The sequence below is a fragment of the Aneurinibacillus tyrosinisolvens genome, assembly GCF_001015055.1.
In the GTDB taxonomy this organism is placed as follows: Bacteria; Bacillota; Bacilli; order Aneurinibacillales; family Aneurinibacillaceae; genus Aneurinibacillus_A; species Aneurinibacillus_A tyrosinisolvens.
The window spans coordinates 1-57,671 of sequence record NZ_BBWZ01000001.1; the positions used below are offsets into that span (position 1 = coordinate 1).

The following is a 57,671-nucleotide window of genomic DNA, read 5'->3' on the forward strand; positions in this document are numbered from 1 at the left end:
CGACGACCAGTGCTACGGCGACCAGTAGAACGACGACCAGTGCTACGGCGCCCTGTAAGAGGCCCGCGCAGCATGAAATTTTCAACTAGATTTGTGTTCTGCAGCAGGCCTGAAATTACTTGTTGAATTTCATTTTGATCCATTGCCCTCATTCCAACACCCCATCTTAAATAATTTAAATGTTGACATGTTGTATCTTATGGCTTGTATAAACCACTTGTTACTGAATTGTTCAAAAATAGATTAGCGTGTATTTTCTGTGTCAATCCTGTTGTAGCTGCCATACAATGAACAACAACAAATGAAAAAGAGGGAATGTGGTGATGGGTATTTATATAGAAGGGATGCCGCAAAATTACTCTCTCTATATTCACCCCAAGGACTTGTATGAACTGCGGAGGGACGTATGGTGTGATGATCCTGTTCCTGGAAAGTTGAAAATCGGCAAGGTTAGATATGACATTGATATTTCCTATCGAGGTGCACATACCCGCGAATTTTCTAAGAAATCATATTATATAACGTTTATTAAGCCGGCTTTATGTGGCGGAGCACGAGAAATCCATTTGAATGCAGAGTTCTGTGATCCTTCCTTGATCCGAAACAAACTTTCCTTCGATTTTTTTAAAATTCTGGGGGTGAATTCTCCACAAGCAGAACATGTATCGTTTACGTTAAACGGAAAATATATGGGTGTTTATTTACAGCTTGAATCGGTCGATCACTTATTTCTTAAGAAGAGAAAATTACCGGCCGGCCCTATTTATTACGCAGTAGATGACGACGCAAACTTTTCACTTATTAGCCCGGTGGATAAAAAGGCAAAAAAAAAGCTGGAATCCGGATATGAACGTAAAACTGGAACAGATGAGGATGATGCTTTTCTGCGGGAACTCATTTATCAGATTAATACGATTTCACAAAAGGATTTCGGAAATCAGATTCAAAAATTTGTGGATGTGGATAAATACTTACGCTGGTTAACCGGCGTAATCTGTACACAAAATTACGATGGTTTTGTTCATAATTATTCTTTATACCGTAATAGTGCATCCGGGTTATTCGAAATGATTCCCTGGGATTATGACGGGACGTGGGGAAGGGATTGTAACGGTAAAGAAATGAGATACAATTATGTTCCTATTGAAGGGTATAACACTCTGACTGCCCGTATTCTGGATGTTCCACAATTTCGGGCTAAATATCGTGCCTTGATTGAAGAGGTACTGGATACAACGTTTACCGTTGAAGCCCTGGAGAACGACATAATAGCCTTATACAAATGGATCCGTCCCTCCCTGCTAAATGACCCGTATAAACAGGAGGAGGTTGAACAATTCGATAAGGAACCTGATTTTATTTTCCAATTTATCAAGAAGCGAAATGAATATCTAAAGGAACATTTATCTGATTTGGAATAAAAGGAATACGAATACAGGAGAATACACGCTCAGTGTATTCTCTATTTTTTGCGGGAAACGCCTTTATCCCTTTGAGAAAGCAGTTGTGAAACGGTGACAAACCTGTAGCCGTCCCTGGTTAGCCTATTCAGGATGCTTTCTACTGCCTGTACTGTCTGCGTCCGGTTTCCCCCTGCGTCATGGAAGAGGACGATGTTTCCAGGACGGGCATTTTTGCACACCTTATCGATAATTCTTTGCGCACCTGGATTTCTCCAGTCTTTGGTATCCTGCGTCCATGACCACATCACTACAACGTGATTTCCCAGCTTCGCAGCTTCTACTACTTTTTCATCATAAACTCCGCCTGGCGGACGGAATAGCGATGGGTATATACCTGTAATGGCATGGATGATATCATCGGTATCCTTAATTTCTTTTTGAAGCTGGAGGGAGGAAATCGCGTTTAATTGAGGATGCCGGTATGTATGGTTGGCAATCTCATGCCCGTTCTGAATCATTTCATTAATAAGGGCAGGGTTGCTTTCGGCTTTGCTGCCGATGACAAAGAATGTCCCTTTTGCCCGGTATTGTTCCAGCAGCTTGAGGATGGGCCGTGTATATCTTGGATCCGGGCCATCATCAAATGTGAGGGCAATGACTTTTTCCTTTGTGTTTATTTCCCACACGATGCTCCCCTTTGATTCCCAATAAGCACGGGTATTTTTCCCGGCATGCACGTCTTCGCTGCCAATAAAAAAAATCGAAAGAAAAAGAACGAACAGAGAAAATGGTTTTACCATCTTATTCACCGCCTTTGCGCTTTTCTAAACTGTCGTTTGATTACCGGGAGTGGTGATGATTAGAATATATGGCAGTCCTTTATAGTATCCGCAAATTTTAAAATCAAACTCCTGCATTTCATTCGCGTCGGCTCTTTTTAATTTTTGCATCATCCATTTTTCTAAGTTGAATTCCCTATCTGTATTTGGCTAGTCTAACGTCGTCTAATAAGGTAGACTCTTATAGGGCAAGGCTTTGTTTTATTTCTATAGAGAGTGAGGGATGTAACATAAGGACCTTACAGAAACGGAGAATGAAAGGTCTTTTGCTTATTGGGGCGAGACTCAGCCTGTTTTTTAGTTTTGTTGTTCTTTGTTTTACTTTGTTCGATTGGCACAATGTAAAGGGTAAATTTATTGAGTTCTTTTCTCATCCGATAACCCTTATCATGATGAGCCTGTTGTATGGGCTTGCTTTTCTTCTGCGGGCGGGCGCCTGGAAATTATATGTGAATAAAAAGGTGCCTTTTTCTGTTTATCTTTATGCTTTATTTTACAGCTTGTTTATTAACCATGTGATGCCGCTTAAGGTAGGGGACGCTGTCCGAATCGGATTTCTTGCGAAAGAAAAGCAGGTACACTGGGATGAGGCGGTTCACTCTGTCGTGGTTATGCGGCTTCTCGATTATCTTGTACTGGGACTTCTTGCTGGTGCAGGTTCCTTATGGCTAGGGATAAATACTTCGTGGAACGTTATGTTTTGGATTCTTTTTGCCGGAGGTTTTTTCATTATCCTCTTCTATGTTTTAGGCATACAACGGAATAAAGGTTTTTTTGAAAAGCATTTCCAAATACTAAAGGAAGCCTTTTCAGGAAAAAAAGGCTGGGTCATTTCACTAAGCGTTGCAGTCAGCTGGGTCACAGAATCGTTTGTTGTTATTGGGGTTACACAAGCTTTATCGGTAAAGCTTATGTTTTTTGAAGGACTGTGGGTAAACAGCATGACGATTGCCGGCCAGCTATTTCATTTTACTCCGGGGGGAGTCGGCACGTATGAAAGTGTGATGACTTTTTCGCTCGTTACGGCAGGGGTGTCCTGGGAAGATGCCTACACAACGGCACTCTTAACACATGGATTTAAATTTGTATTTTCATACGCTGTGGGCCTGTGGGTTTGGCTGGCCGCTCCCATACAATGGGCTGAAATAAGCAGGTGGATGAAAGGGAAAGCAAGGGGTAGAGAAAATGAATAAAATCGCAGTCATAGGTGCAGGGCACGTAGGGTTAACAACCGCCGTTGGGCTTTCTCATTTAGGTTCATACGTTGTGTGTGCGGACATCGATAAAGAGAAAATTGGTTCCCTTACAGAGGGGAGAATTTCAATTTATGAGCCTGGCCTGGAGGCGATGCTAAAGCAAAATATAGATGAAGGTCGCCTGGCATTTTCAGCGGACGTTCAGGAAGCGATTCAACGGGCTGATGTTATTTTTATTGCCGTAGGCACGTTCGGAGAAAACGGAGGAGACACCGATTTAACCGCATTATTTGATGTTGCACAAGAGATCGCAGAAAAAAGCAACACAGACAAAATGGTTGTTATTAAAAGTACGGTTCCACCGGGGACGAGTGAAAAGGTAAAAGAAATCGTTGATTCCTTTACGGATAACAAATATAGAATCAACATTGTAACGAACCCGGAATTTTTACGTGAAGGAAACGCGGTTCACGATTTCCTTTATCCAGAAAGAATTGTCATTGGATTAGAAGATTCTTGTCTTACTGAAACGATGCACACGATTTATCAACCGCTTATTGCGCGGAATGTGCCTCTTATCATAACGAACTACAGAACGGCTGAATTGATTAAATATAGTGCCAACAGTTTCTTAGCGATGAAAGTGACATTTATTAATGAAATCGCAAGGCTGTGCGATGTTTTAGGCGCAGATGTCGAAATTGTGGCGGATGCGTTAGGAAAAGATTCGAGGATTGGGGCTCAATACTTACAGCCGGGTCCGGGGTATGGAGGCTCCTGTTTGCCTAAGGATACGGAAAGCCTTGCCCATATCTCCCGGGAAAGAAAGATGCCGCTTCCGATACTTGAAGCCGTCATCGAAAGCAATCAGGTTCAAAAGCAATACGCCATCCAAAAAGTGAAAGACTTTTTTCCGGATTTGAAGCGTATTTCCCTCGGCGTGTTAGGTGTATCCTTCAAGCCAAATACAGATGATGTGCGCGAGTCGCCTTCGATTGCAGTGATTCATCAGCTTTTGCGGGAAGGAGCGACGCTGACGCTATTTGATCCACAGGCAATCCATCATGCAAGGGAGATATGGGGAGACCGTGTTCGATATGGAAAGGATGAATATGAAACGGTTACGGCGAAAGACGGGATGATTATTTTAACAGGGTGGGCTGCTTTTCAAAACCTCGATTTTGACAAGATCTATCGCAGGATAAAAGGGAAGGTGATCTTTGATTTTCGCAATCTATACAACAGAGGTGAAATGGAAAAAAGGGGTTTTTCTTATGTTGCGATTGGAAAGTAAGCAAAAAAATTTTGCCCTATTCTTATTGACAATAACTATCATTCCCATTACAATGGCTTTATGATTGATAACGATTATCGTTACTATTACATAGAAAGCCTGATAATAAGAGAGGGGATTTTTCATCATGCAACCATGGAAGGTCGTAGCATCAACAGCATTAGCAATGAGTTTATTTGTAACGGGGTGCAGTGAGGCAAGCAAGCCGGCACAGAAGACAGAAACTACACAGAACCAGGCTGCGCAGACAAGTACGCCTGCACCTGCAGCTTCTGAAACAAAAGAAATATCATCCGCTGATTTCGTAAACGCTGCAAAAGAGCTGGTTGGAGAGATAGAAAAGGGCGTAGATGGGGGTAAAGTCGATTGGGAAAAAGTACAAAAAATTCATGATGATAAAATAAAAGAACGAGTTCAGGCGATGGATGCGGAAAGCAAGTCCCAGGTGAACGAGCAGCTTACTGCAGCGATGGCTGCGGGAAAAGAAGGATCGCTCACTGTTAAGACGGCTGCGGAGCTCTATGAAAAGCTCATGCAGAAAGTAGCCTTCCTCTCTGTACGTCATGATTTTAAAGAAGCCAATGACAATTTCGCGAAGAAAGAAGATGCGAAAAAAGAAGTGGCTGAAGCGAAAGAGTTTTATGACGGACTCTTGAAGGGAATGGTTGAGAAGCGTGACACTGCTTATCAAACCCAGCTGATTAGCACGATCGATGGCGGATTCTCAGAAATGAACAATGCGATTGATAAAGGAGATAACCTGGGCTATAACCTTGCTAAACAAATGGCTGATAAGTCGCTCATGAAGGCATTTTATTTAGCTTCCGGGGCAGAAAAAGGCTATGGATATAAGATTGAGAAGTTCGTAAAAGAGGGCAGCAAGGAAGATATTAAAGCTGCACAGGCGGAAGGATGGGCATTCTTCCAGTCTTTACAAGGGTATTTAGAGGAACAAGATAAGGCTGATGCTGATTTCATTAACAGCCAGTTTGACCTTTCCAATGATCCGAAAAATATCAAGGGTGATAAAATCAACCAGGCGTATGTCCGTGCTATTGCTTCTGTAGCAAAGGATGAATATGGGCAATCATTTAAGAACTGGGGCAAAGATAAAGCGGTTATCACTTCGCTTGAAGGGGCTCTCTTCCTTGACATGATTAAGACGGACCTGAATAAAGCGCTGGGTGGAGAAGCCAAGGCCAAGGCACTGCTGGACAATGCCCAGCAAGAGCTTGAAGCTGTCAAAGCCGGCAACAAGGACAAGGCAACTGAAATCCACAAAAAAATCGACGCTGATTTGGATAAGCTAATGAAATACGGAAAATAAAGTGGTAGAATACTAGCCATAATAAATGAATAGTAGGAGGGTTGGAAATGGCTTTTAAAAAGAAGTTCATATCCTCCCTCTTTGTTTTGTTGCTGCTCGTTACGTTAATGCCGTTCTCTGCATTCGCGTACACCTATGGCAATCCAAACGAAGAGGCGGTGGCGGAAAATTATAAGCAGGTAATGGCGAAGCTCAACCAGAATCCACCTGATTTTGCGGGAGCGCTGCAACTGTTTAAGCCAATCCAAAAAGAACTTGATATGCATATGGGTCCAAAACCGTCCCAGGTCATTGAAAAAGCATTAAACGATAAAAATAAAGAAACGGCCGTTTATGCTTATCAGCAAACGCTTGTGTTAAATATGGCGAGACGTTTGGAAAGCATTGAAAAAGATTTTGCAAACTATCAGCAAAACAAATTGCTGCTTGCAAAAGCGTTAGCTACATATGATGCTCTTTCACCGGTTATAAAAGGAAAAGATGCTGCTTTAGATCAGAAGATACGCGCCGATTTTAATAAGGCACTTGAATCGCTGGGAAATCCCGGCCTATTCGGAGTAGGGGTAAAAAAGCCTGATCAAAATACATTTACAGCGCAAAAAAATGACATCCTTAAAAGCCTGCAAACCCATTTTAATATGAAAAGCCTGGAAGTAGGGCATTTCATGGCTGGCGAAGGCCCTGGCAACCCGGCAAACAACGGCACTTCCGCGGGGATGGGCGGTTTGAAAAACTGGATTCCGATTGCTGTGATTGTGCTGGTACTTGGGTTTATTGTTTATCGGACGATGCGCAGGCGACGCGGATAAGTATGAGGAAGCACCTTATTCTGGCTTTCATTGCTCTGGCCGTGTTTGGATTGCGCCTTCCTTTTCTTGCGCACGGACCTGGCGGATGGGATGATGTGGATTTTGCGCTTGGAATAAAAAACTTCGACCTTGAGCAAATGCAGCCGCATTTTCCCGGGTATCCGATCTACATGCTCGCTGCCTTTATGGCAGCGATTTTTATTAAAAATCCATTCTATGCTTTATCGGTACTGTCCGCTCTTTCTGCAGCCCTTACTGTTTTCCCGTTATATTGTCTTGTTGAAAGAATAAGCGGAAGAAAAACAGCCTTATGGATTGTTTTGTTTTGGGCTGTGAATCCTCTTGTTTTTGTACTTGGCACACAGCCAATGTCTGATAGTTTCGGGAATCTGTTAGCGATGCTTCTTACTGCTGCAAGTTTTTATGCGATGGACTCCAGTATGGAAGAGAGAAAAAGAGCGTACGCCTTGCTGGCGAGTGGTATTTTGCTTGGCCTTTTGTACGGCGTACGAATTTCATACATTGCCTTTGGGGCTGTTCCCCTGTGGGCTGCATTTGTATATATACGCGATACACGCCGCTGGCAAGATGTCATTGGGGCGGTATCTTCGGCTGTTCTTGTTTGTTTACTATGGATTTACGCTTTGATAGGCAATGTGGGAAGTTTTTCGGGTTTCTGGAAGCTGGCATTGTCGTTCACTGGTGGTCACTTTTCCGACTGGGGCGGCACTTACACAGAAGGAGGCTTCCTTGCAAGGGTTTCTTATTGGGTAGGCCGTCAGTGGCTCGGTGCAGGGCTCGGGACACCATGGAGCCAGCAGCAGTCCGTTTTTAGTTATATCCTACTATGGTTAACGTTCGTTGGGATCACAGGGAATCTTATTCGTTGGAAGAGACAGAAAAATCAAAAGTGGGAATGGAAAAAAGCCGGTTTCCTTCTTATGTGGATTATTCCTTACATAATTTGGGCGTTTTTTGCCCAAAATGTAGAGAAACCACGCCATATCCTTCCGCTGATTGCTCCGTTTCTATGGATGCTTATCATGGGATTATCGACGTGGAAGCGAGCAGGCAACTATCTGCTTCTCACATTTGCAGGATGCATGCTGGCTGTAAGCTGGACGCAAATTCGGGAGCAGGCCGTTCTGCCCTCCCCGATGGTACAGTTATCTGCCTATTTGGCGAAGCACGCAGCTCATCAATCCACTATTATTTACACATACGAGGAAGAGCGGGTCATTCGTTATGAACAGCCTTCCGCGAACACCGTCAGGTTAAGGAAATGGCCCGATTTCCAGGTGTCCTTGCTTAATTACCCAATCTTGCCTGAACGTATTTTTCTTACAAACAGCGTGGCAGATGGATTTCACATGGCGGAAATAAAGAAGTATATGAGGGAAGCTGCCCGGTTTAAAGGCAGTGAATGGCTTTATCCGACATACCACGACATTATTTTATATGAGGTTAATCCAGCGAAAAAAGAAGAGTGGCGTTCCTTTCTCCAGGAAAAATGAGAATTGACGGGAATGGACAGTAGCTTTATAATGAGAATGAGAATAGTTATTAATTGGCACGGGGTGACATAGATGGAATTACAGGCTTTTTTAATTACGTTCCGTGAAGCGCTGGAAGCATTGCTTATTGTTGGAATTATAAATTCCTATTTAAAGCGGGTGAACCGTCCGGAGTTTACAAAATACGTGTGGCTGGGTGCTATTTTAGCGGTAGCGGCTTCAGCCGGCCTGGCGCTTGTCTTCCAGGTTATCCTTGACGGATTCGCATCGATGGGTGCCCATACTTATATGAAAGTCGGCATCATGCTGATCTCCGGTGCGTTACTTACCCAGATGGTATTCTGGATGGCGGAGCAATCCAGGCAGATGTCCGGTAAAGTGCAGGGGAAATACGATCAATTTATTACAGCCGGTAATGTTATCGGCATGGTCATCCATGCCTTTCTCGTAGTCGTGCGTGAAGGGGTTGAGACGGTATTTTTCTTTGCCGCGATCACCGGGGGAGATATTGGAAAGGCCATGCAAACATGGGGCTCCTTAAGCGGGCTTATCCTGGCGGCTGTTGTTTCCTTCTTCTTCCGCGGAACGATGCGCATTCCGCTCAAGACGTTCTTTAAAGTTACGGGTGCATTTATCGTTTTAATTGCTGCGGGCCTTATCGTACAAGGGGTTTCTATTATGCAGGACCTGCGTATTATCGGGACGGTTGCCCCCCACATCTATGACTTAACATGGCTGATGCCGGAGCATCCGATTGATGCTGCCCATTTTATACGGGATACGGGCCAGCAGCCCCTTATTTCCGGGCAGGTCGGAATTTTCCTGAAAGCACTGTTTGGCTACTCCTCCGCTCCTTCGTTGGAAGAGTTTCTAGTCTATTGGGGATATTTCTTAGCTTTGTATTTGCTGCTGCGTGGCCGCGAGGAGAAAAAGACGAAGGTTAGTCAGCAATCGGTAGCAAAAAGCCATGTTCAGGTAAAGGAAGTTTAAAATGAAAATGATGATTACAGGGGGAGCCGGCTTTGTCGGCTCCCATGTTGTGAAAAGGCTTCAGGGAGACCATGATATCCTCATTGTTGATTCCCTTCATCCTTATTATTCCCCTGGGTGGAAACAGCGCCGGCTAAACAGCATGGCGGGTTATAAAAACATACAGTGGCGCAAGGTGGATATATGCAGCCAGGAAGCGCTTGAAGCTTTATATGCTTCTTTCCAGCCGGATTGTGTTATTCACCTTGCCGCCATTCCAGGGGTACAGCCTTCTTTAGAGGATCCCGCGGCATATGTGGATGCTGATGTAAAAGGGACGGTGAATCTGCTTTCGCTCGCGGCAAAATATCAAACGTCCCGTTTTGTTTTTGCTTCTTCCTCTTCCGTGTATGGAACCGATGTGGCTGGACCTTCCCGAGAGGATGAAGAGCTTCAGCCGGTATCCCCCTATGCTGCGGCAAAGGCAGCCGGGGAAATGTTCTGCCGTACATACCAGAGGCTGTATCATTTACCGATTACCATTGTCAGGCCGTTTACGGTTTATGGGCCTGAACAACGTCCCGATATGGCGCTTTGGAAATTTGCGATGAAGATTTATCACGGTGAGCCGATTACCGTTTATAAAGGAAGGATAGGGCGCGATTATACCTATGTAAACGACATTGCCGACGGCATAGCAAAGGCAGCCCTGTTGCCTGCAGCTAGAAATAGAACGTACAACCTTGGTAATGGAAAGGTTGTCCCTATACAAGACCTCGTGCTGGAAATCGAGAATGCTCTGGAGCGGAAAGCGATGATTGAATGGCGCGACCTTCCTCTGGGTGACGTACCAATGACATGGGCGGATACAACACGAGCTGAACAAGAACTGGGATTCCGAGCGATGGTACCGATTACGGAAGGCATCCGCCGCTTTGCTGATTGGTTCTTGCAGGAAGGAGTAAAACGATGAAAAAAGCTTCGGCAATCGAAATTGTTATGGCACGCTGCTGGAATGTATTAAATGAGAGTAAGTCCTTTACTCCCGTTTATGTCATTTCTATTTTTTTAATGTATTATGCAATGGATTTACGGGTAACATCCTTCTTTATTTCGCTGTTGTGCATGCTGCCCGTGTTTCTTATTTATTATGTATATGATTTTCCCCTGCACCTGAGGTGGTTTCTTCTCATTCCTCTTGCCATTGGCGGCCTCCTGTTTGGAGTGGTGGAACCAAACATCTTATGGTTTTCGCTTGGCATGTATATTTTCTTTACGGTGTTTTTCTGGGGGACATTATATTACCATCTCCGTATCGGAACAACGTGGTGGAATTTTCTTCGCATATGGAAATTATTTTTGAAAAACAGTGATTCAACGAGCGGAAATGTATTCGAGCAGCTGCCAAAAGTGTTTTTGCAGTTAATCCTCTTCTCCGCCATCTATCAAGCAGAGGATAAAGGAAGCATGGCAGGAGAACTCGTCCTTTTCTATAGCGGGCTCGCCGTTTTTTCCTATGTTATCCATCGATATTTATTTAATTGGAAGCCTGTCGAATACCCGGCTTATACGGAAGCGGAGGACTTGCCTGCACAGCCGCTGGCCAAACGCGTCGTTGTGGTTGTTATTGATGGCTGCCGAAAGGAAAGGCTTTATCAGGCTGATGCGCCATTTCTTCACAAACTCATGCAGGAGGGCACGGTGTATGAAACCATGGAAACCATTTACCCGGCCCGGACGGTCACTTGTTTTTCTTCTATGTTTACGGGGACATACCCCAGGGAACATGGAATTAAATCAAATATGGTATGGGATTTAGGTGTAAAAGTCGAGAGCATCTTTGATGTATTGAAAAAACAGGGAAAAAAAGGCGTTCTTTTTGGCTGTGCCCACCTTATTGATGCATTCGGTGAGTATGTGGAGAGCTTTACGGCTGTATCGCACAATGATATTGTTGACAAAAAAATTATGGACCAGGCTAAGGTCATTTACGAACGCGAAAACCCTGAGCTATTCATCGTTCAGATGATTGCGGTTGACCAGACGGGCCATAGCCGGGGCGTCCTTTATCCAGAATATCTGCAAAAGATAAAAGAAGCGGACAAGCTGGTTGAAGACTTCCACGGCTGGCTTACCGAACGTGGGGACATGGAAGACACTGCTTTTGTGGTCATGGCCGATCATGGCCAGGGGAATGGCATTGGCGGGCACGGGCACCTTGATGAAGGGGAACGTTTCGTTCCATTCTTCATGCATGGGCCGATGATTGCCGGCGGACAGCGAATCGAAGACTTCCATAGTATTGTATCGGTTGCCCCTACGATTAGCGCGCTATTAGGCGTGTCATTGCCTGACCATGCGAGGGGACCTATATTAAAAGAAGCATTTAAAGAAGGCGGGGGAGAACAGCATGAAGAAACTCATCGTCGTTATTCCGGCGTTCAATGAGGAAGCATCCATTGCAAAAGTAATTAAAAAAATCCCACGCCATTTTAGCCCACAGGTAAAGGTTGAAGTCCTGGTCGTTAATGACGGTTCTGTTGATCAGACGGTATCGATCGCGAAAGAGGCGGGTGCCGAGTATATTTTATCGTTTTCGGTAAATAGAGGATTAGGTGCAGCCGTTCGTGAAGGATTAAAAGAAGCGTACCGTATGGGAGCAGACCTGGCGGTCATGATTGACGCTGATGATGAGTACCCGGCTGACCACATCCCCCGGGTTGCAGCTCCCATTCTAACAAAAGAAGCTGACTATGTACTCGCATCGCGTTTCAAACGCCGTGTTCGAGGAATGAAAGTTTACCGGCGCCTGGGTAATTATTTCTTTACTCTGCTGCAAGTCCTATTGTTAAAACGCTGGCTTAGTGATGGCCAGACAGGTTTACGTGCCTTTTCCCGTTCTGTCCTTCGTGATATGGATATTATCCATGACTATAACTATGCCCAGGTAATGACCATAAACATCGTGGGGCAGGGATACCGTCTAAGCGAAGTCGATATTCCATATAAAGTACGTGAAACGGGAAAATCTTTTATTACGTTTCGGTATGTGTTTAAGGTCTTTCCAGCCATTTGGCGTGAATGGCGGCGTGTGAAAATGGAATACAAGAGACGGCCTGATTATCCTTCTCTTCCTACGACATCGACACAAAATAAGTAAGAGGGCAAAATCCAATTCTCGTTTTATGCTTATTGATTTGCCGTAAAGAGTAATGTGATATAAAGCAAAGAAGCCGCTTATGGAGAGCGGCTTCTTTTATGCTGCGAAAGGGATTTAGAATGTTTTTGCCATTTCCCGGGCACGTGCGATCGCTTCTTCCTTAATCGATTGTGCGCGATCCGGAAATTGGTTATGGCCTTCGATAAAAATTCCTTCAAAGGAAGGGACGCCAAAGAAATTCATAATAATGCCGAGGTAGCGGTGGCCCATTTCAACGTCGGCTGCCGGACCTTCCGAATAGATACCGCCGCGTGCCTGGATGTGGAGCGCTTTTTTGTCTGTTAGAAGCCCAACCGGTCCTTGTTCGGTGTATCTGAACGTTTTTCCGGCTGTGCAAATGGAGTCGATATACGCTTTCATAATAGGAGGGAAAGAGAAGTTCCACATTGGTGTTACAAATACATACTTATCGGCGGCAACGAATTGATCCGTCAGTTCGGAAAGGCGCCCGACTTTTGCTTTTTCCTCTGCGGACAGCTGGTTAAATTCACTGCCTGAACGAAGTTTTCCCCAGCCGCTGAATACGTCGGCGTCGATATGGGGAATGTTTTCCCTGTATAAATCCAGGCGGATGACTTCGTCGTTCTGGTTAGCTTCACGGTATGCCTGGATAAAGGCATTGCCTACTGCCATACTATAGGATTGGGATTCATCATGCGGATGCGCGGTAATATAAAGAACGGTTGCCATGAAATTTACACCTGCCTTCTCGAATTTAAATTTTGATAACCATTCTTATCTTTCATTAGTTTCCCGTTTTTATTCATATTGAAAAGTACCGATGGCGATAAAAAAAACCAGCTTATCGAGCCATGCATAGATAAGCTGGTTTTTATGGGTCCGGAGTTCGGGCTGGTACATGTTTTATCCGTTAAAAGATTGATGTGTTGTTCGTAGGCAAATTGAGTGCCGTCTCGGCATTTCTCATATCGAGCTGGATTTGTTCCCCAACGTTATAAGCGTGATAATGCCCTCTGGCCATCATGTAAGTGCTAATTTTTTCGTGCATCGCAATTTCTTCTTCTAAATGCTTACGTAAAATAGCACGAACTTCCGGGGTTGCTGCTTCCGTTACCGCTATTGCATAGTTTCTAACCGCAGTCTTAGCCGAGAACAATAAATCGAATTCGATGACCTGGTCTGTCATTGTGTTCATGCCTGTTAAATTCTCGATAACTGAATTCACTTCTGTGACCCTCCTTTACTGTAGATTAGCACGTGATAATATGCTTTGTAGTTCCTTGATTTGCCGCTTTGTTATTTCTACATCCTGCTGCAGAATTGATTTTAGTCCTTCATCTGACGCGAGCAGCTGCATCATAGAGGATTTTGTACAGCAAAGGTTTTGAAAAGAGAGCAGCTCATGGCTTTCCAGTGTCTCATGCAGAGCTAATTGTCGATTCTCCATAGGTCCACCTCCTATCCGCCCTTATTGTTATCCAAATAAGAGGGAATATTCCTATCCATTTAAGGGAATTCGTGAATAAAAACGCCCTTCCACTGTATTGAGTGGGAGGGCACTGTTGTTTTTACTGCGCTATCGTAACGTAATAAGGTTACTGGGTAAATCCGCCCTGAGCAGCTTCACGCTGAAGATCGTTAGCAATATCCTGTCTTACTTGCTGGGCCTCAGTTCCGGCGAATCCTGGCTGCATCATGGATTGAGCGCCTCCGAATCCACCAGCTTGCATAGAGGACTGAGCGCCTCCAAATCCACCAGCTTGCATAGAGGATTGAGCTCCTGCAAGGCTACCCTGCATTCCAGCAAATCCAGCCTGCTGGCCAAAGTTATTCTGCATTGCTTCACGCTGGAGGTCGTTTGAAATCTGTTGTCTTACCTGTTGTGCGTTCGTTCCGGCAAATCCTGGCTGCATCATGGATTGAGCGCCTCCGAATCCACCAGCTTGCATAGAGGACTTGAGCGCCTCCAATCCACCAGCTTGCATAGAGGACTGAGTTCCTCCGAATCCACCAGCTTGCATAGAGGACTGAGCGCCTCCGAATCCACCAGCTTGCATAGAGGATTGAGTTCCTGCAAACCCGCCTTGCATGCCAAAGCTATTCTGTGCTGCTTCACGCTGAAGATCGTTAGCAATATCCTGTCTTACTTGCTGGGCCTCAGTTCCGGCGAATCCTGGCTGCATCATGGATTGCGCTCCTCCGAATCCACCAGCTTGCATAGAGGACTGAGCGCCTCCAAATCCACCAGCTTGCATAGAGGATTGAGCTCCTGCAAAGTTACCCTGCATTCCAGCAAATCCAGCCTGCTGGCCAAAGTTATTCTGCATTGCTTCACGCTGGAGGTCGTTTGAAATCTGTTGTCTTACCTGCTGTGCGTTCGTTCCGGCAAATCCAGGCTGCATGATGGATTGCGCTCCCGCAAATCCAGGCTGCATCATGGATTGAGTTCCAGCAAACCCGCCCTGCATTCCAGAGAAGCCAGCCTGTTGGCCAAAGTTATTCTGCATTGCTTCACGCTGGATATCATTAGAAATTTGCTGTCTTACCTGTTGTGGGTTCGTTCCGGCATAGCCAGGCTGCATGATGGATTGAGTGCCTGCGAATCCAGGCTGCATCATAGACTGAGCCCCTGCAAAACCTCTAGCTTGCTGTCCTTGCTGAGCCAGTTGCTGTGCAACCTGTTGAATTTGTTGTAGTGATTGCTGCGCTTGTTGAGCTGCTTGGTAAATACGTTGTGGCATAGTAATTCCTCCTTGTATTTGTAGTAAACATACAAGTTTATAATGTCCATGGTTTTTATTTTTATACACCAAATATTTCTACCTGGAGAGAATAATGCTTGTATTATCGGGAAAACCAAATACTGGCTGCAAAACAGCAATAAAAACAGCAAGGTAGAGAGAAAGGGAGGGATACATACAATGTTTACGCATTCTATAAAGACGATCCTGGGGATTGATGTTCGTGCCAGAAGAAAAGAAGAGGATCCCTATGCGAAGGAACGATTTGAAAAGCCTTTATTACAGCGGAACATAAATGGGAGTGAAACGGATGTTCCGTTAGATGTAAGCAGGCTGTGGGGATGGAAGAAAGAGCTGTAGACTTTGTGCAAGACTTCTGCTATTCATCAATTAAGGAGAAAAGGTAAACGCTGCGTTCGCCTTTCCTCCGCAATTCTGTTTGATTCGTTACGTAGCAGCATTAAGATGGGACAAACCGAAGACAAAAACTCCTGGTACATGAGAGTTTTCAATCATCAAGGCGGTGTGAGAATGAATTGGGTCATTAAATCAAAGCATAAAAATGAAGAAGAGAGAACGATTGCGCTGGAGTTAGAAGATCAAGACGGTACGTTTGATGCTAATATTAGATGGGATGGATGTATGGAAATACACATACGTTCAAAAACAGAGGAAGACAACGTACTTGTTGATACAATACATACGTGTGACATAGATGGATTAATAAGCAAGCTAGAAGGGTTGAAGCAGGCGTGCCTGCATTATCTTGATGATTTTAAGCAGGAGGCCAGGGAAGAGCAAGAAGACAAGTAACACCATTCATTAATGGCGCTCCAGTTGTTAATGGAAATACTAGATAAAGCAACCTTAGCCCATTAGTATAGAGGTAACATGATGATTGTTCAAATTATGGAAGAATCGTAAATCTTCCGCAATCTGTGGTACTGCGTCAGCAGCATGGTTGGTTAACGGGAATCGTTAGCGCAATAAAAGCAGCGCCAGTCTGGAACATTATTTTCTTGTTCCTGGCTTCAGCTGCTTTTGTTATTGGCGTGAGTCTAATACTTTATTTTTGTAGAACACCCACCTCTACACCTGGTGGCGGTTTCATGAATGGCAATTCTGTAGAGAAGAAATGTACAAGCAAATGACATTATGGATATCGATTGATAAGGACACTCTTTTATGTATGGAGCATGAATAGAAAAGGGTCTCAGGAAATCAGATGAATGATGTCTTTAACCAGCTCGTCAAAATCATGATCACTATCTATGGTAATTTGATCCTCAGTCAATCCGTTAATGAAATAGGTGCCTGATAGATATGTCATGTGAATGGGCGTCCCATCCTTAAGGGTTAGTTCTAGGTTACCTTGGTGACGTGTTTTAAAGGTAAGATCGTTTGCCTTCTTTTTTTGTTCTGCGTTTACTTCCAAATCCCTCATCTCCCTCGGTTGTAATGAAATATCTGTCCTTCTACAGGTTCTTGATAACAGTATACCTTCTAATGGATGATTCCATGAATAGTCCTATAGCAATGCTGCGTTTCGTGGGGAAAGAGAGGGCTATTAGGTAGGCTGGTAGGTGTGTCAAATATCAATGTACCAGTCCAAAGTGATTGTACATTCACGATGGCTTGTTTCTTTTTATAAAATAAAGAAACCGTTGATTTGTTTATAGAAGGGAGGACAGTGCCAGGTGATAGGGGAAGTCGGCAAAGTACTGTTGTTTGTTTACTTTGGTTTTGAGCTTCTCACATCAATTTTGTTATGGTTTAAAAACAGAAAATACAGCTACCTTGTTTATGCTACGAAAGATGCCAAAGAATTGTTTTCCATTGCCAATCAATTAAGTACAGTAGATATTCCGTTTCGTGTACGATTTCATAATCATGTAAAACTGGACTTGGACAAAAGCCTAGAAACAATGGATAAGCCATTTATGCGCTGCATCTATGTAGAAAAAAGAAATCTAGAACGAGCTCTGGATGTAATTGACAATCAGGATAAAGAGCAAAAGTAACGTCATGTAAAAAAGCCGTTCACACTTCAAAAAAAGTGAAAGCGGCTTTGTTGATGAATCTAGCCAAACCCAAAGGCCAATCCACTGTGGATGCCCAGAAAATTCAAGGATCCCTTCGAATGACGCGGGAGGACTGGCGCAGGTCCGTTAGCCCCTACGGAAGAGGATCCGTTCTCGGCTTTTTACACGGTGTGCTTCCGGGAATCGGGCCCACCCTTTCTTCGTTTGCTTCCTATGTTATCGAACGTAAACTCTCGAAGCATCCGAATCAGTTTGGAAAGGGAGCCATAGAAGGGGTAGCCGGACCTGAGACGGCAAATAATGCGGCTGTGGGTGGTGCCCCTTGTATTGGGACCGATGTTAGAGCAAAATTTTCGCAGAACGATGAATGTTGCAAATGGGAATCTTATAACTTTCGTTGAACGTCCTATATCCCTGACCATCCTTATTTTAATTTTCCTGGTCGTTCTACTTCCTCAAATCCTAACTATTGTGAAACGACGAAAAAAGCGGATGATGGATGCAGAGTTGAATGTAGAAAAGGAGTTCTAAAATAAAAAAGAAGGGTGTTTCAGATTACTGAAACACCCTATTGCTTGTACGCCTGGCATGGGTGAAATTCCTGGGGTTTCATTTTACAAAAAATCTATTTAAGAAAGATTTACTTCACTGACTTTAAAGAAATGGATCAATTATTAGGAAAGAGTCCCGACATTATCGTGATCCCTTACATGCCTATAGCTGACCAAAAGAAATATAAACCCGTCCTATCATTTCGTTAAAAATCCGAAGTTGGACCCGTATTATATTGATCGGAGCAAAGCTATTTATATAGCAAATCAAGCATTTCAGTGGAACAAGAAAAAGACAGGCGTGCTGCTGTATAACGGGATGGAGGATGTAAAACAGTGGAAGGAACAGGGCAATGCGAAGGAGCTTCTATACCTGCATAGCGACTCGCCGGCCATGTAAAGCTGGAAGTTTAAATCAAGGAGCCGCTCTGAATATGCGGCTCCTTAATCGTAAACTCTAAAGTTAACCTATATGTTTTAGAATGGTGGTATATACCATGAACCTTATTGTGACAATTCTACAAATTTGTTTTTTAACCGTCCTTTTTTGGTTAGGTAATCTGATAACTAAATACCTGCACATCCCATTACCAGGAAGTATTGTAGGGTTGGTTATCTTGTTTCTGTTGCTTCAAATTAAGGTAGTCAAAATTGAATGGATAGAGCGAGGGGCTACTTGGCTTCTTGCAGAATTACTCCTATTTTTTATTCCTTCGGCAGTTGGAGTAGTGAATTATCAGCAAGTGATAAGCTCACAAGGAGTTAAGTTAATAACAGTCATTGTCTTGAGTACATTGACAGTAATGGCATTCACCGGTATTACTGCTCAATTCATAGCGAAACGTACGAAAGGTGGATATCATGATTCTCGTGCCAAAAATCGTTAGTATCGGTATCACTTACTTAGTATATTGGCTTAGTAAGGAATGTTACGTTCGCTGGAAAATAGTTCTACTATCACCTATTTTAATCAGCCCGATTGTTCTAATTGTCCTGCTGCTAATTTCGCATACTTCTTATAATACATATATTGAAGGTGCTAAATGGTTGACCTATTTATTGGGACCTGCAACTGTAGCGTTTGCAGTGCCAATGTACAAACACATTAATTTGCTGAAAAGACATTTGTTTAAAGTTATTTCCAGTGTCACAGTTGGTTCTGCCGCGGCCATCGTATCTTCCTTCCTCTATGCCATGTGGATGCACCTAAGTACAGCACTAACCAATAGTTTAGTGCCTCGTTCCATAACTACACCTGTTGCAATGAACATTTCCAAGACCATTGGAGGTATTCCAACCCTTACGGCGGTCTTTGTCATTATTACTGGCATAACGGGTGCTGTTGTCGGCCCTTCACTGATTCGGATACTTCATATTGAGAAATCAACAGCTAAAGGACTAATGCTTGGTATGAGTGCACACGGGGCAGGAACATCAAAGGCATTTGAGATGGGCGAGTTGGAAGGGACATTTGCAAGTATAGCTATGATTGTTGCAGCTATAATAACCATTATTCTGGCATTTACCATCTTTCCTGTTTTACAATCAGAACTTATGATTTAGGGGCCAGTAGGGTCTGGAAAACGAGAAAGAAATGTACGATTTTGGATTAAATGAAAGTTATTAAAGGGGGGCAAAAGAATTTGTACTATCTTTTTTTACTTTGCACCAGCCTGCTTTATGCCGGTAACTTTGTCTCCGGAAAGGTTCTTGTTAGGTATACAACACCTCTCACTGTCACCGATCTTAGATTGCTCTTAGCGATACCATTGTTGATTCCCCTTGTATGGTGGAAAGAGCGTAGGCTGCTCCCGCCCCTTAAAAGCATTCCGTTTCTTTTTGTCATGGGAGCTACAGGTGTATCTTTGTTCAACATTTTCACATATATAGCATTAGAATGGACCTCACCAGATGATGTCGGTCTTTTAACCGCTATAAATCCGATTGCCATTGCTATTGCTTCATACTTGTTTTTTAAAGAACGATTATCTCTGATACAAGTTATTGGGATGCTGATCTCTCTTATCGGGGTGATTGTCGTTATTTCCAATGGACAATGGAGCAGATTGGCTCATTTCCGTTTTAATGTAGGAGACTTATGGATGTTAGCCGCCGTGGTTACCTGGGGACTCTTCGCAGTGGCCGGGCGCAAGGCGATGGAATATGTTTCGCCCTATATGTCCACACTTTGGGCATCCATTTTTGGCGTGTTAATTATGCTTCCTTTTAATTTACCTATTCACCTCACACATTCAAATGCTGCATTTTGGAGTTACATGTTGTATTCCGTTATTGGCGGAACAGTCATCGCTACAATACTTTGGAACATTGGGATTAAAGAAGTAGGACCAACAAAAGCTGGAATATTTCTTAATTTCAATCCCATTTTTACAGCCATATTAGCATTCTTATTACTAGGAGTTGGTGTCACCGTAGCACAAATTATTGGTACTGTATTAGTGATTGCCGGTGTAACCTGGTTTACACTGGTTGGGCATAAAAGAAACCATGCTTAGTTAAATATAAAGAAATTACTTAAAGTATAGAAATAGTGTATAACTGGTATCTCCAAGTAACTGTTTTTTTGAACTGACGGGAATTAATAAAGAGGAGAACTTGTAAGAAGACCTATGAAGCCACAAAATGTTTGTTCACTTTGAAATTATTAAAAGAGGGCGTCCCAAGCTGCTTTTGGGACGCCCTCTTTTATTTATACATCTTTATCGTGCTCTACCTAAATATAAACCAGCGAGTGGTATTACAAAATAGCGGTTTGAAAATCCTTTACATTATAACTTGCTAAAAGCATCGGTTAAAACAGGAACGATTTGTTTCTTGCGTGATACAACACCCTTAAGGGTAGCCGTGTTATTAACAAGGGTCACGTTATAAGCTTGTTCTACCGCATGCGCCTGGCGGCCGAGTGCGAGTCCGATCGAATCATTATTTAAAATGTCTGTAACAACAAATAAGAATAAATCCAATTCCTTCTCAGCAATCCGCTGTGAAAGTGCCTCCTCCAATTCCTTCTGCTGTGAAAGGACATCGTTTGTATCCACTGCATTTACCTGGGCGATTTCAACTTTGTAGCTTCCCATTTGGAACTCTTTTGCATCAAGGGAAATGAGTTGTTCAATCGTTTTGTCACTCAAATCGGCTCCGGCTTTCAGCATCTCTAATCCGTAGGTTTGTGGATCCACTCCTGCAATTTTAGCAAATTCATGGGCTGCTGCTACATCCTGTTCTGTACATGTCGGCGATTTAAACAAAAGAGTGTCAGAAATAATCGCTGACAGCATTAGTCCAGCCATTTCTTTGCTTATTGCTACTCCGTGTTCCTTGTAGATTTTATTTAAAATCGTTGTTGTACACCCGACTGGTTCAGCGCGGTAATATAAAGGATCGCTTGTTTCGAAATTAGCGATACGGTGATGGTCAATGACTTCTAACACACGAACTTTATCGATGTCATCTGCGCTTTGCTGGCGTTCGTTATGGTCGACTAAAATGACACCGTTCACTTCGTTTGCAACCGTCTCAACCAGACGGGGTGCCGCTACCTGAAAGTAGTCTAACACAAATTGTGTTTCCCCATTTATCTCACCTAAACGGACAGGTTCAGCATTCATTCCTATTTTGTTCTTTAATTCCGCATACACAATCGCTGAGCAAATTGAATCTGTATCTGGGTTTTTATGCCCGAAAACAAGTGACTTTTCCATAGAATTCTCTCCTTATAACAGTTTGAATATCTAAAGTTTACCTTATCAGATGCTACGTGTCTATCGGACCTTGAATTTCGTAGTACAACCTATGTCCACGATGTTAATCCGGATGAGTTTTTGCTTGAACGCAAGGAGACATGGAATGGATAGACAAATTTTTCTATTTCAATTATAGTAGTATTTGATAAAACCACTATTTTTTGAGGAGCGATTTCTATGCAAAGTCTGGTTCAGAAATTATGTGAAATTGGTTTTACGGAATTGGAAAGCAAATGCCTTGTAGTCCTCGCCGAAAACAATCGTCTTACCGGGTATGAGGCAGCGAAAAAATTAGGGGCATCACGTTCCAATGTGTACAGCTCTCTGCAGGGATTGCTGGACAAGGGAATGCTGCTTATCTCGAAAGGGGAACCCGCCTATTATCAGGCCATCCCCTTGGAGGAAATTCAGCAAAAAATTCAGCAGAAAATGAGTGATTCTTTTTCGTTTCTTGAAAAGCATTTTCCTGTCTACCTTCGAACGCTGGATGACTTCTTTACAATCGAAGGAGAAAAACAGACGGTTGAACGTGTAACATATGAATTACAAAATGCAAAAGAAGAAGTGATTGCGGATATGTGGACGGAGGAAGCGGATTTGTTTGGCTCCCTCCTTGTAGAGAGCGAAGAACGCGGAATCAGGGTGCTTGTTTCTACAGTAGGGGCGGTGGAATTACCGTTATCCACCGTATTGATGGATGAGCGTGAGGAATCGTGGCAGGACAATGGGTGGCGCAAATTTTCCTTTGTGGTTGATAGGAAGGTGGCCATTATTGGGGTCCGTGGGGACCGATTCGCTACGAAAACTCTTGTAACAGAACATCCGGCGTTAGTTAAACTTCTCCTCAATAATTTTTTCCACGACGTTGTGATCCATGAAATTATGAATGATATGAAGGAAGAGATGGAGCAGAGGTATGGCCGGAATTTTGAGGAGATTTACCGCAAGTATACGGGGGAAGGCTGGAAATAACATGAAAAAGAAAAAGCAAACATGGGATTTTCAAAGGAAGCATTTTGTTTTTCCCTCTATACTTCTTGTCATCTTTTTATCCATTGCTGTTACGCTATGGCTAACGAAAAATAACCTATTTTATCTCTTTAACTTTTCGTATATCGGTCTTTCGGTTGCGGTCGGTACGTTCCTAGGTGCAGCCCTCCCTAAACGGGAAAAACAGAAGGGGAGACTGGTCACACAGTTTCTCGTTGGAGTGTATATGTTTGTCTTTCTGGGCATCTACGGAAAGGAAAATATGCAGATCGAAGGTTTTTTCACTTATTTATTCATGGGGATTTTCATTGGCTCGACCATTCATTATTTGGTGGCGAAAATCGGTGGTACCGTTATTTTTGGCCGGGGATGGTGCGGGTATGCCTGCTGGACCATGACGCTGCTTGATTTGCTTCCGTGGAAAAAGCCGAAGGAAGGGCGGGTACGCTATTTGGGAGCCTTCCGTTATGTTCATTTCTTTGGCTCACTCGCCCTTGTCCTTTATTTTATGTATGTTCTTCACGATGCCCCGCAGCTGGAATCGGCCAGGGAGATGTATTGGTTTTTAATTGGAAACCTTGTCTATTATGGGGCCGGGTTTGTCCTTGCTTTTGTTTTGAAAGACAATCGCGCGGTTTGTAAGTATGTATGCCCTATTCCTGTTGTCCAGAAGATTGGCTCCCGCTTTTCCATCATGAAAATAAACATTAAACGGGATAAATGCATAGAATGCTTTGCCTGCGAAAGGGAATGCCCGATGGATATCAAGCTGCTGTCTTACATGTATGAAGGCAAGCGGGTGCTGTCCACAGAATGTATCTCCTGTACGGCATGCATCCATGCGTGTCCGACAGATGCGATTGCGTATACGGTTGGCTTTGATGGCGGATTGAAGGAATATCTTCGCTATCAAGGCGAACCGGTTGCGACGAAGAAGAGCCGGAAGCCAAAAGCGCTAGGCGCATAAACAAGCCCACTGCTATTTTCCTCTTTGAGAATAGCAGCGGGCCCGTTTTATAGAAGAGAGAGGTTACTTTTTCTGTGCAAGCGGAATGTCCATCATGACAGACTGGCGTGAGGCCCCTTCCGCTTCGTCCACTTCTGTTTTTAATTTTATCGTTTGCTTCGAATCTAACTTCGGGAATTCTGTTGTAAACAAATACTTATCCTTCGCCATGCGCACGGGCTTCTTCTCAGAGCCGTACATTTTTCCGGTCCCATCTTCCAGCATAAAATAATGGGTCTGGAACACCGGATTGCCTTTCACCTCATACTTCATAATGGTTTTATCAGGCAAGAACTCAATGCCATGGACCGTGATTGAATTGCCGCCCCCGAGTGGAATGGTGACAGGGAATTTGCCCTTGGCATCAAAGGAATATCTTTTCAGGCTCGGATCGTCTCCTGCTTTTAACTGACCGGGAATTCCCGCTTCAAGGGTAATGCTTTTCGGAATATCTTTCATCGCCTCGAACAGGAGCGTATCCGTTACTGTTACCATACCGTTTCCTTCATCCTTTGGGGCACCGCCCGAGCTTGGCCCCCCGGAAATGACGGTTCCCGATTCGTCATATCCGATATAGAAGAAGTCCTGCATCTTTTCTTTCGGAACCGTCCGGTTAACAATGACCTGGGTCGTTGCCGGTGAGAAGGTCACCCTTTCCACCGTATACGTCATGCCGTTCCATTTTTTCGTTACCATTGGCTGGAAGGTTGTGCTGGCTTTTTCTACTTTCCTGGTAGAAATGGGGATCGAAAACTTCCAGCTTCCTTTCACTCCATGGATGGCTTCTACAGCTAATTGCAGCGTGAAGTTCTCCCGGAATCTCTTTTCTATATCAAAGTTAAAGTCAATTTTTCCTGAGTACTCTCCATCTTTCCCTGCTTTTTCGGTCACATCACCGATCCACTGGACATTGTCCGTTTCCGGTACACTTAAGCTCCATTGTAAAGGCATTGATTGGTTTTCTACTTTGTTTAGCGGCTGGTTGTTTTCCGTTTTTAGTTTATAGCCGAGCGCAAGCCGGGAGCCGTCATAAAAGACATCGGTAATCCTCATTTCGATTCCTTTATCGGTGGCGGTTTTTTGCGGCTGAGAGATGAGGCCCTGCTTACTCATATCCTGTAGAATCGGATCGCCTACCTTTTCAAATACAGAACCGATAAGAGGAACCTCTCTTAGAACCTGCGCCATGGCGGGTGAGATAAAGCCGGATCCGAATATACAGAGGGCGGTAACGGCTGCGGCTCCCGCTATATAAGGCAGCTTTCTTCTCTGCTTCTTTTTATGCAGTGAAACCGGGGCCGCAGCAGGGGAGTGTTGTGGCAGCTTTTCCAGTATTTCATCAAGGCCGCTACTGAAAAAGGAGGGAACTTCAGTCTTGTTTTCCGCTCCAAATCGGCGTAGCATTTCATCTACCTTCTTATCATTCATGGCACAATCTCCCTTCCTTTTTGTCGGCAGCAATCGATGCCGCTAGCTTTGAACGTGCGCGAATGAGACGGGATTTTACCGTCCCTTCCGGTATTTCAAGAAGCAGGGCAATTTCTTTGACCGGTAAGTCTTCAAAGTAATGAAGGGTGATAACGACGCGCAGATCTTCTTCCAACGCCTGAATCGCATCCTGCAGCTCGACGTCGCGCTCGAACCGTTCGCTTACCTGCTGTTCAATCAATTCTCCCATCGGAACGACCCGCTTCTTGTGCTGGATAAGACGCTGGCACTCATTAATTAAAATTCGTATCAACCATGTTTTAAAATAGCGTGCTTCACGTAAGTTTTGGAGCGAAGTGTAAGCTTTTATGATAGCTTCCTGTGATGCATCCAGGCATTCCGCGTCGGACTTTAATATGGAGCGGGCCACATTGTAGAGCGTGCTTTCGCACTTTTTGACAAGCCGTACGAACGCTTCTCTGTCACCTTGCTGCGCTTGCGCGACATTTGCCTCGTAGAAATCGATGTCCACTGTCCGTACCTCCTTTTCTTTTCTATGTATTAGACTATAGAGAGGCCGGTTTGGATCACGAAAGAGAAAAAATTTTCAGTGCTTGATTTATGGGGAGCGCGAACAGGGATAGAGGATAAAATTAGATGTAGACAGCAGGGACAAAAAGTTTTATAATCCATTTGGATTTAAGTATTTTAAAGGATAGAGGGAAGCATGAATAAGCTCGGAGGAATTTTACAGCTTTTTGGGTATATGGGTATTTTTTATTTCGCGTTTCTTGTTGTTTGCTTTGGGATATCAAAAATCGGCAGTTAATTTAATATAATAGAGAAAAAACAACCATTCTCGTTAGGCGAGGCTCCAGTTCAAACACAGGCTACTGCCCGGAAACGTCGAAAGACGCCAATGGGTAGAACAGGTATTGCCGGATTAAGGCTCTACTTAAGGTAGCTGAGTATTTTTTACTCTACGTTGTTCTGTGCCAAAGCTCAACCAGGGGGAGTGGGAAATCATGCGATACGCTATTTTATCGTATATTTTTCCTTTTGCGCTTTTTACTTGTGATAAAAAGCCTCTCCCGGTGACAATAATACCTTTGGAGAGGCTTTTTTACGTATAAGGGGGGAAACAATGTGATCAAAACCTATTTCTACAATCATTCAGAACAAAAAATGCATCATGATATGGATTTGAATTCACTCCATGACTTTCTTCTTTCAAATGAAGATTTGTTGTGGATTGATTTGTTCAATATTAGCAATGAGGAACTTCAGTATATCGCGCAGCTTTTCAACTTTCACCCCCTGGCGATTGAAGACTGCCTCCACCACAGTCCGCGAGCCAAGGTGGATGCTTATGAAGATTATCATTTCTTTGTTTTCCACGCATTGCGTTACCATGAAGAAAGCGACAATGAGATTACGACGATTGAGCTTAATGTTTTTGTAGGTCGTAATTATGTAGTAACGATCCATAAACAGCCGATGACGTCGATTGGAAAAGTCGCGGCGGCCTGTATACAAAATAAAAATTATATGAACCAGGGCGCGGATTATTTGCTGTATTCGATTATCGATGGAATTACGGATGAATACTTCCCTATTCTGGATCGGATTAGTATACGGATTGATGAAATTGAAGATGAAATGTATGAGCATAGCATGGAGCTTGTTACGGAAGAATTCCTGGCCTTAAAAAGAACGCTCATTTTAATCCGGAGGGTCATTCTCCCGCAGAAGAGGGTGTTCGCAAATGTAGGCGGTCGCTGGCTTTTTGATATCCGTGAGGAAAATATGCCGTTCTATATTGACCTGCAGGATCACCTGGAGCGGATCGCTGACTCTACGGAAACCTTTAAGGAACTTGTAAACAGTGCGCTTGATACGTATTATTCGATTGTCAGCGCCAAAACGACGGAAAACTTAAATATCCTTACGATTATCTCTACCATTATGCTTCCGCTAACGTTTATTACCGGGTTTTTTGGCATGAATGTGCCGCTGCCTTTTCAACATTCTCCGTATACCACGCTGGCAATTTTTATTTTTTTAGTTGTGCTGTCATGGTGGATGGGTTGGTATTTGAGAAGGCGGTTTATAAAATAGGGCCAAATTTCATAAAAAAAATGCAGCCTGCCGTGTAATGCAGAAGACTGCGTTCCCTGTGATTTTTTTCGGCGCCCCGGCTCATTTGTTATGCCATCGATATCGTTTTAATATGCTGTGTATTCCAATACAGCTTTTGTTCGTACGGCATAACTAACTCAATAATCGTATCGTCCACCTTGCTAAGCAGGCCCGCTTTATTTGCGGTTTCCCCCAGATCAAGCATAACCATTCTTCCTTCCATTTTTTTTATCTGTTCTTTAAATGTTCGGGCGAACGTTATGGCGGACTCATCGGCAGGAAACCGATCGGTATGAAGTGAATAAGGAATTCGGTTGTCCGGATAAGGGATTAGCCATTTTAAGTGGTATAGAGAAATAAACACCATTCTGTGAATAGGGGAATAAAATACGAAGTAGTCGGACAGTACATTTCTTACATACCCGTGGAACGAATGGTTTCCCGCCACGTAAATTTCAGAGAAAATTCCTTTTGCATTGTAGAGTGTATTTCGATAAGAAATCCTGTCTGCAGGCATTTCGAGTCCGCTTTTTTCAGGAACTTCAATATCCAGACTGTTGTCCATAGTTTGGTATAGCTGGAAATGGTGGATATGGGTAAGGGGAATGTAAAGAAATTTCTCACCGTTATATATAACCAGAATGTCTTTTCCAAAATCGGTTAAAATCCCGATGTGTTGTATCTTTCCTGAAAGTTCTAGTTCAATGTTTTTTCCGAGGAGACATGTTAAATTATCCAAATTAGGCCTCCCTTCAATAAAATAGCCATTCCATCTAAATTGCTGACGCCAATCTGTGCACTGGATGCAATAGCAGCCAGTGCACCTGTGAACAAATAAAGGAATTGGCGGGAAAAAGAATCGCGAATAAGGTCATAAGCTGTGGAGAGCGTTAGAAGCGGCGTCTTTGGTAAGGCGCTGCGAGATCGTCGAGGGGAACGCTTAGTGTATCACTTAAGAAGTGAAGAGTCTGAGATAGCCTTCGCGGAAGGTTGGCAGTACTTTCACTTTGTTCTCTGCTGCTTCTGCTGTTCAAGAGATTGCTCCGGCTGCTGGCCCGGATGTAGTCCCGGCTTCTCTTCTCTCGACTTTTTTCATTCGCGGATTGTTGGTCATTTGATTCCGTTGAAGATTCCGCCTGGTTTTCCTGATTACCTGCTGCGGCTGATGCATCCTCAGTGTTCTCTTGCTGCGCCTGCTGAGCCTGTGCTACAATTTGGCCGATATTTCTCATATGGAAAACAGGAATTCGATATACTTCCTGGTTTACAACGAGTGTAAGCTCCCTGTCTGTACTTTCTACAAGAACGCCTTCAATGCTCTCAGGGCCGCCTCGGTTAATCCGCACCCAGGAATACTGGAGTCCCTGCAGCAGTCCCGCATAATTCTCGGCCTTTGGATATACAGGGGCTTCCTGGACTGCTGCCACAGCTTCCGGCTGCCCTGAGGCTGCTGCTTCTTGCACGACTATACTTACGTTTCTGATATGGTGAGTAAGGTAAAACAGAACCCCCTCTTGCTCTGTTTGAAGGATAATATAATCGGATTGCACAGACAGCAGGCGGCCGATTCTTGATTCAGGTCCTCCTCGATCGATGCGGATATCCTCATTTTCCATAGCTATAAGCAAATCCTGAAAGTTTAATGCATCAATGTGGGCGGCTGCTACCGGAGCATCCGGTGCGGCTGCGGCCTCTGGAGTATTTTCGTTATTTTTGCTTGTTTTCTGGACATAGGCGGCATGAAACTCATCCTTCGTATGACCAATTACACTTTTAATGTGATTGGTGTGGTAGTACAAGATTCCGTCTTCAGCACTCTGTAAGACGAGGTGATCCGGTTTGACCGCTAGCAGAAGCCCGGTCCTGGATTCAGATCCTCCTTTATTAATTTTTATTGTTTTACCGAGCAGCGATTGAAAGTCAGGCGTCCTCATTTGGGTTTGCATAGCATTTGTCCCCTTCCATTTGTCGATAATGAGATTTATACTCCATTCTTACGCCGCTTAGTAGCCAAGCGTTCTACATACTTGCCCCATTTATGCGGGTAAGCGAATAATTCCGCGATTTCACCAGAAGCGGTAAAAAAAGAGCTCCAAATACATATTGAAGAAGCTGCTGCCAGCTATGAAGCCAAAGGAGTGACGCCCCAACACGCACTTACCCGGGCCGTTGAAGATCTCGGGAATCCAGAGGAAATTGCCAGTGGCTACAGAGAAGCCAGGCCATTGTTTGTCGGAAAGCTAACCTTCATTCTGTTCATACTCAACAGTCTCTTTTTCCTCGCCGGAATTGCATTTCTCTATTTGCAGGACCGTTTGAAGCCGGAGATAAAAGAGGTCACCTGGCGCATGTTCGCTGAGAAAAAAGTGATCCTCCTTTTTCTTTATGCTCTCTCCTGCTGTTTATGGGGATTTATCTTGGACGCCAGTACGGTTTTAAGGTGAAAAAGAGAATCAATGGTGATTGAAACATTGTTTATCAGCAGTGTGATTGGGATTTTACTCGTGTTCCTTTTTCGAAAACACATTCCTCACTTTCACCGTTCTCAAGGAAAATGGGCAGGTGGGGACGGTATAATTTTCACGAATGCCTGGGTGTGTGGTGCGGCCGTATTTTTATATAATGTCGCTCTTTTTGGACTGGTCGCATTGTTATTTTTCGGTAATATACTCCTTGCTTCAAAAACGCATCTTTCTATTCCTATTTTCATCTATGCTCCTTTTGCCGTTGCAGCAAGCATTTTGGGCTGGATGTGGTTCGGAAAAAACTGGAGCGGATCGTTTAAGGAACGAATGCAAATTGCCGCCACAGGCAGCGGATTCTACTGGCTTCTGGCAGCGTTCGCCGTTTATCGGCTGCTGACATTAGAGCCTCAATTTCCAGGGGATGACACGTTCATGGCAGCTGTTGGACTCTTTATGCTGCTTGTCATTACCGGGGGGGCGGCCGTACTATGCATGGCCACCATCTTCTGGACAGGGAGAAAAAACGCATGATAAACAAATCGTGGAATGTCATTCGCAATGCGGGCTTATCACCTGGCCCTTCGTAATTTTGGCCGTATCGGTTACAATCCTGAGTAGTGGGTCGCATAAAATATTGTCCACCACCAAAGGACAAATGGATTGTTAGTATAAAACATAAATTTTGCGTATAAAGATGAATTGCTCTATCATAGTCTTTTGCGAGAATGGTAATATGTCCTATTTTGTTGATTGTTTAATGGGCTGCCCTTCTGAATTCAAACGTTTAAGCAGTTTTGTTCTGACAAATATAAATACTATAAACATAACAAAAAAATAGATTGTAGAAAAAGTATGATATGATACATGCAGGTATTGTTGATAAAGACAACTGTATTTTGGGGGTGGACATCATAGCGATTACAGAAAAGCAGTTAAAGAAAGATATCGGGCTGACGATGGCAATGTCTATCGTTATCGGGACGGTCATTGGTTCAGGTATTTTTATGAAGCCCGGAAAAGTAATTGAATCTGCCGGCGGCTCAACAATGGCGCTGTGGGCATGGGTGCTCGGCGGAATTATCACGCTTGCCGGAGGGTTAACGATTGCTGAAATAAGTACACAAATTCCGAAGACCGGCGGATTGTATGTTTACTTAGAAGAAGTATACGGGAAATTCTGGGGCTATCTGAGCGGCTGGGTCCAAACGGTAATTTACGGTCCTGCGCTCATTGCAGCCTTAGGTCTTTATTTTGGATCACTGCTGGCCCATTTATTGGGGATTGAAGACAGTTGGAAGACAGTGCTGGGAATCGGGACGGTTCTCTTTCTGGCTATTGTTAATAGCTTAGGGGCAAAATACGGCGGGATTGTTCAGACGGCCGCTACGATCGGAAAGCTAATCCCCATAATGCTGATTGCGGTGTTCGGCATACTAAGAGGAAACAGTCAGATTCTTGATATGTCCAGCGGTGTAACGACAGCGTCCATCAGTATGGGTGCAGCCATTCTTGCTACACTGTGGGCATATGACGGCTGGATGATGGTCGGCTTTGTCGCTGGAGAAATGAAGAATCCGGCCAAAGTGCTGCCGCGCGCGATTATTGGCGGGCTGGCCATCGTAACTGCCGCCTATTTGCTTGTCAATCTTGCAATGCTCCATGTTCTGCCTGCAAATAAGATTGTTTCACTCGGCGAAAACTCCGCAGGAACGGCTGCCTCTCTCCTCTTCGGAGATATAGGCGGAAAGTTAATCAGCGTTGGAATTCTTGTTTCGATTTTTGGCTGCTTAAACGGAAAAATTCTCACCTTTCCGCGTGTGCCGTATGCGATGGCAGAGCGTAATCAGCTTCCGGCGGCAGGCACTTTATCGCGTATTCATCCGAAATTCGGGACGCCTGTCCCTGCTATTATCCTGCAGGTTGTTCTGGCCACCATCATGATGATTGTCAGTAACCCGGATCGTCTGTCTGACATTGCCATTTTCTCGGTCTATATTTTTTACATTCAAGCTTTTCTTGCCGTTTTCATTTTGCGCAAACGAAATGCCGGCCAGGTTCGTGCCTATAGTGTTCCGCTGTACCCGATTATTCCGTTTATCGCCATCATAGGTTCAGGGTACATCGTTGTCAGCACCATCCTCAACAAACCGGTCGATTCCTTGTTTGCGATTGGTCTGACTATCCTTGGATTGCCATTGTACTGGCTGCTGCAGCGGAAAGAAAATAAAGTAGCGGCGGCCAATTCTGCCCGGATACAATAAAATATACAATTTTGGGGGCGCGCAGGCGTCCCTCTTTTTTTCATTTTCTTTTGCGAAAATAAGTTGAAAACGTTTTATAACTTGATTTTGCATACAGGAAAAGGGTATTTTAATATATAGTATTGATAAGGGTTATAGGATGAAGGGGGATTTGTTTCAATGGAGAATTTACCGCCAAAAACATGTACGATCGATCGCATGGTTACGCAGCCGGACGATGTTCAACTGGTTTTACAGGGAAAGAAAACAGCGACAAGACGGAACGGGAGGTATGCGGATCCGGGTGAAGTGATGGAGCTGGAGGGAAAGAAATATAAGGTGTCTAGAGTGTATCAGCAGTCTCTTGGTGAATTGAATGATGAGGAGATTCAAAGAGAGGGATACGGAAGTGTGGAGGAGTATAAAAATTACATTCTTTCTATGCATCCGGGCATGCCCTGGCTTCCGCATATGAAGGTATGGGTTCATGAATTCCAAGAAATGAATGAGTAAAGAAGAAGCTCGTCTCTTAGCAGAGGCGAGCTTTCGTTATTATTGTACCTGGCCTGTAGTTAAATCAATGGTGATATTTTTATCCTTTGGATAGGAATCAGTAATGAGTGACTGAATAAACTTGCCAAGCTTTTGCTGTACAGGGTTAGTTGATTTTAAAAGATTCGTGGCCACACCTGTAGCAACAGGATCAGCGGCTTCATCTCCCTCATAATGGCTGGCCATGGCGTTAACAATAACATTTCCGAGCGTGACCTTTTCGGCAACAGGTGTATTGAATGTCTGTAATGCTTGTTGGTAAGCTTGAGCTTGCGGCATACCCAGCTTCATGAACTCTCCGGCAAGCATCTTTGGCACGAGCCCATTAAGTCCTTGAACAAGGAAATCTTTAGCATACTGTGGGAAAGGTTTTCCATTTGTGTTGTAATCGATAGACTGTACGGTTTGCGTGTTGATAACTAATTTTTTCTCCGGGGTGAATTCCAGAATACGATACGGAATTGGATAAGTTACGAGCGAACCGGTTTCAATATCAAAAATAAAGTTTCCTTTATCTGTTTCCTTCTTGGCAATATCTTGGGCATGGAAATGTCCGGTCAGTACTGCCTTCATGCCTAAGTCTGCCAGTTCCTTGGAAACATTTCTCCAGTCATCAATCACATATTCCGGGAATATTGCCTCCTCCACATCAAAGTGCTGAACAATACCGTGGTGTGTCATTCCAAGTACGGTTTTTCCCTGCTGGCGGGCTTTCTCAAGCTGCTCCTTAATCCAGGCAAAGCGCTGCTCGGAGTATGCGCCGCCAGTTTTAGGGGTATGGTCTGCAATGTTTGTGTCATACAAAGCAGAATCCATTGAAATGATCCACAGTCCGGGTGTAGGTTCAACGACATAACTCAATGAATGAGGATCCCGGGCAATTGCTTCCCCGTAACCAAACTGGTTATAAATTTCCGCGAATTTGGACGGCGACACATATTCAACAGGGGTTGCATTTGGCCCGTCAAACCTCTTCGCATCCGGATTGTTAATATCGTGGTTTCCTGCCATAACATATACTTTTATCCCGGCATTTTCCAACTCTGTCATATAGGCAGCGAAGCGATTATGGCTAACGAGTTCGCCATCCTTTGTCAGGTCACCGGAAACAAGAACGATTTGCACACCACTGCTTTTCAGGGAAGCAACCGCAGACTTGAGAATGGCATCACTTTCTCCCAGCAGTTTACGGTCATTGCTTAAATATTCCTCATATGCTTCTCCGCTTGTACCTAAAGATAAATCCATTAGATGCGTATCAGATAATACAGCGATTTTTGCAGAGCGAAGCTGTCCACCTGCTCCATTTTTAATATCGACAGGGTCGGCAAGACTGTTTCCTATGTTCGTAATATCACCATATCGATCAACAACAAACACCTTAACAGTCAAATTCGAACCGGTTACATTGAAGTGGACTGTAAAGTTCTCCTCTTTTTCAATGTCTTTCTCCGTTGCAGCAATACTCAGCGGCGTTATTCCATTCATGAGTTCAAAAACGACAACTTCTTCGCCTGCATGATTTTTTCCCTGAATCGGGGAAATTTTAACCGTTGCTTTGACCCCAGTGCTCGTATCCATCGTCGGGTTTAAAATTTGAAATGATTTTTCCGGCAATGATTGTCCTTCCGCAGACACCATGGGGGTAGAAACCAGAATCATACTGAGTGCTAATAAAGGAACTGACACTCGCTTTAACCCCTTGTTGATAATTCGTCTCATTGTTGGCCACCTTTCACTACTTTTATATGTATTTTTAAACAGTTTCAGATAGTTTGAATCTACAGTATAAATATAAATATGAGTGACAGCATTTATTTTAATTTGGTAAAAATAATGTAATTTTTTCTATTTAAATAGTGGTTTTTACCTACATTAAGTTTGGTTTAATTATTCGTCCTGTGGACAGTGGGAAACAAGTCAATAACCTTCACTGTTAAACTTGTGTTAAATACTTGTTGGGAAATTTATCATGTGCTTTATATTGCAAAAATATTTATTTGCTAACCTATTAAATATGCATATTCTACCAACTTGTTTGTTAGATTGGATTATTTGCAATTTTATAAGGAGGAGAATCTGTGGGGAAGAATAGAGTAGTGAAACGCTGGTTCGCTGTTGCTCTTGCCTCTTTAGTTCTTGGTAATGCGGGATTTTTGGATTTATTGCATACAAATATCGTAAAAGCGGAAACTATCATACCTGAGAATGTAACCCTGGGGAAAGTAACGGATCAATGGACAACAAACATTGCATCCGGTGTAATGGAGACCAAAGCAGAATTACAGAGCCAGAGGGGAAGACAACAGCTATTTGAAATGGAAATACAACCCGGCAGTTCTTTTGCTCATATTGAAGCGGGGTCAACCCATGGAAAAGTAGCGGGAATGGAACAGGTAAGCGATCAGGCAAAAGATGTCAGCCGGCCGGGCCATGTTGTCGTAGGAGGAATAAACGGAGACTTCTATGATATGACGAACGGCATTCCAATTGACTTCATGATGCATGAAGGAAAAGTGCTGCAAAGCCCAAGCGGTTATGGCGCGGTAGGATTTAAGCCGGATGGACATGCTGTGATAGGAAACCCCGGTTTTACAGGTGCGGTTGAGGTCAACGGACAGAAAAGGCCTATTACCGCAGTGAATCGCGGGCGGGGAGCAGATGAGTTAATTCTTTATACTCCGGAATATGTTGCGGATACGGGAACGAATGATTTCGGTACGGAAGTTATTTTACATACGTCTCAGACCACAAGTACAGGCAGTATGGCAGGATCCCCTGCTGGAGAAAATACCGGTACCACGAGCGGTGACACGGTTGTAACAACGGGAGATACAATCCCTCCTGTGGTTGGCAATCAGGAAAATTCTAATGGAACAATTTCGGCTACAGTAATCGAAAAGCGCCAGGATCAGGGAAAGGCCCCACTTCAAGAGGGTATGCTTGTTCTATCGGGGCACGGCATAGCCAAAGACTTTTTAAACACGATTAAGCCAGGGGACGAAATTAAAATTTCTACAAAGCTGGAGGCTCCCTGGGATCAGGTGAAGGAGGCTGTTGGTGGACACGTTATGTTGACCAACGGCAGCATTAACGTCAATTTAAGTGACCCTGTTAATACAGGTGTTCATCCACGGACAGCAGTTGGGGTAAAAGCTGACGGAACTCCTTTCTTTGTCGTTATCGATGGACGCCAGCCTGGCTATAGCGAAGGGGTTACCGTACCTGAGCTCGCCCAGTTAATGAAAGATATGGGTGCGGTAGATGCGATTAACCTTGATGGCGGCGGGTCTACAACTTTTGTTGCACGCCAGCCCGGGGACGCAAGTGTTACTGTTCAGAATTCTCCTTCTGATGGCAGCGAAAGATCGGTTGCTAATTCACTTTTAGTAGTAAGTTCGGCTCCGGAAGGTTCGTTAAGTAAAATTGCAATCCGTCCGGCTCACGCAAGAATTCTCACGGGAAGCCACATGAACCTTTTAACGAAGGGAATGGATGAAAACTACAACCCTGTAGCCATTCAAGATCCAATTGCATGGTCAACCGAAGGCGGGATTGGTAAGGTAGATTCGGTAGGGATTTTCACTGCAGGCAATGCTGCTGCGAAAGGAAGCATCAAAGCCGCCTCTAGTTCTGGAACAGGGAGTGCTCCTGTTGAAATGGTAGATAAACTTACGAGTATTTCGATATTCCCATCGCCTCTAACGGTGAATCCTGGACAGACGGTAACGGTTAATGCTACTGGTTTTGCAAACGGGCTGCCTGTAACCGCTGATTCTAATGCTTTTAAATGGGAAGTCATCGGTGACATCGGAAGTATTGATGGGAACGGAAAATTTACTGCGAAGAATGAAACAGGAACGGGAAGCATCCGGGTTAGTTTCGGAAATATTGAATCAACTGTGAAAGTAGATGTAGGTAAACCGCCTATTATTCTGGAAGACTTTGAGAATGGAATTGGCCAGTGGACGAAATCCGGTGCTGCATTCAATTCGATAGATATTAGTGATTCTGTCGCTCCGGACCCTGTTCGTTTCGGTAATCATGCTCTAAAGCTTTCTTATGACTTCACTGGGAAAACAGGAACATCTGGTGCGTATGCCCTCCCGAAAACAAAAATCACGCTTGATGGCTACCCGCAAAAAATCGGAATGTGGGTTTATGGTGACGGGAAAAGACACTGGCTCCGTGCACAATTAAGAGACGGCAATAACGGCACCATTGCTATTGATTTGACAGGTTCAGTTCCCGGGGTTGATTGGATTGGCTGGAAATATGTCGAAGCCACAATTCCTGCAGCAAAACCAACACCATTAAAATTAGATCTTGCTGTCCGCGTTATGGAAACGAGCAATAACAATAAAAACAGCGGTGCCATTTATGTTGATAACATTCGGGCTGTTTACGGGGAGACAAATGAGGATTTAGCAGGGCCCTCTTTTACTAACCTTACACCGGTTTCAGGTGGAGTGATTCACAATAACATGCCAAATATGCTGGCGACAATCCAGGATGATAAATCAGGAGTGGACGGTGCTTCCATTAAAGTCACACTGGATGGAAATCCAGTCGTTTTCGCCTATGACCCGGATACGGCAAATATTACATTTAAACCTTCTGCGGTTTTGGCAGACGGACAGCATACGGTAGAAATTAACGCCGCAGACAAGGCGGGGAATCCGGCCGTTCCTTCGGCAAAATGGAGTTTTACAGTAGACACAGGTCCGGATACAAAGGCGCCGTCCATTGAAATTATCAGTCCGATGAACGGAATTACGACCCGTACGGATGAACCGCGAATCGCCGTAAAAATTACAGATGATTATACGGGTGTCGACTTTATCAAGGCGAAAATGCAAGTAGATGGCACAGAAGTGGCCTACCAGCTAGATGCAGCAAGTAATATGCTTTACTACATGCCGGAAACAAAATGGGTGCCAGGTTCTGAGCATCAAGTAAAAGTGGTTGCAGTAGACAAGAGCGGAAATCCGGCGGAACAAACCTGGTCTTTCACTATTGGAAACCCGTTAGGCCAGCCAAAGGATCCGAATCATTTCCAAATGAGCGTCATCGGAGATGGCGGTTACTATACAGCAGGACAGCTGGGCACAGCTGCTGATGTACTCCTTCGGGAGCAAATTAACCGGATAAACAAGGAATCATCCGAATTAGTCGGCTATACAGGTGACATTGTGGAAAACGATACGCCGGCCAATTATCAGGAAGCGATAAACAGTCTGAACGCGTTTAAAGCACCTTACGTTGTAACAATTGGAAACCATGAGGTATCCGGTACCGGTTCGCGGCTTGATTACGAACGCGCTTTTGGTGAGCAGACATATGCCTACCAGTATGGCAACACCAAAATCATCGGTCTGGACTCGGCATCCGGCAGAATTACGCCGTCCGATGCTTCCCAATGGCCGTGGCTTAAAGAAACGCTCGAAAAAACAGCGCAAAATAACATTATTATCTTTATGCATATTCCGCCGGATGAAGTGAGCGCAGACGGCGTTGATTTTAAAACCGGCCACGGGTTTCTAAATGCGGCGGAAGCACAGCGATTCTATAATCTTTTAGGATCATATAAAAGCGGTCATCCGGAAAAAAACATAATTGTCTTGAGCGGGGACCTGCATGCGTACGAATATAAGAAAGTCCAGGGTGTTGATTATGTCATCACCGGCGGCGGCGGAAAGTATACCCATGTAACACCGGAACAGGGCGGATTCTACCATTATCTGAACCTTAAGGTAGACGGTGACAAAATGACATGGGATGCTATTCCTTTGCTCGACACCATCACATTTACGAATGCCCCCTCTACTATTAAGATAAATGAACAGGTTAAGCTGAATGCTTCCGGTACATTTATTACGAGCAGCAATATACCAATTACGATGCCCATTACAGCTCCATTTAAACAGGAATGGATTTCAAGTAATCCATCCGTAGCAACGGTGGATGGAACTGGAACAGTAACAGGGAAGGCAGCCGGAGATGTAACCATTACCGTAAAGTCCGGATGGAGAGAAGCACAATTGCAATTGAATATTGCAGGAGAAGTACCGGCTCCGGGCACCAAACCTTTTTCTATCACGAATGGTTTACTCAATACTGAGCGTGATATGAAAGCAACTGTTACGATTACGCCTTCGGCTGCTAGGCATGAAGGAACAGAAGTAGTGGTCTTTCAGTTAATGAAAGGAACGGTGCCGGCAGGATTGATTGCCCACGAAATGGATATCCAACAGGCGAAGCAGGTTTCTGCGCTCTTTAATGTTAAGGGTGAGGGCTACACTGTGAGAGTATATGTAGTGGACAAGTACGGCAATGACCTGGATAACATTGGAATAAGTCTTGCTGAACCGGCAGTTTTAAAGTGAATCACAGAAGAGCAACCTGGATTTTTATGGGTTGCTCTCTTTTTAACTGATATTTTTCTATAGTCTTAAAATAAAAAAATACTAGATTAATAGAAAGTATACATAAATTTAAGAAAAGAAGCGATTTCTTTATAGAGGATTAATGAACCTGTAATATAGTAATTCTGTACTTACATAACAAGAGAGTAAAATGAATTTTTATAACAAGTAAAGGGAGGTCTCATCATGAAGAAAAAAGGATTCAAGAAAAAACTTGCCGCTGCTTTAAGCATGGCTTTATTAATTCCTTCAATGTCACCTGTATTAGCTGTGGAAAGCCCGGCAATTACAGTGAAATCGGTTGAGTTTGTTGGGATGGCAGCACCAACAAACGCTCAGGACATGGCAAGTGCTTATACGACGGCACAAGCAAAAGTAACATATAGTGATAGTACAACAAAATTATTTCCGCTTTCCTATAAAAAGCTGTTTAAATCAACTGACAGCATTAATGGAACACCTGCTGGGCTTGCGGTTGATGTAAATAGAAAGCCGATTATGGATAACAGTACGCCAGGAAACCCGGTTCCTTTCGTTTCCGATGCACCGGACTCCAACAGCTTACTTAAAGTCGATGGTGCACAGCCGACAGGACAAGGAGGAAATCCTCTTTCTCTTATCACACATTACGAATATATTACAAGCGATAATTCCGGTAAATCCGCATATGGCCTTGTTCCTGCTTCCATGAGCTTAAGCACGATTAATCAGGACAAGAAGACCGGAGATTTATCCGTAACCGGTTTGAAAAAAGTCGATTATGCCGGTGTAGGCGGGCTCTGGATTCCTTGTAACGGTTCGCTCTCACCTTGGAATACTCACCTTAGCAGTGAAGAATACGAGCCGGATGCACGCGCTTTTGAAGCCGATCCATCACAAACGTATGTCTCCAGCTTTACCAAGAACTACTTCCAGGATGCCAGCAAGAAAGGGAATCCTTATGCCTACGGCTATATTCCGGAAGTAACCGTGAAGGCGGACAATACAACAAGTGTAGTGAAACATTACAGTATGGGCCGCTTCTCCCATGAGTTGTCTAAAGTCATGCCTGATAATAAAACCGTCCTTTTCGGTGATGATGGCGGCAATACAATGCTGTTTATGTACGTAGCGGACAAAGAGAGAGACTTGTCAGCCGGTACACTGTATGCGGGTAAGTGGGTTCAAACGAGCACTGAAAATGGCGGTTCTGCTAATTTAAAGTGGATTAAACTTGGCCATGCTTCAGATAGTGAACTGAAATCATATATTGATAAGGACATAAAGTTCAGTGACATCTTCGAAACAACAGCAGATTCCATAAACATCACGACAACTTCGGACACGTTAGGTTTCAAAAATATTAAAACGTATCCTTCCGGTAAAAAGGAATGGCTGAAAGTGAAGCCGGGTATGGAGACGGCGGCAGCATTCCTTGAATCCCGCCGTTATGGAGCTCTTCTTGGCGCAACTTCTGAATTCAATAAAATGGAAGGTGTCACGCTCAACGCGAAAGATAATAAAGTATACATCGCCATGTCCTATATGGAAAAAGGAATGGAAAAGGATACAAAAGGAGAAGCACAGGACGATATCCAGCTTCCAAAAATCGTTTCCGGTGTAACTTACGAATTATCACTGCAGCCAGGACATAAGGACAAAGATGGTAACTCTATTGACAGTAACTATGTTCCGGCTACAATGAGCGGACTTGTTGTAGGGGAAGATTTAGCGACTCCGGATGCAGTAGGGAACACGGCTGCCGTAGATAAGGTTGCCAATCCGGATAACCTCTCTTTCTCTGAAGAAACAAGAACGCTCTTTATCGGAGAAGACAGCGGAATGCATACGAACAACTTTGTGTGGGCGTATAACGTAGATACCAAGAAATTATCCCGCATTCTTTCTGTTCCGGCAGGGGCTGAAGCAACCGGACTGCAGGCGGTTGATAATTTGAACGGCTTTAGCTACATCATGAGCAACCTGCAGCATCCGGGTGATGAATTGGCAGGTAGACCAGCAGTTCCTGATGCTCTCAAGGCAGAAATCGGAAAATATATTGACGAAACGTATGACAATAAAAAAGCGGGAATGGTAGGATACATCAGCGGTCTTCCTTCTTTAACCATGCCGAAAGAAGACACGAAAGCAGAAAAAGAGTTTACAATAAGCAACGCTAAATTAGAAACGCAAAGCGGCATTAAAGCGACGGTAACCGTGACACCTTCTGCAACAAAACCGCATGCTGGAACCGAAGCAGTCGTATTCCAATTGATGAAGGGAACAACACCTGTCAGTATCGTTGCGACGGAGTCTGATATCGACAAAGCGCAAAATGTAACAGCACACTTTAATGTACCCGGTCAAGGGTATAGTGTTAGAACGTATGTTGTTGATAAATACGGCAGCGATATAAGCGATATTGGAACAAGCCTGGCTAATCCGCAAGAATTAAAGTAAGTTTACTATATTCGTGTAATCGACCCGGAGCAAAGTAAGCAGGCTTCCGGGCTGATTACCTCAATAAAGTGGGGGTAAAAAAAGTGAAAGCAAAATTCTTTCGTACTGCAGCAATGGTTGCGTTGTTATCCGCATCTTTACCTTTTAATGTACTAGCTGCTAATGCTAACATCACAGTAAATGATGTAGCAGGTGCAAAACCTGGCGAAAACGTAAATATTCAGGGAACGAGCAGTTTACCTGATGTTGTTGTGAAAGTAGTAAAACCGGACAATACCGTATTATATTTTGATGTTGTAAAGCCTTCTCCAGACGGTAAATACTCTACTATGTTTACGATGCCTACAGAAGCTAGCAATGCACCAATAGGTGAATATACAATTGTTGCCGGGAGCGGTTCAGATGTAGCAACGGATAAATTTACAGTATCGAACGCTGGCAATGGAAGCAATGATAGAAGCAGTAATGATAGAGGTGGCGGTGGTGGAACTCCTGCTCCTTCTACAACGCCAACAGTTCCCGTACCGAAGCCAACACCAGTGCCAACACCAACACCCGCTCCAACGCCAACAGTTCCCGCCAATCCTAGCCCTGAGCCTGCACCTTCTTTCCGTGACCTGGGTCCGGTAGTATCCTGGGCAAAAGAAGCGATTGAACACCTGGCACAAAAAGGAATCGTGCATGGTGTCGATGCATCAGGAAGCTTTGCACCTCTCAAGCAGGTTACGCGAGCAGAATTTATTGCGATGCTCGTTAACGCAATGGGAATGATGGACGAGAAAGCCTCCGCTTCTTTTAAGGATGTAAAGAAAGGCGAATGGTATTACCAGGCTGTCGCATCTGCAACAGCAAACAAGCTTGTGTCCGGTATAGGAAAGAATCAATTTGCGCCGAAAAAACCGATTACCCGTGAAGAAATGGCCGCTATGATGGCAAATGCCCTGAAGGTAACAAAGGGTAAAAAAGTAGCGGATGTTAATGGGAAGCTTGCCAAGTTCAAGGACAAAAACAATGTAGCTCCTTATGCAAAAGAAGCAGTTGCTTTGTTATTGCAGGAAGACATTGTTCATGGGACAACAGCAGCAACCTTCTCTCCGAAAAATAAAGCAAGCCGTGCAGAAGCTGCGGTTGTTATTAAAAACGTGCTAGATATGAAATAATTCTATACCAAAAAGAGCCTGCTCATATTTGAGTGAAGGCTCTTTTTGGTATCAGAAACGATGTATTTGACTAAATTAATTTAAGACAAATGGCTTGTTTTAATGGAAAAATGAGTATGTCAACAGAGCAATTCGTTCTAAAATGTGTTATTTGTGTAAGTGAATATTTACATATATACCAAAGTTACTTCATGTTAAGTTAACTTGCCATGTTTATTATTGAAACTATGAGTATATTTATATTTTCGTATATTTGAAGAGGAGGTTTTATATGAATGGTCTTTTTAAGAAGAAGTTAAAAGGAATGATGGCTTCTTCACTTTCTTTTGGAATTCTTTCTGCACAGTTGTTTGTTCCGGCAGCTTACGCACAAACGGCTAATTCAGCACCAGCACAGCCTGTGGTTGGGGTTTCTAGCGAAAGCTCCCAAGTTGCAACTAGTGATTCTACAGTAATTAATGTTACATCTGCTGATACCGTCAAACTCCGTATTATGGAGACGACAGATATACACACAAACATAGTAAATTATGACTACTTTAAAGATGTCTCCACGAATGAATACGGGTTGGCTTTGACTTCCACTCTAATCAAAAACGCACGTAATGAAGTGCAAAACAACATACTCATTGATAACGGGGATTTGATTCAAGGAAATCCCTTGGGTGATTATGAGGCAAAAGTAGATCCTTTCTATAAGCATGATGACATCCACCCTGTGTATAAGGCTATGAATCTGTTAGGATATGAGGCCGGAAATATTGGGAATCATGAATTCAACTTTGGACTGGACTATTTAGACAAGGCGATTAGCGGAGCTAAATTCCCTTATGTAAATGCTAATATATACAATGACGATCATGATAACGATCCTAATAACGATAAGAACAGATGGAATCCTTACAAAATCGTAACAAAAACTTTCAAAGATGAAAACGGACAAGATCAAACGATTAAAATCGGAGTTATTGGTTTTGCTCCGCCGCAGATTATGCAGTGGGATAAAGATAACTTACAGGGAAAAGTTATCGCTAAAGACATGGTGGATACTGCAAAGAAATTCATCCCTGAAATGAGAAAAGCCGGTGCAGATGTTATCATTGCAGTTCCTCACTCAGGAATTGATATTAATCCATCTCCGAATGCAGAAAACGCCGTATACCAACTTTCCCAGGTGCCCGGTATTGACGCCATTCTGTTTGGACATTCCCATAAAGTGTTCCCAACCGCCCTCGCCTCAGAAGGATTCAGTGGTCCGGGAGTAGACAATGTAAAGGGAACAATTAATAGTGTTCCAGCTGTTGAACCAGGTTTCTGGGGAAACCACCTTGGAATCATTGATCTCACATTAAAGAAAACAAACGGGAATTGGACAGTAGCAGACTCCCATTCTGAGAACCGTTCCGTATACAAGAAAAACCCGGATGGTTCAATGTATAAGGACGCGAACAAAAATGCAGTGGCCAATGTAGCACCTGACCAGGCGATTATTGATGTCGTTCAAGCTGAGCATCAGGGCACATTGAATTATGTGCGCGGACCGGTTGGAAAAACGACAGCACCAATCAACAGCTTTTTTGCCCTGGCAAAAGATGATCCTTCCGTACAAATCGTGTCGGATGCCCAAACATGGTATGTAAAAAATAAACTCCAGGGAACGGACTATGAAAAATACCCTGTTCTTTCTGCTGCTGCTCCATTTAAGGCCGGTGGCAAAAATGGAGGACCAGGATATTACACCGATATCCCGGCTGGTACAATTGCAATTAAAAACGTAGCAGACTTATATCTTTACCCTAACACTGTAAAGGCAACTCTTATTAACGGTAAGCAGTTGAAGGAATGGTTGGAGTGGTCTGCAGGCCAATTTAATAAAATTGATCCTAATAAAACGGATGAACAGCAGCTTGTTAATACCAGCTTCCCAACATACAATTTCGATATTATTGATGGAGTAACCTACCAAATTGATGTAACACAGCCGGCGAGATATGATGCGAATAATGCTGTCATCGATGACAGTTATCACCGTATTAAAAATTTAAAATACAAAGGAAACGACGTTACTGATGATATAAAGTTTGTTGTTGCAACGAACAACTATCGTGCGGGAAGTAAGTTTGCAAATCCGGATGGTAACAATATCATATTAAATGCCCCGGATGAAAACCGTCAGGCTATCATTGATTACATTACAACGAAGGGAACGATAGACCCAAGTGCCGACAACAACTGGTCATTTGCCCCGACACAAGTGAAATCCAAAGTAGTGTTTGATTCTTCTCCGAATGCGCAACAACTTGCAAACCAAACGAATGGGCTAATTAAATATGAAGGGGATTCAACGGGCGGGTTTGCTAAATACTCTGTTGATTTGAGTAATGTGAATATTAAGCTGCTTGGGATCAATGATTTGCACGGGCACCTTGATTACACGAGTACATTGAAAGATGGAACCAAACTCGGTAGCGTGAAGTATCTAGCTGCTTATTTAAAGCAAAAAGCAGCTGCCAATCCAAATACCTTGCTTGTTCATGCAGGTGATGCTGTAGGAGCGAGTAATTTAGAATCATCCTTACTGCAGGATGAACCTACCATCCAGTTCCTTAACAAATTGGGTCTTAGTGTTGGAACAATTGGAAACCATGAGTTAGATCAGGGCACTACTGAATTTCAGCGTCTTATCCATGGCGGTGTAAACCCTAAAAGACCGAATGATAAATTTGAGGGTGCTAATTTCCCTTATGTTTGTGCAAACATCGTAGATAAAACAACTCGTAATCCAATCGTTGATCCATATGTAATCAAAGAGATTGGTGGAGTGAAAGTTGGTTTTATTGGTGTCATTACGATGGATACGCCTAACATTGTAAAACAAGATGGAATTAGTACAGTAGATTTCATCCCTCAAAAAGAAGCTGTTAATAAATATGTAAAAGAGTTACAAGGAAAAGGGGTTCATACGATCGTTGTACTGGATCACTCTGGTAGGGATGAAGCGACAGCGTTGGCTAAACAGGTAGACCCTGATGTCGACTTGATCTTGGGTGGTCATGATCACGCAGGCTTTACTACAGATGTTCCAAATGACAATGATCCGAACAAGAAAATTAAGATTATTGAAGCCTATTCTTACGGGACAGCTTTCAGTGATGTGGATCTAAAAGTAGATCCAAAAACACAAGATGTTGTAAGTGTCAACGCAACTGTTCAAAGCGTATACCAGGCTAAGATTCAACCTGATGCCGAGATTGCTACTATGGTACAGAGTTTCATAGATACGGTTGCTCCGATTCGGGATCAGAAATTGGGAACAGCAACTACTGATATTACAAGAACGACAACAGCAGCAGGAGAGTCTGCACTTGGAGATATGATCGCAGATGCGATGAAAGAAAGCCTGAACTCGGATTTTGCCTTCATGAACAGCGGTGGAATTCGGGATGATCTCAAAGCTGGTAATGTAACATACGGAACTCTCTTTGGGATTCAACCATTTGGTAACGTCCTGGTTAAATTGCAAATGACGGGTAAAGACTTGCGCAGTTTCCTAGAAACGCCGTTTAAAACAGGCAAATCACTAGGGCAGATTTCAGGCTTTAAGTATACGTATGATAAAAGCAAGCCGGAAGGTCAGAGAATTACGAGTCTGACAAAAGAAGATGGAACACTAATCAAAGATGATCAAACGTACACGATGACAGTAAATGATTTCTGCTGGTATGGTGGAGATGGCTTCACTATGCTTAAGAATTGGAAGAAAGTTGATGGTGGCGTAGTTGATATTGATGCTTTTGTAAACTATGCGAAAACTCATAGTCCACTTTCTTACACGATTAAAAATCGTATACAGGAAGGTGCAGGAGCGCCAAGCGCACCGAACACACCAAGCAACGACAGAGATAGAAACAGCGGCGGTGGTGGCGGTGGTTCAGCTACTACACCAGCTACACCAGCTACACCGGCTACACCGGCTACACCAGCTCCTGCAACAAAACCGGGAGATTCAACTGCTGCTCCGGAAAATGGCAGTGACAAGGCAACACCTGTATTTAAGGATTTAGCTCCTGTCGCCTGGGCACAAAAAGCAATTGAAACTTTAGTTGAAAAAGGGATTATTCACGGAGTAGATGCATCCGGAGAAAAATTTGCCCCGCTTAAGCAGGTAACACGCGCTGAATTTGTAGCTATGCTTGTGAATGCCTTAGGCTTGATGGACGAGAATGCAACGGTTTCCTTCCGTGATGTCAAAGAAGACCAGTGGTACCACAAAGCCATTGCATCCGCTTATGCGAACAAGCTTGTTTCCGGTGTGGGAACCAACCAATTTGCACCGAATAAACCAATTACTCGCCAGGAAATGGCAGCGATGATGGCTAATGCTCTTAAAGTAACCAAAGGTAAAGAAGTGGCAGATGTTAATGCAAAGCTTGCTAAGTTTAAGGATAAAAACAGTGTAGCTCCTTATGCAAAAGAAGGGATTGCCTTATTGTTGCAAGAAGGAATTGCACATGGAACAACGACAACAACATTCTCTCCTAAAAACAAAGCAACCCGTGCCGAAGCCGCTGTAATGATTAACAACATGCTAAATAAGAATTAAAAAAGCTCCCCGTTCACTTTAAAGTGGACGGGGATTTTTCTTGTGCATTCACTTTCCATTCAAGATAACGGGTAAAGATATTGACGGCTACCTCAATCGCTTTCTCATCTGGCTCAATCTTCGCGTGGTGCAGACCGTACGGTGTATTGACACCAAGCCATAACATAAAGCCAGGAATCTTCTCTAGAAAATAGCCGAAGTCTTCACCGGTCATCGCTTCCTTGCATTCAATGAGGCGGGCCAGTCCGGTTTGCGGGAGCCACTCCATAAACTCCCGGGTCACCGTCTCCTCATTGTACACCTGGCAGTAATTCGAACCATAATCAATCTCCGCTTTGCATTCAAAGCCGGTTTCAATGCCTTTTACGAGAGCTTCGATACGGGACTTGATTTTCTTCATGGACTCCATAGAGAGCGTCCGAATTGTTCCCTCCAGGCGCGCTTTTTCCGCGATGATGTTTTGCTTTGTACCGCCCTCGATTTTCCCGATCGTCACAACACCTGAATCAAGGGGATCGATATTGCGCGAGACAATGCTCTGCAGCTGGGTCGCCAGGTGTGCAGCCGCAATGACCATATCATTGGCAGTATGCGGAAAAGCGGCGTGCCCCCCTTTTCCAATCAGATCGATGAATAGCTCCGATGTATTAGCGAAAAGGATGCCGGGCTTCGTGGCAATCGTACCGACCGGATACTCCGGTGCAATGTGCAGCGCGAAAATATAATCCGGACGCCAGGCAGCAAACTCTTCGCTTTCCAGCATCGGCTGGGCTCCCCCCGGACCTTCTTCAGCCGGTTGGAAAATAAAAATCAAATCGTCTCGCACGCTGTTTTCTACAAAATAAGTGAGCACGCCGAGGGCGATGGACATATGCATATCGTGCCCGCATGCATGCATATACCCGGGGTGGGTGGATTGGAATTCGTAAGAGGTTTCTTCCGCAATCGGCAGGCCATCCATATCCGTGCGATAGCCAATCCGTTTTGTTGGATTCGTGCCTTTTACTTTGACAAGAACCCCGGTTCTCCAGGTTTTAATCTCGATTCTTTCCTGCGGAAGCTTTGCGAGAGTATCGAGAACAAATTGCTGGGTTTTAAACTCGGCAAATCCAGGTTCCGGTATGCGGTGGAGCTGTCTGCGAATCTCAACAAAAGGCTGGATGTTTATTGTCATAACGATCCCTTCTTATAACTGGCGAAGTTCCTGCTTAATTTCTGTTTTTGACTTTGTTTTCTCGTCTATTTTCTTAATGATGCGGGCAGGTGTTCCGGCAACGACAACATTTTCCGGCACGTCGTCGATAACGATTGCCCCTGCGGCAACAACGGATCCTTTCCCTACGCGAACCCCTTCCAGGATCACCGCGTTCGCTCCGACAACGACATCATCTTCAATAATAACAGGCGTAGCGGAAGGCGGTTCAATTACACCCGCGACAACCGCACCGGCACCGATATGGCAGTTCTTCCCGATGGTGCCTCGTCCGCCGACAACCGCATTCATATCGATCATCGTACCTTCTCCAATGACAGCGCCAATGTTAATCATTGCACCCATCATAATGACGGCATTGTTTCCGATTTCCACCTGGTCGCGGATCACCGCACCTGGCTCAATGCGCGCCTGGATGCCTTTTGTATCAAGCAGAGGAATCGCAGAATTACGGCGGTCGCTTTCCACTACGTAGTCTTCGATTTTAGCGCTGTTTGCCTCAAGGACGGGCTGAATCTCTTTCCAATCACCAAACAGCACACCTACGTTGCCTGTGATAAAAGATTGTGTGCTGGCCCCAAAGTTGATTCCCTCTAAATCCCCTTTGATATGTACTTTTACCGGTGTTTTCTTTTCACTCTTCTGGATAAACTCAATAATTTGATTTGCGTCCATTAAATTCATGCTATTTGCTCCCTTCATTAGTGGCAATATGTCAAGAAATGTAGTAAGAATGGTTCCTACTCTTAGCATTATACCATTCGCCTTTATGCAGTTAAACCGATAAAGTTGAAAAGCCGGGTATGCTTTTTGCTTTTTCTCAAATACTATGGATAGCTAAAATATAACAGGAGTGAAGAAATATGAATCAACCGTTTGATGTAACGCTAACCCACCGGCTGGCGGAGCAGTTAGAACAATCGGCCAAAAGCCTAAAAACAAACGTTACTTCTCCGGGAGAAGTGCAGCAGCACTTGGAGAAAATCAACTCGATTATGGGGAGCCTCCAATCACTGACACAGCAGGCAGGCCAGTCGGGTATGAATCCGGTCAATGACAATGGAGATATAAGATAATAGGAAATGGAAAGATCAGGTAAGCGACAAAAGCACCTGATCTTTTCTTTTGTGTAAGTTTCTTTTGTAATATAATAAATTAATACACTAATTATAGTTTTAATAGGAGATGTAGGTTCATAGAACAGGGAGGACGCGTATGAAATCATTTAATACTTCAGGTACAAGTGCGATTTTGCGATTAGAAATGGATCCGCAGAAGGTCAGCTTCGTCGATATTGCGACAGCGGTTGGGAACGAGCAGGGAGACATCGTTGCGATCGACGTGATTGAATCGTCTGAAGCGACCACGGTACGAGATTATACGATCAACACAAAAACGCAGGCCCAGGTAAACGAAGTTGTGAAAAGCGTAGGAGAAATTCCGGGTGTTAAAGTCCTTACCGTATCCGACCGGACGTTCCTCATGCACATCGGGGGAAAAATTGAAATTAAAGCAAAGCGCCCCATTCAAAACCGTGACGACTTATCCCGCGTGTATACACCGGGCGTAGCGAGAGTTTGCGAGGCCATTGCGGATGATGAATCAAAAGCATATAAACTCACCATTAAAAGAAACACGGTTGCCATCATAAGCGATGGAACGGCCGTGCTTGGACTTGGGGATATTGGGCCTTATGCGGCAATGCCGGTCATGGAAGGGAAAGCCATGCTTTTCAAACAGCTTGCCCAGGTAGATGGGTTCCCGATTTGCCTTGATACGAAGGACACACAGGAAATTATTGATACCATTGTCCGCATGGCCCCGGCTTTTGGCGGGATTAACCTTGAGGATATTTCCGCTCCCCGCTGTTTTGAAATTGAACAAGCATTGCGTGAACGCCTGGATATTCCTGTTTTCCACGATGACCAGCATGGGACGGCGGTCGTCATTCTCGCCGGCTTGCTGAATGCGCTGAAAATTGTCGGCAAGAACATTTCAGACTGCAAAATCGTTGTGACCGGGATGGGTGCAGCCGGTGTAGCCTGCACAAAAATTCTCTTAAATGCAGGAGCTAAGCAGGTCATCGGCGTAGATAGGGACGGAATTCTTTCCCGCTCTACGACGTATGAAAACCCGGTATGGGAAGAAATCTCAAACATTACAAACCCGGATGATATGAAGGGAGAGCTTGCGGACGCCCTGGTCGATGCGGATGTGTTTGTCGGTGTCTCGCGTGGAAACATTCTGAAACCGGACATGGTTCGTGCGATGGCGAAGGATCCGATTGTATTTGCGATGGCCAATCCGCAGCCTGAAATCGATCCGGAAGATGCGGTTGGCCTCGTACGTGTACTGGCGACCGGACGCTCTGATTATCCGAACCAGATTAACAACGTTCTCTGCTTCCCTGGTATTTTCCGGGGTGCTTTCGATTGCCGGGCTATCGATATTAACGAAGAGATGAAAGTAGCGGCGGCGCATGCGATTGCCTCTATCATTACGGATGAGGAATTAAATGAACAGTATATTATTCCGAGCGTGTTTAATGATAAAGTGGTCAAGAGCGTGCGCGATGCCGTCGTACAGGCAGCCATTGCAACGGGCGTTGCCCGCAAAACGCCTAGAGATAAGAGGAAGCCGCTCCTCTTTGGAGAGTAAGGCAAGGGCAAGAAAAAAAGAGAAGGGAGCCGGTTGGCTCCCTTTTGCTGTTTAAGCGTTCACGCGCAGAACAATTTTTCCTGTATTTTTATTTTGCTCCATGTGCTGGTGTGCCTCGTTAGCTTCTGTCCAATCCCAGACGGAATCCACGATTGGCTTTAAGCGGCCGTCAGTGAAACGGGGAGAGGCGAAATCCCAGAATTGCTTCGTTAAATCTATTTTGTTTTCTACCGGCTGCGAACGAAGGGCGGTGCCGATGACCTGCAGGCGGCGGGACAGCAGCTGGCCGAGATTGACATCCTTTACATTTGCGCCGCCCATCGTACCGATGATGATTAACCGGCCGTCTACGGCAAGGGATTCAATGTTCTGTTCCCAGTATGAGGCACCGATGAAATCAAGGATGATATTGACGCCTTTTCCATCCGTTGCTTCTTTCACCTTCTGGGCAAACGGGCCTGCTTTATAATCGATTGCTTTACTTGCACCGAGTGCCAGGCAGGTTTCTCGCTTCTCTTCACTGCCTGCCGTGACAATGGCGGCTGAGCCGGCTTCGCGGACGAGCTGGATGGCGGCTGTTCCGACACCGCTTGCCCCTGCGTGAATCAAGACGGTATATCCGGGCTTCAGGCCGCCCAGGAGAAAAAGATTCAGATAGGCGGTAAGGAAAACCTCGGGGATCGCAGCGGCTTCTTCAAAGGAGAAGCCTTCAGGGATGCGTATCGCCATGCCCGCAGGAATGGCTGCATACTCTGCGTATCCTCCGCCAGGCAGCAGCGCGCACACCCTGTCTCCCGCCTTCCAGCCTTCTACGTTACTGCCGACCTTCTCGACAACGCCGGCCATTTCCAGGCCAAGGATCGGGGAGGCTCCGGACGGGGGCGGATAGAGTCCGCGTTTCTGTAGAAGGTCGGCGCGATTCAGCGCGGTAGCTTTTACTTTGACGAGCAGCTCGTCCTCCGATACGGCAGGATTTTCTGTCTCTCCAAGGTACAGGCGTTTTGTTTCCTGTTCAACAAGTATAGCTCTCATAATAAATTCCCTCCTCTGGATTATTTGAAATTCGTAGCGTGTTACTTAATATGGTATCTTATTTATTGAGAGAAAGGAAAGGGCGTGTTTATATGGACTCTTCATTTAAAGAAGCAAAAGCCATACCGCATGAAGAACTGCAGAAACGGCTGGAAGAAACAAAAGAGCTGCTTGTAAAAGAAAATGAACGGTATGCGATTGTCAAAGACAGCGAAACAGGAGAACATTATGTCCGGTACACCCTGCGCCACCTCAATCTGCTGGAGGGCGGGGTAGAAGAGGTGTATGACCACCTCCTCCCAATTGAAACCGACGATGTGATTGCCGTTGCGCTCGGCGAGCAGGAGTATGAATATCCAAAGCATTGGAATCAAATGTATTTACGCGGCAGCGATGGGGAGCCGTATTTATGGTTTGATCCTTCCGGAGTGGGCGAAGGTATCGACGACGAGCGCGCGGGCCGGGAACTGTCCAGCATGCTGGATGACTTTAAGAAGGATAAGAAATTTGACGAGGATTCTATCCGCAGCCTGTTTAAGCGGATTGACGATATGCTTGACGGAGAAAATAAATGATGTTTTCGTTCTGTCGGGAGAGGGTATTCCTATATAAACGCACCTAGATATACTAAGGAGGCAAAAATAATGGACAAGAAAAAAATGATGATGACTACCCTTGCACTCGGAACGGCATATTTGCTCAGAAATAAAGAATCCCGCCAAAAACTAATGAACCAATTCCAATCCTTCGCCGGACAGCCCAAACAGAACAACCGCACAGTTTGAGGAGTATAAAGGAAAGAGCCAGCCTGAATAGTTTATCAGACTGGCTCTTTCCTTTATTTTTTATACATTTGCTGTTTCTTCTTGTGCAATCTGGCGAAGAACGGTTTGCAGGATACCACCGTTACGGTAGTACTCAATATCTACTGTGCTGTCCAGACGAACGATTGCTTCGAATTCGAAGGAAGTGCCATCCTGGCGAGTAGCCGTTACTTTAATCGTTTGACCCGGCTTAACATCATTGCTAATACCGAAGATGTCAAACGTTTCTGTTCCGATAATGCCAAGTGTTCCAGCATTCGTTCCTTCTGCGAATTGAAGCGGAAGAACGCCCATTCCAACCAGGTTGCTACGGTGGATACGCTCGAAGCTTTCAGCGATAACTGCTTTTACGCCAAGGAGGAAAGTACCTTTGGCAGCCCAGTCACGTGAGCTTCCTGTACCGTATTCTTTACCAGCAATAACAACAAGCGGAGTGCCGGATTCCTGGTATTTCATAGACGCATCGTAAATTGGCATGACTTCACCAGTTGGAAGGTAAGTCGTTACGCCACCTTCTGTGCCAGGAGCCATTTGGTTACGGATACGGATGTTCGCGAATGTTCCGCGCATCATAACTTCGTGGTTACCACGACGGGAACCGTAAGAGTTAAAGTCTTTCGCAGCTACGCCGTTATTTTGCAGATACAGGCCAGCCGGGCTGTCACCTTTGATATTACCTGCAGGAGAGATATGGTCTGTTGTTACAGAATCTCCAAGGAGAGCGAGCGCTTTTGCACCAACGATTTCTGCAATGCTGCCAGGCTCGGAATCGAGGCCGGAGAAGAACGGAGGATGCGCGATGTAAGTGGATTTCCCATCCCACTCATACAGCTGGCCTTCAGGGAACTCGATTGCATTCCAGCGAGGGTTAGCTGTAAACACATTGCCATACTCTTCTTCAAACATTTCTGGACGAACAGCCTGGTTAACTGCTTCTTTAATTTCATCGTTTGTTGGCCAGATGTCTTTCAGGTATACAGGCTGACCGTCTTTGCCAGTGCCGATTGGCTCTGTAGTAAGGTCGATGTTCACTGTACCTGCAAGTGCATAAGCAACAACAAGCGGAGGAGAAGCAAGATAGTTTGCTTTTACTTGAGCATGTACGCGGCCTTCGAAGTTACGGTTACCGGAAAGAACAGAAGCAACCGTTAAGTCGTTTTCTGCAATGGCATTGCCTACTTCTTCAGGAAGCGGACCGCTGTTACCGATGCAGGTTGCACAGCCGTAACCTGCATTGTAGAAGCCAAGCTGCTCAAGCGGTCTCATGAGACCTGCCTTTTCAAGGTACTGGCTTACAACACGGGAACCCGGAGTTAAACTTGATTTTACATATTCAGGCTTAACAAGGCCTTTTTCAACCGCTTTTTTCGCAACAAGGCCTGCACCGAGCATTACGCTTGGGTTGGAAGTGTTTGTACAGCTTGTGATAGCCGCAATAACAACCGCACCTGTTGCAAGCTCGGATACTTTTCCGTTCTTGTGGTTTACAGTTACTTTCTCAGCGATTTGCTCATCGCTTAAACCGAAACCGCCTTTGTCGATTGGGGTGCGAACAGCATCGTTGAACGCTTCCTTCATTGCTGTCAGTTCTATGCGATCCTGCGGGCGCTTCGGACCGGCAAGTGTCGGAACGATTGAGCCAAGGTCAAGCTCGATTGTTTCAGAGAATACAGGGTCTGGAGTAGCATCCGTGCGAAAGATTCCCTGTTCTTTATAGTATGCTTCTACAAGGGCAACCTGCTCTTCGCTGCGGCCTGTTGCACGGAGGAAGTTTAATGTTTCTTCGTCAACCGGGAAGAAGCCCATCGTTGCGCCGTATTCAGGAGCCATATTTGCAACCGTTGCACGGTCGGCAAGGCTGATGTTGCCCAGGCCAGGGCCGTAGAACTCAACGAATTTACCAACAACGCCTTTTTTACGAAGGATGTTAACAACAGTAAGAGCAAGGTCTGTTGCTGTTGCGCCTTCTGCCAGGCTGCCTGTTAATTTGAATCCAACAACTTCAGGTGTTACGAAATATAAAGGCTGTCCGAGCATTCCTGCTTCTGCTTCGATACCGCCAACACCCCAGCCAACAACGCCAAGGCCGTTAATCATCGTTGTGTGAGAGTCAGTACCAACAAGAGAATCAGGGAATACTTGCGTTTCACCGTCTACTTCCTTTGTTGCTGCTACAGAAGCGAGGTACTCAAGGTTTACCTGGTGAACGATCCCTGTTGCCGGAGGAACTGCGCGGAAGTTATCAAATGCAGTCTGTGCCCAGCGAAGGAAGCGATAGCGCTCGCCATTGCGTTCGAATTCAAGCTTCATATTATTTTCAAGCGCATCCGGGTTTCCGAAGTCGTCAACCATTACAGAGTGGTCGATAACAAGGTCAACAGGAACAAGCGGATTGATACGCTCAGGATTTCCGCCCATTTCTTTCATTGCAAGGCGCATAGCTGCAAGGTCAACGACCGCAGGTACACCTGTGAAGTCCTGTAGTACGATACGTGCAGGCGTGAAAGGTACTTCCTGGTTCGCATCACGCTCTTCCGTCCATGTAGCGAGCTTTTTCACGTGGTCGTCTGTAATCGCCACACCGTCAAACTGACGAACGGCTGCTTCAAGCAATACTTTGATGGAGAATGGAAGTTTAGAAACCGGACCGAGTCCTTTCTCTTCCAGTGCTTTTAATGAAAAGTAAGTATAAGGTTTATTTCCTACCTGTAAGGTAGAACGTACAGAATAAGCATCTTTGTTTGCCAATTCGATGACCTCCCGTAAGTTTCAATTTGTTTCATCAAGTGAAACCCTGTTTCTCTTAACGATACTATTATAACGTTTTTTTTCTCCGGCGTACACTCCCATTTTTAACTTTTTTCTTGATTTTTTTAAGACATAAAATTCCTATATAATAAGGAGAGTATCATCCATATCCGCGGTTTACGGGGCGGTTTATAATAAGGTATAATTTGTCCATATTGCAACAACGTTTCATTTGATGAAACGACACATTGAGCCATTCGGGAAGGTGAAGTTGGTGGATACGCAGGAAAATAAAATGACGGTGAGAGCGGCGGACCGGGCGCTGGATATTTTGCTCAGCTTTATTGATGCAAAAGAGCTTACGCTTACGGAGATTTCACAAAAGGTTGGCCTTAATAAAAGCACGGTATACCGCCTCCTGGCTTCGTTAGAAGGAAGGGGATTTCTCACGCGAAATCCGGACACAGAAAAATACCAGCTTGGCTTTCGCATCTGGCAGCTGTCGGCAAACCTTGCACATGAGGATGACCCGGCAACACTTCTGCTTCCTGAAATGACCCGGCTGCGCGATAAACTGGGCGAAACGATTAGCCTGTATGTTCGCAATGGAAATGAGCGGATTCGTATCCAGGCGGTAGAAAGCAACGAAACGATCCGCCGCGTCGCTCCGATTGGCGCCCATCTTCCTTTATCAGTTGGAGCCTCCAGCAAAATACTCGTTGCCTACGCTCCGCCTAAGGTGCAGAAGCAGGTATTGTCCGACCCGAACTGGCCGTCTTCGGTTGATAAAAAGATATACCTCGAACAGCTTGAGGAGATCAGGCAGAATGGCTATGCAACGAGTTCAGAAGAGCGGGAAGCAGGCGCGGCCGCCGTATCCGTTCCCTTGCTCAACCGCAGAGGAGAGCTTGCTGTGGCCTTATCGATATCAGGGCCATCGAACCGGCTCACCATTGAAAAAATGAAAGAAAATGTTCCGGTTATTAGAGAAGCAGCCAAGAGAATGGAAATGATGCTGAACTGACGGAAAGGAGGGAAAGAGAAATGACAGATACGTATCCCATTGCGCTTACAGCTCTTCAATTGGAGATTCTGCTCGACACGGTGCGCGGTTTTGTTGATAATAAGAAGCTTGTCCATCTCCCGGCAGCCGATGGAGGCATCGTCGGGGTACCGCTAACGGAGGAAGCGCTCGAATGGGTGCTTGATACATATCAGGAATTGGGAATCGAAGAAAAAAGCGAAATGAAGATTCACCTGTCCCCGGCTGACGGTGGGAAGACAGAAGTGACGGTTGCCCATCCGGCAAGTGATAAAAACCTTGTGTATTATGTAGATTTAAATGAATTCGACGAACAATAAGGCAAAGAAGGTAGACAGTATATGTGGCTTTTAGCAGCGCTGACGACGGCCGTTTGTTTCGGTGTGAACAACACGATATTTAAATGGAGTACAGGCCGTGGAATGTCAAAAGTAAACATCCAGTTTTTCTTTTATCTGACCGCATTTCTTTTAACGCTTATATATGGACTGGCCGTGCACGCTCTTCAGCCTAACATCGTTTCCATTCTCCTTGGGGCCGCCATCGGTGTGTTGAACGCCAACGGGAACATTCAGATGGCGCGTGCGTTCGAGAAGGGGCCGGCCAGCTTAACGTCACCTCTGATTGCTGCGAATGCGATTTTTCCTGTGCTGGCGGCGGGCGTGATTTTTCATGAACAGATTCCTTTTCTGCACTGGACGGGCATTCTGTGCATGCTTGGTTCTGTCGTTGTGATTCAGTACACACCCGGCGGAGCGGGGACAAGTGAGTATGCTCCGTGGATTGTCCGCATCATACTTGCTGTGCTATCCTTCGGCATTCTCGGCGTGTTGATGAAGAGCTCTTCGTACTTGCACATCGGTTCGATGGACATGCTTGTGGCCATGTACGGCGGTGGAGGCTTATACCTGGCCGCCGGGCTGAGAAAGCAAAAGCCGGATCGGAACGAGGCAAGGATCGGCGCCTGTGTCGGTATGCTGAGCATCATTGGCTTCAGCTGCTATTTCTATGCCCTGCAATCCGGGGTGGCAAGCATTGTATTTCCGGTCGTTAGCTTGAACTGTCTGGTCGTTATTC

At 44.6% G+C, this 57,671-nt stretch carries 51 protein-coding genes, 1 pseudogene and 1 riboswitch (1 of these 53 running past the window's edge); of the genes and pseudogenes, 36 read left to right on the forward strand and 16 right to left on the reverse strand.

Annotated elements, in window-relative coordinates; translation table 11 throughout:
- Positions 1-323 precede the first annotated feature (323 nt).
- Positions 324-1,421, forward strand: a complete 1,098-nt coding sequence (locus tag MBEAL2_RS00005) for a CotH kinase family protein (protein WP_304511113.1) — start codon at positions 324-326, stop codon at positions 1,419-1,421.
- A gap of 41 nt (positions 1,422-1,462) precedes the next feature.
- Here MBEAL2_RS00005 and MBEAL2_RS00010 read toward each other — a convergent pair whose 3' ends face one another.
- The gene (locus tag MBEAL2_RS00010; protein WP_047150302.1) at positions 1,463-2,203 is read right to left on the reverse strand and encodes a polysaccharide deacetylase family protein; all 741 of its coding nucleotides are present in this window, start codon (positions 2,201-2,203) and stop codon (positions 1,463-1,465) included.
- Between the two features lie 293 nt (positions 2,204-2,496).
- Between MBEAL2_RS00010 and MBEAL2_RS00015 the strand changes: the two genes are divergently transcribed.
- From MBEAL2_RS00015 to MBEAL2_RS00055, 9 genes are all read left to right on the forward strand, one after another.
- Positions 2,497-3,435, forward strand: a complete 939-nt coding sequence (locus MBEAL2_RS00015) for a lysylphosphatidylglycerol synthase transmembrane domain-containing protein (protein WP_052947322.1) — start codon at positions 2,497-2,499, stop codon at positions 3,433-3,435.
- Entirely contained in the window at positions 3,428-4,732 is a 1,305-nt protein-coding gene (locus MBEAL2_RS00020) for a UDP-glucose dehydrogenase family protein (RefSeq protein ID WP_047150303.1), read from the forward strand. The genes MBEAL2_RS00015 and MBEAL2_RS00020 overlap by 8 nt, the downstream gene beginning before the upstream one ends.
- A 127-nt stretch (positions 4,733-4,859) precedes the next feature.
- On the forward strand, positions 4,860-6,059 hold the full coding sequence (locus MBEAL2_RS00025) for a hypothetical protein (protein WP_047150304.1): 1,200 nt from the start codon (positions 4,860-4,862) through the stop codon (positions 6,057-6,059).
- Positions 6,060-6,106: 47 nt separating this feature from the next.
- Entirely contained in the window at positions 6,107-6,868 is a 762-nt protein-coding gene (locus MBEAL2_RS00030) for a hypothetical protein (protein WP_047150305.1), read from the forward strand.
- 2 nt (positions 6,869-6,870) lie between these two features.
- A complete protein-coding gene (locus MBEAL2_RS00035; protein ID WP_047150306.1) occupies positions 6,871-8,382 on the forward strand; it encodes a glycosyltransferase family 39 protein in 1,512 nt (503 codons plus the stop codon).
- Between the two features lie 72 nt (positions 8,383-8,454).
- Entirely contained in the window at positions 8,455-9,372 is a 918-nt protein-coding gene (locus tag MBEAL2_RS00040; protein ID WP_047150307.1) for an FTR1 family iron permease, read from the forward strand.
- 1 nt (position 9,373) lies between these two features.
- The gene (locus MBEAL2_RS00045) at positions 9,374-10,324 is read left to right on the forward strand and encodes an NAD-dependent epimerase/dehydratase family protein (protein ID WP_047150308.1); all 951 of its coding nucleotides are present in this window, start codon (positions 9,374-9,376) and stop codon (positions 10,322-10,324) included.
- Complete coding sequence (locus MBEAL2_RS00050; protein ID WP_047150309.1) at positions 10,321-11,799, forward strand: alkaline phosphatase family protein; 1,479 nt, start codon at positions 10,321-10,323, stop codon at positions 11,797-11,799. The genes MBEAL2_RS00045 and MBEAL2_RS00050 overlap by 4 nt, the downstream gene beginning before the upstream one ends.
- Entirely contained in the window at positions 11,762-12,511 is a 750-nt protein-coding gene (locus MBEAL2_RS00055; RefSeq protein WP_047150310.1) for a glycosyltransferase family 2 protein, read from the forward strand. Before MBEAL2_RS00050 ends, MBEAL2_RS00055 begins: the two co-directional genes overlap by 38 nt.
- 114 nt (positions 12,512-12,625) lie before the next feature.
- On the opposite strand, the gene MBEAL2_RS00060 is transcribed toward MBEAL2_RS00055, so the two are convergent.
- From MBEAL2_RS00060 to MBEAL2_RS00075, 4 genes are all read right to left on the reverse strand, one after another.
- Complete coding sequence (locus MBEAL2_RS00060) at positions 12,626-13,261, reverse strand: FMN-dependent NADH-azoreductase (RefSeq protein WP_047150311.1); 636 nt, start codon at positions 13,259-13,261, stop codon at positions 12,626-12,628.
- A 181-nt stretch (positions 13,262-13,442) separates the two neighbouring features.
- Entirely contained in the window at positions 13,443-13,757 is a 315-nt protein-coding gene (locus MBEAL2_RS00065; protein ID WP_047150312.1) for a spore coat protein, read from the reverse strand.
- A gap of 15 nt (positions 13,758-13,772) precedes the next feature.
- Positions 13,773-13,979, reverse strand: coding sequence for a hypothetical protein (locus MBEAL2_RS00070; protein WP_047150313.1), 207 nt, complete (start codon positions 13,977-13,979; stop codon positions 13,773-13,775).
- A gap of 148 nt (positions 13,980-14,127) precedes the next feature.
- Positions 14,128-15,273, reverse strand: a complete 1,146-nt coding sequence (locus MBEAL2_RS00075; RefSeq protein WP_047150314.1) for a hypothetical protein — start codon at positions 15,271-15,273, stop codon at positions 14,128-14,130.
- A 180-nt stretch (positions 15,274-15,453) separates the two neighbouring features.
- Here MBEAL2_RS00075 and MBEAL2_RS00080 point away from each other — a divergent pair, with 180 nt between their 5' ends.
- Both MBEAL2_RS00080 and MBEAL2_RS00085 read left to right on the forward strand, forming a co-directional pair.
- On the forward strand, positions 15,454-15,633 hold the full coding sequence (locus MBEAL2_RS00080) for a hypothetical protein (RefSeq protein WP_047150315.1): 180 nt from the start codon (positions 15,454-15,456) through the stop codon (positions 15,631-15,633).
- Between the two features lie 171 nt (positions 15,634-15,804).
- Entirely contained in the window at positions 15,805-16,086 is a 282-nt protein-coding gene (locus MBEAL2_RS00085) for a hypothetical protein (protein ID WP_047150617.1), read from the forward strand.
- Positions 16,087-16,486: 400 nt separating this feature from the next.
- Here the strand turns inward: MBEAL2_RS00085 and MBEAL2_RS00090 are convergent, their stop codons facing one another.
- A complete protein-coding gene (locus tag MBEAL2_RS00090; RefSeq protein ID WP_047150316.1) occupies positions 16,487-16,708 on the reverse strand; it encodes a hypothetical protein in 222 nt (73 codons plus the stop codon).
- A 262-nt stretch (positions 16,709-16,970) separates the two neighbouring features.
- Between MBEAL2_RS00090 and MBEAL2_RS00095 the strand changes: the two genes are divergently transcribed.
- The 6 genes and pseudogenes from MBEAL2_RS00095 (at position 16,971) to MBEAL2_RS00120 (ending at position 20,382) form a co-directional block, all read left to right on the forward strand.
- A complete protein-coding gene (locus tag MBEAL2_RS00095; RefSeq protein ID WP_047150317.1) occupies positions 16,971-17,294 on the forward strand; it encodes a hypothetical protein in 324 nt (107 codons plus the stop codon).
- Between the two features lie 35 nt (positions 17,295-17,329).
- A pseudogene (locus tag MBEAL2_RS00100) lies at positions 17,330-17,635 on the forward strand (tripartite tricarboxylate transporter permease); the annotation flags it as partial.
- Positions 17,636-18,086: 451 nt separating this feature from the next.
- Positions 18,087-18,266 (forward strand): hypothetical protein, encoded by a 180-nt coding sequence (locus tag MBEAL2_RS32570; RefSeq protein WP_047150319.1) that lies wholly within the window; start codon positions 18,087-18,089, stop codon positions 18,264-18,266.
- Positions 18,267-18,363: 97 nt separating this feature from the next.
- Positions 18,364-18,753, forward strand: a complete 390-nt coding sequence (locus MBEAL2_RS00110; RefSeq protein ID WP_047150320.1) for a CidA/LrgA family protein — start codon at positions 18,364-18,366, stop codon at positions 18,751-18,753.
- Positions 18,728-19,429: an LrgB family protein gene (locus MBEAL2_RS00115; RefSeq protein ID WP_047150321.1), complete on the forward strand. Its 702-nt coding sequence runs from the start codon at positions 18,728-18,730 to the stop codon at positions 19,427-19,429. The genes MBEAL2_RS00110 and MBEAL2_RS00115 overlap by 26 nt, the downstream gene beginning before the upstream one ends.
- A gap of 80 nt (positions 19,430-19,509) precedes the next feature.
- Positions 19,510-20,382 (forward strand): DMT family transporter, encoded by an 873-nt coding sequence (locus MBEAL2_RS00120; RefSeq protein ID WP_236692645.1) that lies wholly within the window; start codon positions 19,510-19,512, stop codon positions 20,380-20,382.
- A gap of 273 nt (positions 20,383-20,655) precedes the next feature.
- On the opposite strand, the gene MBEAL2_RS00125 is transcribed toward MBEAL2_RS00120, so the two are convergent.
- A complete protein-coding gene (locus MBEAL2_RS00125; protein WP_047150323.1) occupies positions 20,656-21,588 on the reverse strand; it encodes a manganese-dependent inorganic pyrophosphatase in 933 nt (310 codons plus the stop codon).
- A 219-nt stretch (positions 21,589-21,807) separates the two neighbouring features.
- On the opposite strand from MBEAL2_RS00125, the gene MBEAL2_RS00130 reads away from it, so the two are divergent.
- Entirely contained in the window at positions 21,808-22,602 is a 795-nt protein-coding gene (locus MBEAL2_RS00130) for a TrmB family transcriptional regulator (RefSeq protein WP_047150324.1), read from the forward strand.
- Between the two features lies 1 nt (position 22,603).
- Positions 22,604-23,587: a 4Fe-4S binding protein gene (locus tag MBEAL2_RS00135; protein WP_047150325.1), complete on the forward strand. Its 984-nt coding sequence runs from the start codon at positions 22,604-22,606 to the stop codon at positions 23,585-23,587.
- A gap of 63 nt (positions 23,588-23,650) precedes the next feature.
- Here the strand turns inward: MBEAL2_RS00135 and MBEAL2_RS00140 are convergent, their stop codons facing one another.
- Together MBEAL2_RS00140 and MBEAL2_RS00145 are read right to left on the reverse strand one after the other, a co-directional pair.
- A complete protein-coding gene (locus MBEAL2_RS00140; protein WP_047150326.1) occupies positions 23,651-25,054 on the reverse strand; it encodes a DUF4179 domain-containing protein in 1,404 nt (467 codons plus the stop codon).
- Positions 25,047-25,586: a sigma-70 family RNA polymerase sigma factor gene (locus tag MBEAL2_RS00145; protein WP_082129668.1), complete on the reverse strand. Its 540-nt coding sequence runs from the start codon at positions 25,584-25,586 to the stop codon at positions 25,047-25,049. Before MBEAL2_RS00145 ends, MBEAL2_RS00140 begins: the two co-directional genes overlap by 8 nt.
- Before the next feature lie 319 nt (positions 25,587-25,905).
- A riboswitch (M-box (ykoK) riboswitch) is annotated at positions 25,906-26,075 on the forward strand.
- Positions 26,076-26,200: 125 nt separating this feature from the next.
- Here MBEAL2_RS00145 and MBEAL2_RS00150 point away from each other — a divergent pair.
- Complete coding sequence (locus MBEAL2_RS00150; protein WP_047150327.1) at positions 26,201-27,172, forward strand: magnesium transporter CorA family protein; 972 nt, start codon at positions 26,201-26,203, stop codon at positions 27,170-27,172.
- A gap of 88 nt (positions 27,173-27,260) precedes the next feature.
- Here MBEAL2_RS00150 and MBEAL2_RS00155 read toward each other — a convergent pair whose 3' ends face one another.
- Together MBEAL2_RS00155 and MBEAL2_RS00160 are read right to left on the reverse strand one after the other, a co-directional pair.
- Positions 27,261-27,932, reverse strand: a complete 672-nt coding sequence (locus tag MBEAL2_RS00155; RefSeq protein ID WP_047150328.1) for a YwrJ family protein — start codon at positions 27,930-27,932, stop codon at positions 27,261-27,263.
- Between the two features lie 151 nt (positions 27,933-28,083).
- Positions 28,084-29,139 (reverse strand): DUF2642 domain-containing protein, encoded by a 1,056-nt coding sequence (locus MBEAL2_RS00160; RefSeq protein WP_047150329.1) that lies wholly within the window; start codon positions 29,137-29,139, stop codon positions 28,084-28,086.
- Between the two features lie 117 nt (positions 29,140-29,256).
- On the opposite strand from MBEAL2_RS00160, the gene MBEAL2_RS00165 reads away from it, so the two are divergent.
- The 4 genes from MBEAL2_RS00165 to MBEAL2_RS00180 all read left to right on the forward strand — a co-directional run bounded on the left by MBEAL2_RS00165 (position 29,257) and on the right by MBEAL2_RS00180 (position 32,411).
- On the forward strand, positions 29,257-29,637 hold the full coding sequence (locus MBEAL2_RS00165) for a permease prefix domain 1-containing protein (protein ID WP_269082431.1): 381 nt from the start codon (positions 29,257-29,259) through the stop codon (positions 29,635-29,637).
- Between the two features lie 12 nt (positions 29,638-29,649).
- Positions 29,650-30,189 (forward strand): hypothetical protein, encoded by a 540-nt coding sequence (locus MBEAL2_RS00170; RefSeq protein WP_052947323.1) that lies wholly within the window; start codon positions 29,650-29,652, stop codon positions 30,187-30,189.
- 380 nt (positions 30,190-30,569) lie between these two features.
- Positions 30,570-31,919, forward strand: a complete 1,350-nt coding sequence (locus MBEAL2_RS00175; RefSeq protein ID WP_439644810.1) for an APC family permease — start codon at positions 30,570-30,572, stop codon at positions 31,917-31,919.
- Positions 31,920-32,078: 159 nt separating this feature from the next.
- Positions 32,079-32,411, forward strand: a complete 333-nt coding sequence (locus MBEAL2_RS00180) for an ASCH domain-containing protein (protein ID WP_047150331.1) — start codon at positions 32,079-32,081, stop codon at positions 32,409-32,411.
- A 39-nt stretch (positions 32,412-32,450) separates the two neighbouring features.
- On the opposite strand, the gene MBEAL2_RS28705 is transcribed toward MBEAL2_RS00180, so the two are convergent.
- Positions 32,451-34,172, reverse strand: a complete 1,722-nt coding sequence (locus tag MBEAL2_RS28705; protein ID WP_052947324.1) for a metallophosphoesterase family protein — start codon at positions 34,170-34,172, stop codon at positions 32,451-32,453.
- Positions 34,173-34,531: 359 nt separating this feature from the next.
- Between MBEAL2_RS28705 and MBEAL2_RS28710 the strand changes: the two genes are divergently transcribed.
- The 4 genes from MBEAL2_RS28710 to MBEAL2_RS00205 all read left to right on the forward strand — a co-directional run bounded on the left by MBEAL2_RS28710 (position 34,532) and on the right by MBEAL2_RS00205 (position 47,077).
- The gene (locus MBEAL2_RS28710; RefSeq protein ID WP_052947325.1) at positions 34,532-38,836 is read left to right on the forward strand and encodes a phosphodiester glycosidase family protein; all 4,305 of its coding nucleotides are present in this window, start codon (positions 34,532-34,534) and stop codon (positions 38,834-38,836) included.
- A gap of 225 nt (positions 38,837-39,061) precedes the next feature.
- A complete protein-coding gene (locus MBEAL2_RS00195; protein WP_082129670.1) occupies positions 39,062-41,314 on the forward strand; it encodes a PhoX family protein in 2,253 nt (750 codons plus the stop codon).
- 83 nt (positions 41,315-41,397) lie between these two features.
- Positions 41,398-42,474, forward strand: coding sequence for an S-layer homology domain-containing protein (locus MBEAL2_RS28715; RefSeq protein WP_052947326.1), 1,077 nt, complete (start codon positions 41,398-41,400; stop codon positions 42,472-42,474).
- A gap of 271 nt (positions 42,475-42,745) precedes the next feature.
- Positions 42,746-47,077, forward strand: a complete 4,332-nt coding sequence (locus tag MBEAL2_RS00205; protein WP_047150332.1) for a bifunctional 2',3'-cyclic-nucleotide 2'-phosphodiesterase/3'-nucleotidase — start codon at positions 42,746-42,748, stop codon at positions 47,075-47,077.
- A 13-nt stretch (positions 47,078-47,090) separates the two neighbouring features.
- On the opposite strand, the gene MBEAL2_RS00210 is transcribed toward MBEAL2_RS00205, so the two are convergent.
- Together MBEAL2_RS00210 and dapD are read right to left on the reverse strand one after the other, a co-directional pair.
- Positions 47,091-48,251: an N-acetyldiaminopimelate deacetylase gene (locus MBEAL2_RS00210; RefSeq protein ID WP_047150333.1), complete on the reverse strand. Its 1,161-nt coding sequence runs from the start codon at positions 48,249-48,251 to the stop codon at positions 47,091-47,093.
- 12 nt (positions 48,252-48,263) lie between these two features.
- Entirely contained in the window at positions 48,264-48,974 is a 711-nt protein-coding gene (gene dapD, locus MBEAL2_RS00215) for a 2,3,4,5-tetrahydropyridine-2,6-dicarboxylate N-acetyltransferase (protein ID WP_047150334.1), read from the reverse strand.
- 179 nt (positions 48,975-49,153) lie between these two features.
- On the opposite strand from dapD, the gene MBEAL2_RS00220 reads away from it, so the two are divergent.
- Both MBEAL2_RS00220 and MBEAL2_RS00225 read left to right on the forward strand, forming a co-directional pair.
- Positions 49,154-49,366, forward strand: coding sequence for a hypothetical protein (locus MBEAL2_RS00220; protein WP_047150335.1), 213 nt, complete (start codon positions 49,154-49,156; stop codon positions 49,364-49,366).
- A gap of 139 nt (positions 49,367-49,505) precedes the next feature.
- Positions 49,506-50,948 (forward strand): NAD-dependent malic enzyme, encoded by a 1,443-nt coding sequence (locus MBEAL2_RS00225; protein WP_047150336.1) that lies wholly within the window; start codon positions 49,506-49,508, stop codon positions 50,946-50,948.
- Between the two features lie 51 nt (positions 50,949-50,999).
- Here the strand turns inward: MBEAL2_RS00225 and MBEAL2_RS00230 are convergent, their stop codons facing one another.
- Positions 51,000-51,980 carry an NAD(P)H-quinone oxidoreductase gene (locus MBEAL2_RS00230; protein ID WP_047150337.1) on the reverse strand — a complete coding sequence of 327 codons (981 nt, stop codon included), beginning with the start codon at positions 51,978-51,980 and terminating at the stop codon, positions 51,000-51,002.
- 92 nt (positions 51,981-52,072) lie between these two features.
- On the opposite strand from MBEAL2_RS00230, the gene MBEAL2_RS00235 reads away from it, so the two are divergent.
- Positions 52,073-52,555, forward strand: coding sequence for a hypothetical protein (locus MBEAL2_RS00235; RefSeq protein WP_047150338.1), 483 nt, complete (start codon positions 52,073-52,075; stop codon positions 52,553-52,555).
- A 69-nt stretch (positions 52,556-52,624) separates the two neighbouring features.
- Positions 52,625-52,765 carry a hypothetical protein gene (locus MBEAL2_RS32175; RefSeq protein ID WP_173427683.1) on the forward strand — a complete coding sequence of 47 codons (141 nt, stop codon included), beginning with the start codon at positions 52,625-52,627 and terminating at the stop codon, positions 52,763-52,765.
- 60 nt (positions 52,766-52,825) lie between these two features.
- On the opposite strand, the gene acnA is transcribed toward MBEAL2_RS32175, so the two are convergent.
- Positions 52,826-55,552 carry an aconitate hydratase AcnA gene (acnA, locus tag MBEAL2_RS00240; protein WP_047150339.1) on the reverse strand — a complete coding sequence of 909 codons (2,727 nt, stop codon included), beginning with the start codon at positions 55,550-55,552 and terminating at the stop codon, positions 52,826-52,828.
- A 295-nt stretch (positions 55,553-55,847) separates the two neighbouring features.
- On the opposite strand from acnA, the gene MBEAL2_RS00245 reads away from it, so the two are divergent.
- The 3 genes in view from MBEAL2_RS00245 to MBEAL2_RS00255 are tightly spaced (at most 21 nt apart) and all read left to right on the forward strand, a layout consistent with a single transcriptional unit that may run on beyond the window.
- Complete coding sequence (locus MBEAL2_RS00245) at positions 55,848-56,576, forward strand: IclR family transcriptional regulator (protein WP_236692657.1); 729 nt, start codon at positions 55,848-55,850, stop codon at positions 56,574-56,576.
- A gap of 20 nt (positions 56,577-56,596) precedes the next feature.
- Positions 56,597-56,914, forward strand: coding sequence for a hypothetical protein (locus MBEAL2_RS00250; protein WP_047150341.1), 318 nt, complete (start codon positions 56,597-56,599; stop codon positions 56,912-56,914).
- 21 nt (positions 56,915-56,935) lie between these two features.
- On the forward strand, positions 56,936-57,671 hold the 5' portion of the coding sequence (locus tag MBEAL2_RS00255) for an EamA family transporter (RefSeq protein WP_047150342.1). 95 nt of this gene lie beyond the right edge of the window; the window shows 736 of its 831 coding nt (coding positions 1-736); its start codon is at positions 56,936-56,938; the stop codon falls past the right edge of the window.

Excerpts from the sequence above, each read along its gene's own strand:
- MBEAL2_RS00225 (WP_047150336.1), top strand. The coding sequence starts at position 49,506 with ATGAAATCATTTAATACTTCAGGTACAAGTGCGATTTTGCGATTAGAA.
- MBEAL2_RS00010 (WP_047150302.1), bottom strand. The coding sequence starts at position 2,203 with ATGGTAAAACCATTTTCTCTGTTCGTTCTTTTTCTTTCGATTTTTTTT.
- MBEAL2_RS00140 (WP_047150326.1), bottom strand. The coding sequence starts at position 25,054 with ATGAATGATAAGAAGGTAGATGAAATGCTACGCCGATTTGGAGCGGAA.
- MBEAL2_RS00015 (WP_052947322.1), top strand. The coding sequence starts at position 2,497 with ATGAAAGGTCTTTTGCTTATTGGGGCGAGACTCAGCCTGTTTTTTAGT.
- MBEAL2_RS32175 (WP_173427683.1), top strand. The coding sequence starts at position 52,625 with ATGGACAAGAAAAAAATGATGATGACTACCCTTGCACTCGGAACGGCA.
- MBEAL2_RS00220 (WP_047150335.1), top strand. The coding sequence starts at position 49,154 with ATGAATCAACCGTTTGATGTAACGCTAACCCACCGGCTGGCGGAGCAG.
- MBEAL2_RS00045 (WP_047150308.1), top strand. The coding sequence starts at position 9,374 with ATGAAAATGATGATTACAGGGGGAGCCGGCTTTGTCGGCTCCCATGTT.
- MBEAL2_RS00125 (WP_047150323.1), bottom strand. The coding sequence starts at position 21,588 with ATGGAAAAGTCACTTGTTTTCGGGCATAAAAACCCAGATACAGATTCA.
- MBEAL2_RS00245 (WP_236692657.1), top strand. The coding sequence starts at position 55,848 with ATGACGGTGAGAGCGGCGGACCGGGCGCTGGATATTTTGCTCAGCTTT.
- MBEAL2_RS00070 (WP_047150313.1), bottom strand. The coding sequence starts at position 13,979 with ATGGAGAATCGACAATTAGCTCTGCATGAGACACTGGAAAGCCATGAG.
- MBEAL2_RS00005 (WP_304511113.1), top strand. The coding sequence starts at position 324 with ATGGGTATTTATATAGAAGGGATGCCGCAAAATTACTCTCTCTATATT.
- MBEAL2_RS00035 (WP_047150306.1), top strand. The coding sequence starts at position 6,871 with ATGAGGAAGCACCTTATTCTGGCTTTCATTGCTCTGGCCGTGTTTGGA.
- MBEAL2_RS00205 (WP_047150332.1), top strand. The coding sequence starts at position 42,746 with ATGAATGGTCTTTTTAAGAAGAAGTTAAAAGGAATGATGGCTTCTTCA.
- MBEAL2_RS00135 (WP_047150325.1), top strand. The coding sequence starts at position 22,604 with ATGAAAAAGAAAAAGCAAACATGGGATTTTCAAAGGAAGCATTTTGTT.
- MBEAL2_RS00085 (WP_047150617.1), top strand. The coding sequence starts at position 15,805 with ATGAATTGGGTCATTAAATCAAAGCATAAAAATGAAGAAGAGAGAACG.
- MBEAL2_RS00115 (WP_047150321.1), top strand. The coding sequence starts at position 18,728 with ATGATTCTCGTGCCAAAAATCGTTAGTATCGGTATCACTTACTTAGTA.
- MBEAL2_RS00050 (WP_047150309.1), top strand. The coding sequence starts at position 10,321 with ATGAAAAAAGCTTCGGCAATCGAAATTGTTATGGCACGCTGCTGGAAT.
- MBEAL2_RS00080 (WP_047150315.1), top strand. The coding sequence starts at position 15,454 with ATGTTTACGCATTCTATAAAGACGATCCTGGGGATTGATGTTCGTGCC.
- dapD (WP_047150334.1), bottom strand. The coding sequence starts at position 48,974 with ATGAATTTAATGGACGCAAATCAAATTATTGAGTTTATCCAGAAGAGT.
- MBEAL2_RS00250 (WP_047150341.1), top strand. The coding sequence starts at position 56,597 with ATGACAGATACGTATCCCATTGCGCTTACAGCTCTTCAATTGGAGATT.
- MBEAL2_RS00180 (WP_047150331.1), top strand. The coding sequence starts at position 32,079 with ATGGAGAATTTACCGCCAAAAACATGTACGATCGATCGCATGGTTACG.
- MBEAL2_RS00195 (WP_082129670.1), top strand. The coding sequence starts at position 39,062 with ATGAAGAAAAAAGGATTCAAGAAAAAACTTGCCGCTGCTTTAAGCATG.
- MBEAL2_RS00075 (WP_047150314.1), bottom strand. The coding sequence starts at position 15,273 with ATGCCACAACGTATTTACCAAGCAGCTCAACAAGCGCAGCAATCACTA.
- MBEAL2_RS00130 (WP_047150324.1), top strand. The coding sequence starts at position 21,808 with ATGCAAAGTCTGGTTCAGAAATTATGTGAAATTGGTTTTACGGAATTG.
- MBEAL2_RS00230 (WP_047150337.1), bottom strand. The coding sequence starts at position 51,980 with ATGAGAGCTATACTTGTTGAACAGGAAACAAAACGCCTGTACCTTGGA.
- MBEAL2_RS00170 (WP_052947323.1), top strand. The coding sequence starts at position 29,650 with ATGGTGATTGAAACATTGTTTATCAGCAGTGTGATTGGGATTTTACTC.
- MBEAL2_RS00160 (WP_047150329.1), bottom strand. The coding sequence starts at position 29,139 with ATGCAAACCCAAATGAGGACGCCTGACTTTCAATCGCTGCTCGGTAAA.
- MBEAL2_RS00055 (WP_047150310.1), top strand. The coding sequence starts at position 11,762 with ATGAAGAAACTCATCGTCGTTATTCCGGCGTTCAATGAGGAAGCATCC.
- MBEAL2_RS28705 (WP_052947324.1), bottom strand. The coding sequence starts at position 34,172 with ATGAGACGAATTATCAACAAGGGGTTAAAGCGAGTGTCAGTTCCTTTA.
- MBEAL2_RS00030 (WP_047150305.1), top strand. The coding sequence starts at position 6,107 with ATGGCTTTTAAAAAGAAGTTCATATCCTCCCTCTTTGTTTTGTTGCTG.
- MBEAL2_RS00025 (WP_047150304.1), top strand. The coding sequence starts at position 4,860 with ATGCAACCATGGAAGGTCGTAGCATCAACAGCATTAGCAATGAGTTTA.
- MBEAL2_RS00210 (WP_047150333.1), bottom strand. The coding sequence starts at position 48,251 with ATGACAATAAACATCCAGCCTTTTGTTGAGATTCGCAGACAGCTCCAC.
- MBEAL2_RS00110 (WP_047150320.1), top strand. The coding sequence starts at position 18,364 with ATGAACCTTATTGTGACAATTCTACAAATTTGTTTTTTAACCGTCCTT.
- MBEAL2_RS00235 (WP_047150338.1), top strand. The coding sequence starts at position 52,073 with ATGGACTCTTCATTTAAAGAAGCAAAAGCCATACCGCATGAAGAACTG.
- MBEAL2_RS00060 (WP_047150311.1), bottom strand. The coding sequence starts at position 13,261 with ATGGCAACCGTTCTTTATATTACCGCGCATCCGCATGATGAATCCCAA.
- MBEAL2_RS00020 (WP_047150303.1), top strand. The coding sequence starts at position 3,428 with ATGAATAAAATCGCAGTCATAGGTGCAGGGCACGTAGGGTTAACAACC.
- MBEAL2_RS00040 (WP_047150307.1), top strand. The coding sequence starts at position 8,455 with ATGGAATTACAGGCTTTTTTAATTACGTTCCGTGAAGCGCTGGAAGCA.